This window comes from Escherichia sp. KTE31 (assembly GCF_000407925.1).
Taxonomy (GTDB): Bacteria; Pseudomonadota; Gammaproteobacteria; order Enterobacterales; family Enterobacteriaceae; genus Escherichia; species Escherichia ruysiae.
In genome coordinates, this window is the sequence record NZ_KE136723.1 from 684,952 (window position 1) to 742,622 (window position 57,671).

The 57,671-nt window shown below is 49.3% G+C and carries 45 protein-coding genes and 2 pseudogenes (1 of these 47 running past the window's edge); 10 read left to right on the forward strand and 37 right to left on the reverse strand.

Annotated elements, in window-relative coordinates; all coding sequences use genetic code 11:
- From WES_RS10110 to hrpA, 3 genes are all read right to left on the reverse strand, one after another.
- Positions 1-1,523: T6SS phospholipase effector Tle1-like catalytic domain-containing protein (locus tag WES_RS10110; protein ID WP_016235215.1), on the reverse strand; the 1,523-nt coding region annotated here is incomplete at its 3' end.
- Between the two features lie 535 nt (positions 1,524-2,058).
- Positions 2,059-2,859, reverse strand: coding sequence for a DUF218 domain-containing protein YdcF (gene ydcF / locus WES_RS10105; protein ID WP_016158320.1), 801 nt, complete (start codon positions 2,857-2,859; stop codon positions 2,059-2,061).
- A gap of 273 nt (positions 2,860-3,132) precedes the next feature.
- On the reverse strand, positions 3,133-7,035 hold the full coding sequence (gene hrpA / locus WES_RS10100; protein ID WP_024195129.1) for an ATP-dependent RNA helicase HrpA: 3,903 nt from the start codon (positions 7,033-7,035) through the stop codon (positions 3,133-3,135).
- A 200-nt stretch (positions 7,036-7,235) separates the two neighbouring features.
- Here hrpA and azoR point away from each other — a divergent pair, with 200 nt between their 5' ends.
- The gene (azoR, locus tag WES_RS10095) at positions 7,236-7,841 is read left to right on the forward strand and encodes an FMN-dependent NADH-azoreductase (protein ID WP_016158322.1); all 606 of its coding nucleotides are present in this window, start codon (positions 7,236-7,238) and stop codon (positions 7,839-7,841) included.
- A 39-nt stretch (positions 7,842-7,880) separates the two neighbouring features.
- Here azoR and WES_RS10090 read toward each other — a convergent pair whose 3' ends face one another.
- The 5 genes from WES_RS10090 to WES_RS10070 form a co-directional block, all read right to left on the reverse strand.
- Positions 7,881-8,747 carry an aldo/keto reductase family oxidoreductase gene (locus WES_RS10090; protein ID WP_016158323.1) on the reverse strand — a complete coding sequence of 289 codons (867 nt, stop codon included), beginning with the start codon at positions 8,745-8,747 and terminating at the stop codon, positions 7,881-7,883.
- 210 nt (positions 8,748-8,957) lie between these two features.
- On the reverse strand, positions 8,958-15,044 hold the full coding sequence (locus WES_RS24385; protein ID WP_016235216.1) for a BigA/YdbA N-terminal beta-barrel domain-containing protein: 6,087 nt from the start codon (positions 15,042-15,044) through the stop codon (positions 8,958-8,960).
- Between the two features lie 406 nt (positions 15,045-15,450).
- The gene (locus WES_RS10080) at positions 15,451-15,774 is read right to left on the reverse strand and encodes a YdbL family probable chaperone protein (protein ID WP_000831644.1); all 324 of its coding nucleotides are present in this window, start codon (positions 15,772-15,774) and stop codon (positions 15,451-15,453) included.
- 7 nt (positions 15,775-15,781) lie between these two features.
- On the reverse strand, positions 15,782-15,967 hold the full coding sequence (locus WES_RS10075; protein WP_000706311.1) for a YnbE family lipoprotein: 186 nt from the start codon (positions 15,965-15,967) through the stop codon (positions 15,782-15,784).
- Entirely contained in the window at positions 15,964-18,603 is a 2,640-nt protein-coding gene (locus WES_RS10070; RefSeq protein ID WP_016158326.1) for a YdbH family protein, read from the reverse strand. Before WES_RS10070 ends, WES_RS10075 begins: the two co-directional genes overlap by 4 nt.
- 207 nt (positions 18,604-18,810) lie before the next feature.
- Here WES_RS10070 and ldhA point away from each other — a divergent pair, with 207 nt between their 5' ends.
- Both ldhA and hslJ read left to right on the forward strand, forming a co-directional pair.
- The gene (gene ldhA, locus WES_RS10065; RefSeq protein ID WP_000762228.1) at positions 18,811-19,800 is read left to right on the forward strand and encodes a D-lactate dehydrogenase; all 990 of its coding nucleotides are present in this window, start codon (positions 18,811-18,813) and stop codon (positions 19,798-19,800) included.
- Positions 19,801-19,956: 156 nt separating this feature from the next.
- Entirely contained in the window at positions 19,957-20,379 is a 423-nt protein-coding gene (gene hslJ / locus WES_RS10060) for a heat shock protein HslJ (RefSeq protein WP_010349010.1), read from the forward strand.
- Here the strand turns inward: hslJ and WES_RS10055 are convergent.
- Positions 20,376-20,642, reverse strand: coding sequence for a putative hemolysin (locus tag WES_RS10055; protein WP_001203005.1), 267 nt, complete (start codon positions 20,640-20,642; stop codon positions 20,376-20,378). The two genes, hslJ and WES_RS10055, sit on opposite strands and share 4 nt — an antisense overlap.
- Before the next feature lie 273 nt (positions 20,643-20,915).
- Here WES_RS10055 and nifJ point away from each other — a divergent pair, with 273 nt between their 5' ends.
- The 6 genes and pseudogenes from nifJ to uspF all read left to right on the forward strand — a co-directional run bounded on the left by nifJ (position 20,916) and on the right by uspF (position 27,714).
- Positions 20,916-24,440, forward strand: coding sequence for a pyruvate:ferredoxin (flavodoxin) oxidoreductase (gene nifJ, locus WES_RS10050; RefSeq protein ID WP_000628219.1), 3,525 nt, complete (start codon positions 20,916-20,918; stop codon positions 24,438-24,440).
- A gap of 365 nt (positions 24,441-24,805) precedes the next feature.
- A pseudogene (locus WES_RS24390) lies at positions 24,806-24,910 on the forward strand (porin); the annotation flags it as partial.
- Positions 24,911-24,970: 60 nt separating this feature from the next.
- Positions 24,971-25,951, forward strand: a complete 981-nt coding sequence (locus WES_RS10045; RefSeq protein WP_000019448.1) for an IS5-like element ISKpn26 family transposase — start codon at positions 24,971-24,973, stop codon at positions 25,949-25,951.
- Positions 25,933-26,121: a hypothetical protein gene (locus tag WES_RS24665; protein WP_147598586.1), complete on the forward strand. Its 189-nt coding sequence runs from the start codon at positions 25,933-25,935 to the stop codon at positions 26,119-26,121. The genes WES_RS10045 and WES_RS24665 overlap by 19 nt, the downstream gene beginning before the upstream one ends.
- Positions 26,075-27,139, forward strand: a complete 1,065-nt coding sequence (ompN, locus tag WES_RS10040; protein ID WP_262353845.1) for a porin OmpN — start codon at positions 26,075-26,077, stop codon at positions 27,137-27,139. The genes WES_RS24665 and ompN overlap by 47 nt, the downstream gene beginning before the upstream one ends.
- A gap of 140 nt (positions 27,140-27,279) precedes the next feature.
- Positions 27,280-27,714: a universal stress protein UspF gene (uspF, locus tag WES_RS10035; protein WP_001082294.1), complete on the forward strand. Its 435-nt coding sequence runs from the start codon at positions 27,280-27,282 to the stop codon at positions 27,712-27,714.
- Between the two features lie 388 nt (positions 27,715-28,102).
- On the opposite strand, the gene WES_RS10030 is transcribed toward uspF, so the two are convergent.
- Complete coding sequence (locus tag WES_RS10030) at positions 28,103-28,546, reverse strand: hypothetical protein (protein ID WP_016158329.1); 444 nt, start codon at positions 28,544-28,546, stop codon at positions 28,103-28,105.
- A 1,054-nt stretch (positions 28,547-29,600) separates the two neighbouring features.
- Here WES_RS10030 and WES_RS10025 point away from each other — a divergent pair.
- Positions 29,601-30,350 carry a hypothetical protein gene (locus WES_RS10025; protein ID WP_016158330.1) on the forward strand — a complete coding sequence of 250 codons (750 nt, stop codon included), beginning with the start codon at positions 29,601-29,603 and terminating at the stop codon, positions 30,348-30,350.
- Positions 30,351-30,423: 73 nt separating this feature from the next.
- Here WES_RS10025 and WES_RS10020 read toward each other — a convergent pair whose 3' ends face one another.
- The 27 genes and pseudogenes from WES_RS10020 to WES_RS09890 all read right to left on the reverse strand — a co-directional run.
- Positions 30,424-30,993, reverse strand: a complete 570-nt coding sequence (locus WES_RS10020) for a DUF4376 domain-containing protein (protein ID WP_024195130.1) — start codon at positions 30,991-30,993, stop codon at positions 30,424-30,426.
- Complete coding sequence (locus WES_RS10015; RefSeq protein WP_024195131.1) at positions 30,993-32,468, reverse strand: prophage tail fiber N-terminal domain-containing protein; 1,476 nt, start codon at positions 32,466-32,468, stop codon at positions 30,993-30,995. The genes WES_RS10020 and WES_RS10015 overlap by 1 nt, the downstream gene beginning before the upstream one ends.
- A 44-nt stretch (positions 32,469-32,512) precedes the next feature.
- Complete coding sequence (locus WES_RS10010) at positions 32,513-33,553, reverse strand: tail fiber domain-containing protein (RefSeq protein WP_016158333.1); 1,041 nt, start codon at positions 33,551-33,553, stop codon at positions 32,513-32,515.
- A 9-nt stretch (positions 33,554-33,562) separates the two neighbouring features.
- Positions 33,563-33,844, reverse strand: a complete 282-nt coding sequence (locus WES_RS10005) for a hypothetical protein (protein ID WP_016158334.1) — start codon at positions 33,842-33,844, stop codon at positions 33,563-33,565.
- Positions 33,845-35,873: 2,029 nt separating this feature from the next.
- A pseudogene (locus WES_RS24740) lies at positions 35,874-36,237 on the reverse strand (prophage tail fiber N-terminal domain-containing protein); the annotation flags it as partial.
- Between the two features lie 60 nt (positions 36,238-36,297).
- A complete protein-coding gene (locus WES_RS09995) occupies positions 36,298-39,711 on the reverse strand; it encodes a phage attachment tail tip protein J (protein ID WP_016235218.1) in 3,414 nt (1,137 codons plus the stop codon).
- Positions 39,712-39,771: 60 nt separating this feature from the next.
- On the reverse strand, positions 39,772-40,320 hold the full coding sequence (locus WES_RS09990) for a tail assembly protein (RefSeq protein WP_016235219.1): 549 nt from the start codon (positions 40,318-40,320) through the stop codon (positions 39,772-39,774).
- Positions 40,317-41,060 (reverse strand): C40 family peptidase, encoded by a 744-nt coding sequence (locus WES_RS09985; RefSeq protein ID WP_064732602.1) that lies wholly within the window; start codon positions 41,058-41,060, stop codon positions 40,317-40,319. Before WES_RS09985 ends, WES_RS09990 begins: the two co-directional genes overlap by 4 nt.
- A gap of 5 nt (positions 41,061-41,065) precedes the next feature.
- Positions 41,066-41,764, reverse strand: coding sequence for a phage minor tail protein L (locus WES_RS09980; protein WP_016158343.1), 699 nt, complete (start codon positions 41,762-41,764; stop codon positions 41,066-41,068).
- A complete protein-coding gene (locus tag WES_RS09975) occupies positions 41,764-42,102 on the reverse strand; it encodes a phage tail protein (protein WP_000024051.1) in 339 nt (112 codons plus the stop codon). Before WES_RS09975 ends, WES_RS09980 begins: the two co-directional genes overlap by 1 nt.
- Complete coding sequence (locus WES_RS09970) at positions 42,095-45,328, reverse strand: phage tail tape measure protein (protein WP_016235220.1); 3,234 nt, start codon at positions 45,326-45,328, stop codon at positions 42,095-42,097. The genes WES_RS09975 and WES_RS09970 overlap by 8 nt, the downstream gene beginning before the upstream one ends.
- 68 nt (positions 45,329-45,396) lie before the next feature.
- The gene (locus tag WES_RS09965; RefSeq protein ID WP_016158346.1) at positions 45,397-45,933 is read right to left on the reverse strand and encodes an Ail/Lom family outer membrane beta-barrel protein; all 537 of its coding nucleotides are present in this window, start codon (positions 45,931-45,933) and stop codon (positions 45,397-45,399) included.
- Positions 45,934-46,420: 487 nt separating this feature from the next.
- On the reverse strand, positions 46,421-46,780 hold the full coding sequence (locus tag WES_RS09960) for a hypothetical protein (RefSeq protein ID WP_122987292.1): 360 nt from the start codon (positions 46,778-46,780) through the stop codon (positions 46,421-46,423).
- 150 nt (positions 46,781-46,930) lie between these two features.
- Positions 46,931-47,893, reverse strand: coding sequence for a phage tail tube protein (locus tag WES_RS09955; RefSeq protein ID WP_016158348.1), 963 nt, complete (start codon positions 47,891-47,893; stop codon positions 46,931-46,933).
- 26 nt (positions 47,894-47,919) lie between these two features.
- Positions 47,920-48,312 (reverse strand): phage tail terminator-like protein, encoded by a 393-nt coding sequence (locus WES_RS09950; protein ID WP_016158349.1) that lies wholly within the window; start codon positions 48,310-48,312, stop codon positions 47,920-47,922.
- The gene (locus tag WES_RS09945) at positions 48,309-48,689 is read right to left on the reverse strand and encodes a hypothetical protein (RefSeq protein WP_016158350.1); all 381 of its coding nucleotides are present in this window, start codon (positions 48,687-48,689) and stop codon (positions 48,309-48,311) included. The genes WES_RS09950 and WES_RS09945 overlap by 4 nt, the downstream gene beginning before the upstream one ends.
- A complete protein-coding gene (locus WES_RS09940) occupies positions 48,690-49,073 on the reverse strand; it encodes a hypothetical protein (RefSeq protein ID WP_024195132.1) in 384 nt (127 codons plus the stop codon).
- Positions 49,073-49,468 carry a hypothetical protein gene (locus WES_RS09935; protein ID WP_016158352.1) on the reverse strand — a complete coding sequence of 132 codons (396 nt, stop codon included), beginning with the start codon at positions 49,466-49,468 and terminating at the stop codon, positions 49,073-49,075. The genes WES_RS09940 and WES_RS09935 overlap by 1 nt, the downstream gene beginning before the upstream one ends.
- 3 nt (positions 49,469-49,471) lie before the next feature.
- Positions 49,472-49,696: a hypothetical protein gene (locus WES_RS09930; protein WP_016158353.1), complete on the reverse strand. Its 225-nt coding sequence runs from the start codon at positions 49,694-49,696 to the stop codon at positions 49,472-49,474.
- A 42-nt stretch (positions 49,697-49,738) separates the two neighbouring features.
- Entirely contained in the window at positions 49,739-50,878 is a 1,140-nt protein-coding gene (locus tag WES_RS09925; protein ID WP_016158354.1) for a major capsid protein, read from the reverse strand.
- A gap of 98 nt (positions 50,879-50,976) precedes the next feature.
- The gene (locus tag WES_RS09920) at positions 50,977-51,741 is read right to left on the reverse strand and encodes a DUF6651 domain-containing protein (RefSeq protein WP_016158355.1); all 765 of its coding nucleotides are present in this window, start codon (positions 51,739-51,741) and stop codon (positions 50,977-50,979) included.
- Between the two features lie 104 nt (positions 51,742-51,845).
- A complete protein-coding gene (locus WES_RS09915) occupies positions 51,846-52,958 on the reverse strand; it encodes a phage minor head protein (RefSeq protein ID WP_001317036.1) in 1,113 nt (370 codons plus the stop codon).
- Entirely contained in the window at positions 52,942-54,348 is a 1,407-nt protein-coding gene (locus tag WES_RS09910) for a DUF4055 domain-containing protein (RefSeq protein ID WP_000763708.1), read from the reverse strand. Before WES_RS09910 ends, WES_RS09915 begins: the two co-directional genes overlap by 17 nt.
- A gap of 2 nt (positions 54,349-54,350) precedes the next feature.
- Positions 54,351-55,652: a terminase large subunit domain-containing protein gene (locus tag WES_RS09905; RefSeq protein ID WP_016158356.1), complete on the reverse strand. Its 1,302-nt coding sequence runs from the start codon at positions 55,650-55,652 to the stop codon at positions 54,351-54,353.
- A complete protein-coding gene (locus tag WES_RS09900) occupies positions 55,633-56,727 on the reverse strand; it encodes a terminase small subunit (RefSeq protein ID WP_016235221.1) in 1,095 nt (364 codons plus the stop codon). The genes WES_RS09905 and WES_RS09900 overlap by 20 nt, the downstream gene beginning before the upstream one ends.
- Positions 56,728-56,730: 3 nt before the next feature.
- Positions 56,731-56,940, reverse strand: coding sequence for a hypothetical protein (locus WES_RS09895; protein WP_000126788.1), 210 nt, complete (start codon positions 56,938-56,940; stop codon positions 56,731-56,733).
- Positions 56,918-57,671: the 3' portion of a GREB1-related protein gene (locus WES_RS09890; RefSeq protein WP_016158359.1), read on the reverse strand. The gene runs 179 nt beyond the window's last position; 754 of the gene's 933 nt are visible here — the last part of the coding sequence; the start codon falls outside the window, past its right edge; its stop codon occupies positions 56,918-56,920. The genes WES_RS09895 and WES_RS09890 overlap by 23 nt, the downstream gene beginning before the upstream one ends.

Sequence of the window (57,671 nt, forward strand, 5' to 3'; positions counted from 1 at the left end):
CCCGAGGACGGACTCACCCACAGGCTCAGGTCCGAGTCGATGTTCCAGTTCGCCGAACAGTGCAGATAACGCCCGATGGTTCGCATCTCCTCCGCCGTGAAGCCCTCCGGCTCTGCGCCGCGCCGGATCGCACGCCCCTGGGCTGTCGCTTTGTCACACAGGGGAACCAGCTCAGCAGGAAGAGCTGTGTCAGGGTTTTGCGGGTCAATATCTCCAAACATAACCCCGGCGTCCTGTGCCGCATCGAGCATCACCCGCATACACACCTTTTCCCAGTCGTTCGGCACGGCCCTGCGCGTCATAAACACCGCCGCGCCGGCTTTCTTCTCAAAAATAAACGCCCGAGCCTTGTCAAGGTTAACCAGCGGCCACGAAATCATTTTTGTCTCCACCTTACCGTGCGGCATCAGGTACTTCAGCGCCGGCAGTGAAAACAGCGCCTGACGCATCTTTTCCGCCTGACGGTACACCGCAGTCTGCGTCTCGTCCGCGCTCTCCGGTATCACGTCAAAGTCCGGCATCGTCAGCAGGGAAATCTCATCCTCGCCCGCGTTGTAGCCCCCGCCAATGTCCGAATGCGCCCCCGGCAGTGCCAGCTCCGGCCACATCCCCGCGATGCTGTTCAGACTGAAGTTATAACGGCACTCGTGCATTGCGCTTATCTGAAACACCTTCTGCGCCACAGAAGGACGCAGCTCAAGGTTGACACCAGGATTACTGCGTCCGTTAATATCGTAGAAATTCAGCAGGCTCCCGATGGCTGCCACTGTGTCAAAAAGCCCCAGAAAGCGCACCTCTCCCGCAGATTTTCCATGGTGTCCGGACATATCCAGCCCGTTATCTATCGCAGCCACTATCGCCGTATCCTGGTTCATCACCCGGTTGGCAAAGTGCCGTGCCGCTGCCGCGCCGCGACTGAACCCGAACACATCAAACTGCACCTTCGCGATCGCCACTTTATCGCGGTTACGACTGCTAAATACATTCAGTGCAGAAGCTATTTCCTCAAGAGCTTCATCGGTCTTAGTTACCACTCCCTCAAACCGCCTGATAAGGCTGCTGCCCAGCCCCATCCCCAGCAACGAGTCGCTTTTCCCATCTGCCGTCCCGATGCCACTGACGTAGGCTTTCACCTGTGCCTCCATCTCATCTTCACCAAGGGCAGTATCAGATCTGTAAAGGTCATTGAGCCGGGAAATATTGGTGATGCCGCCCTGCCAGCTGGCATTGCCTGCCCCCTCTCTGGCGTGTTCTTCATACTTCGCGCACGCCCTGGCTCGTTCCTCACCGACCAAACCGGCGCAGTGGGCATACGCCAGCCGCAGATCGTCTGCGTTTGCCCGGTTATTCCCGGTACCATCAAAGAACACCCCCACCGTCAGCGTGATCCCTCTGACCGGCACCCGCCGGCACCGGATGACTTTTCCACTGCATAAAACATCGGTGTAGTGCGTGTTCTCCCCGGTAGTTTCATACCGGTGATAGCCGGCATTACCCGGCTCAGTATTCTCGCCTGCTGCCATAAAAAATCCCTTTAGTCTGAAAGGTTAAATCAGGCACATCATACTCCCCCCTTCAGTTTTTAAATAAAATCAACGGTCTATATTCTGCACAAGATGCAGTTGCCATATTCAAATGTATGGATTCCTGGTGTTCACTGACAGCAACGGAGCCACTGAAATGCTCTGTCGCCCGGATTTAACGGGAGGATACAAGGTGCGGAGCCTACCGTCCCTGAAGCGGGTTGTTTTCAAGAGATACTGGAGTGCATCCGCTCTGCTGAGCAATAGCATTCACAACAACTGAAGGTGTATTCAGGATAATGGCCCTGTATTGGTCATTCCAGCTAACAGGGAAAGCTCGCCAGTAAGCAAACGCGACTCGTCCCTGTCAAAAAAGTCTGTTCCTGTGTAAACATCAATCATCGTAGATGACGGCATCGTGGAAAGACGATTCTGTGAAGGGCTTCATAAAAACAAATGTGAAAGGAATAAAAGGCAGAAGTAAAAGTAAAGACTCATGCCCGTTTGCCAACGGTATTTCACAAACGGGCAATTTTTAACGTAGTGAACGACTTTCCATCGCTTCAATAAGCACAGCGTCGTGTTTCAGCGTCTGCCAGGCCTGGGTGACTTCAGCGGGAAAGTCAACATGAACGATAAAATCGCGCCCGCGTGGCCCATAGCCATCGCTATCATCACGCAAACGAGGTAGCTCGCCAGTAAGAAGCGATAAATAACGCTCAATTGACCATAATCCTTCCAGTGAATTAGCAAATGCGACACTGTCTGTGTTATTCACTAATTGTGGTACAAATCCCGGATAACTTAACCAGCGTGGTGCATCGGGGTTGTCCCCGGTCATACGGCGGAACGTCGCCATCGTGCGCCGCTGCATGGTGGGGTCCTGCACAACGATAACCGTGTGAACCCGTTCTTTGGCCTGATTCAGTAACGCGATACTGAAGCGGGCATTTTCTCCGCAATTTGTTGACTGGTCTTCAATCAAGATTTTTTCATGTGGAATATGCCAGAACTGATTGGCAATATCTGCGAGGATGGTAGCTTCTGACCTGCCTGTTGTGCGAATGGTGTTGTAATGCGGATGCTGGGCGATGGCACTGTATAAAAATGTTGTCGAGTGACCGATACCACCGCTAATCAGTAACGGAATTTGCTGATCTCGGGCAATCTTGCAAGCGGCGTCGATCGTAGGGATAACCGCATTACCTGCAAGGATCACGCAATCAGCCTGATATGGTGCAGCACCGGAGAAATCATCCTGCGCCAGCCATCGACCGATAACGTTTATGGCATTGATGGTTGCCGCCGAAAGCGTCGGAAACGGGGTAATATTCATGGTTCCTCCTTCTCATTCCCTTAAGAATACTGCGTGAGATAATAATGAGAAGCGGAGCACTCTGAAAGGAGGAGGTCGTATTTCGTTAATCGCCTCTCCGCAAACCTGGCATATGTTTTACAGAAAAGCTGTAGATAAACATTATTCATCTTGCAGCAGAGAATTGTATTTCTCCTGAATCCCTGAACTTTTGCCCTTACCGTTTTCAGATTTAATAAAAAACCCGGCAGCATATGCTTACCGGGTTTTAGATTTATCAGGCAAATAGCAGCGTTATCCGCTAATTTGCTCCATCGCTTGCAGAATACGCTTATCTGAAATCGGATACGGCGTACCGAGTTGTTGGGCGAAGTAACTGACGCGCAGCTCTTCAATCATCCAGCGAATCTCTTTTACGTCTTCATCTTCACGACGTGCTGGCGGCAATTTGTTGATCCACTGCTGCCACGCCTGCTGGACGTTTTCGACTTTCAGCATCTGGGCGCGGTCGCGGTGTGGATCAACCGCCAGTTTCTCCAGGCGTTTTTCAATCGCCTGCAAATAACGCAGCGTATCACCCAGACGTTTGAAGCCGTTACCGGTGACAAAACCGCGATATACCAGCCCGCCCATCTGCGCTTTGATATCTGAAAGTCCCAGCGCCATCGTCATATCAACGCGCCCTTTCAGGCGTTTATTGATATTGAACACCGCTGTGAGGATTTGCTCGACCTGCTTCGCAATATCCACCACCGTGTCGTTCAGTTCGGCGCGCACTTTTTCATGCAGCGCAGCAAAGCCTTCTTCCGTCCAGACAGGGCCACCGTTGGCATCGATCAATTTATCCACACCGCAGGAGATACAGTCGTCGATCAGCTCCAGTACTTTGCCATACGGGTTAAAGTACAGCCCTAACTTGGCTTTGTTTGGTAACTTTTCATGCAAGTACTTGATCGGCGATGGAATATTCAGCAGCAGCAAACGGCGAAGACCGTTCCACATCGCTTGCTTTTGTTCCAGCGGATTATCAAACAGTTTGATCGCTACGCTGTCGCGTTCATCCACCAGCGCCGGCCACGCTTTCACTTTGTAGTTGCCACGTTTCTGTTCATAGCTTTCCGGCAGTTGACCAAAACTCCAGATATGTAAGCCGCTCTGCTCAATACCGTCATCCGCCACTGCAGACAGCGTTTCCTGCACTTTGCCTTTCAGCGCGTCTTTCAAATCTTGTAATGAGCGCCCTTCTTTTAGCTTCTTGTTTTTGTCATCCACCACGCGGAAGGTGATTTTCAGGTGATCGGGCACCTGATCCCAGTGCCAGTCCTCGCGGTCAACGGTAACGCCGGTCATCCGCCGCAGCTCGCGCTCAAGGCTGTCGAGCAACGGCAGCTCCAGTGGCGTGACGCGGCCTAAGAACGCTTCGGCGTAGTTTGGCGCGGGTACAAAATTACGCCGTACCGGTTTCGGCAACGATTTAATCAGAGCAATCACCAGTTCGCGGCGCAGACCGGGGATCTGCCACTCAAACCCACTCTCCTCAACCTGGTTAAGTAACGGCAGCGGGATATGCACAGTCACACCGTCAGCATCTGCCCCCGGCTCAAACTGATAACTCAAACGCAGCTTGAGATTGCCCTGATGCCAGAAGTTCGGGTAATCCAGCTTGCTGATTTTTTCCGCACCTTCTTTGATCAACATGCTCTTTTCAAAGTTGAGCAAATCAGGCGTTTCGCGGCTGACCTTTTTCCACCAGCTGTCGAAGTGGCGCGAGGAGATGACATCGTGACTGATGCGCTGGTCGTAAAACTCAAACAGCGTTTCGTCATCCACCAGAATATCGCGGCGACGTGATTTGTGTTCCAGCTCTTCCACTTCCGCCCGCAGTTTCAGATTCTCGCGAAAGAATGCGTGGCGCGTCTGCCAGTCACCTTCCACCAGCGCGTGGCGAATAAAGAGTTCACGACATAACGCCGGATCAATCTGGCTGTAGTTGACCTTGCGCGCGGCAACAATCGGCAATCCATACACAGTGACTTTTTCCGTTGCCATCACCGCGCCCTGCGCCCGTTCCCAGTGCGGTTCGCTGTAGGTGCGTTTAATCAAATGCTGAGCAACGGGTTCAACCCATTCCGGATCGATGCGCGCAGCAATACGCCCCCACAGGCGGCTGGTTTCTACCAGTTCCGCCACCATTACCCATTTCGGTGGCTTTTTGAATAAACCAGAACCGGGGAAGATGGAAAAACGCGCGTTACGTGCGCCGGTATATTCCTGTTTATCGGCATCTTTCATGCCGATATGCGAAAGCAAACCGGTCAGTAAGGCGATGTGAATTTCGCGATACTCCGCCGGTTCGCTGTTCACCGGAATGCCGAGTTCTTTCACTACCTGGCGCAACTGGGTGTAGATGTCCTGCCATTCGCGCACGCGCAGATAGTTGAGGTAATCGGTGCGGCACAGGCGACGGAAGGCATTCGAGGAGAGCGCCTTTTGCTGTTCGCCGAGATAATTCCACAGATTAACAAATGCCAGGAAGTCAGACTCTTTATCGTGGAAACGACGATGTTTCTCGTCCGATGCCTGCTGTTTGTCCATTGGACGCTCACGCGGATCCTGAATGGAGAGCGCGGAAGTGATAATCATCGCTTCACGCACGCAGCCATGTTTTTGCGCTTCCAGCACCATTCGCGCCAGACGAGGATCGACAGGCAGTTGCGAGAGTTGGCGACCGAGCGGCGTCAGTTTATAGGCGCTGGCCTGTTCATCAGTGGTGATCGCGCCCAGCTCTTCGAGCAGACGCACGCCATCCTGGATATTGCGTTTATCCGGCGCTTCGACAAACGGGAACGCGGCAATATCGCCCAGCCCCAGCGCAGTCATCTGCAAAATAACCGAGGCCAGGTTGGTACGCAGAATCTCCGGGTCGGTAAACTCCGGGCGCGAGAGGAAATCGTCTTCGGAATAGAGACGAATACAGATCCCTTCTGACACACGACCACAGCGGCCTTTACGCTGATTAGCAGAAGCCTGCGAAATCGGCTCAATCGGCAAACGCTGTACTTTAGTGCGATAGCTGTAGCGGCTGATACGCGCCGTACCGGGGTCGATAACGTATTTAATACCCGGTACGGTCAGCGAAGTTTCTGCGACGTTGGTCGCCAGCACAATGCGCCGTCCGCTGTGCGACTGGAACACCCTATTCTGTTCGCTGTTCGACAGTCGTGCGTAAAGCGGCAAGATTTCGGTATGACGCAGATTCAGCTTGTTCAGCGCATCGGCGGTATCACGAATTTCCCGCTCGCCGCTCATAAAGATCAGGATATCACCAGGAGTTTCCTGGCTTAGCTCTTCTACGGCATCGAAAATGGCCTGCAACTGGTCGCGTTCGGTGTCATCCGCTTCTTCAACAATCGGGCGATAGCGCACTTCCACCGGATAAGTGCGACCAGAGACTTCGATAATCGGCGCATTATTAAAGTGACGTGAGAAACGTTCAGGATCGATGGTCGCCGAGGTGATGATCACTTTCAGATCTGGACGACGCGGCAGCAACTCTTTCAGATAACCGAGCAGAAAATCAATGTTCAGGCTACGCTCGTGCGCTTCATCGATGATGATGGTGTCGTACTGCATCAGCAGGCGGTCTTGCTGGATCTCCGCCAGCAAGATACCGTCAGTCATCAGCTTGACCATCGTGTTATCACTTACGTGATCGCTGAAACGCACTTTGTAACCGATGCAACCACCCGGCTCGGTCTGCAACTCTTCGGCAATACGATTCGCGACGGTTCTTGCTGCCAGACGGCGCGGTTGGGTATGACCGATCAGCCCTTTAATTCCGCGCCCCAGTTCCATACAGATTTTCGGTAACTGAGTGGTTTTACCTGACCCCGTTTCCCCGGCAACGATGACGACCTGGTGGTCACGAATCGCTTCGAGAATGTCCTGTTTTTTCTGACTAACCGGCAAATTGTTCGGATAAGTAATCTCCGGACGCGCCGCTTCACGCAGCAGGACTTTCCCTGCCGCCTGGTCAATCTCTTTTGCCATTTCCTGGAAAATGGCCTGTTGTGCATCAGGATTTTTAACCTTTTTCACACCATGCAGACGGCGGGAAAAGCGCAGCCTGTCACGCAGCATTAGCGAATCCAGCCGCTGTTGCAAGACATTAAAGGTCAATTTTTGTTGTTCTGTCATAACGTTAGAGGGCAGTAGTCTGCCTGATTAATTTTCTTTTAAATGATAGATATAGAGTACCACATCGCGGCTTTCTATGCGTTGTTCAATAAATTCGAACATAGGCTTCGATTTATTGCGCTATCTCTGTGGCAGGATTGTGAATAAAGTGTCAACAAGCAACGGGGCATCGCCCATTCAAACATCTATAAGGAAACACCATGAGCAAGGTATTAGTTCTTAAATCCAGCATCCTGGCAGGGTACTCTCAGTCTAATTTGTTGTCCGATTATTTTGTTGAACAATGGCGCGAAAAGCACACTGCTGATGAAATCACCGTTCGTGACCTGGCAGCAAATCCGATTCCGGTGCTGGATGGCGAACTGGTTGGCGCTCTGCGTCCGAGCGATGCGCCGCTGACCCCACGTCAACAGGAAGCTCTGGCGCTTTCCGATGAGCTGATTGCCGAGCTGAAAGCCCATGACGTTATCGTAATTGCGGCACCAATGTATAACTTTAACATCTCGACTCAGCTGAAAAACTATTTTGACCTGGTTGCGCGTGCAGGCGTTACTTTCCGCTACACCGAAAACGGTCCGGAAGGTCTGGTAACAGGTAAAAAAGCCATCGTGATTACCAGCCGTGGCGGTATCCATAAAGATGGGCCGACGGATCTGGTGACGCCGTATCTGTCCACGTTCCTGGGCTTTATTGGCATTACCGATGTGAAATTCGTCTTTGCGGAAGGTATTGCCTACGGTCCGGAAATGGCGGCGAAAGCGCAGGCAGACGCCAAAGCAGCAATTGACGCAGTTGTTGCAGCATAAGTTTTAAGAGGCCTCCTGCAAGTGCGGGAGGCTTTTTACTTAACCCGCCTTTTTCGCAATGCTGTCCAGTGTTGCCAACACATCATCAGATAACACTAATTTCCCAGCAGCCATATTCTCCCGCAAGTGCGCAATGGAAGATGTCCCGGGGATCAGCAAAATATTCGCTGAACGTTGCAACAGCCACGCCAGCGCCACCTGCATTGGTGTCACGCCCAGGCTTGCAGCAACATCCGAAAGTGTGGAGGATTGCAGCGGCGTAAAACCGCCGAGCGGGAAGAACGGCACGTACGCAATACCATCGCGAGCCAAAGTATCAATTAATGCGTCATCGGCACGGTGTGCAATGTTGTATTCGTTTTGCACACAAACGATTTCAGCGATTTTGCACGCTTCAGCGACTTGTGTCGGCGTGACATTGCTCAAACCGATATGTTTTACCAGTCCCTGCTGCTGCATCTCTGCCAGCACGGTCAGGCTGGCTTCAATCGATCCTTCCGTCGGACCGTGACCATCCCCCAGCATTACGCGCAGGTTAACCACATCCAGCACATCAAGCCCCAGATTTCGCAGGTTGTCATGCACCGCCTTTTTCAGTTCAGCGGGAGAGAATGCGGGCAGCCAGGAGGCATCCTCACCACGGCGAGCGCCAATTTTGGTGACAATCGTCAGGTCGTCAGAATAGGGATGCAGTGCTTCACGGATGATCTGGTTGGTGATGTGCGGGCCATAAAAGTCGCTGGTATCAATGTGATTAACGCCCAAAGCAAGTGCCTCACGCAGCACGGTAATAGCAACATGGCGATCTTTCGGCGGACCGAAAACACCAGGCCCTGCCAGCTGCATCGCGCCATAACCAAGACGGTTAACGTTTTTTGTCCCAAGAGTAAATGTGTTGCTGCTCATAACATCCTGCCCTTTAATAAAACGGATAAAGAAAAATCAGTATAGAAATGAAAAGAGATAAATGATGTGAAGGCATAAATAAGATTACTGGATGCGTAGCACTTATTTGACCTGAAAGACTGCCAAAACTTAGGCTGTATAAGATCGTATTCGGCAATAAAAAACCGCAACCAGTATCAGCGTTGCGGTTTTTGTGTCACATGCGAAAAATTAGAACGTTTTCTTAAAGTTCAGCATCACGCCTTTGTCGCTGATGCCGTCCTCTTTCCAGTGGTAAGCATCCAGATGCAGCGAACTTTCTTTGCTACTGTACTTCACGCCGACGCTTGCCAGGCTGTTGATACCGCCGCCCTTCTGCCCGTCGTCAACGTTAAACTGCTGACCACCTGTCCCGGCAAGGCTCGCCGTGCGCTGGCTCTTCGCATAACTCAGGTTCGGCCCGCCCTCCAGCGTGGCGTTCGCGCTCCAGCCGTCTTTCCCTGCGTAGTTAAGTTTCAGCCCGACGATGCTGTCCACCGCCGTTTCGCTGCCACTGTTCATATTCAGGTTAAAGTCACCGGCATTACGTTCCTGATAACCGCCTTCCAGCGTGTGGCGCAGTTTCACTCCGGCATACGGCGTGATTTTCAGCCCTTCGTGCGGTTCAAAGGTTTTCGCCCCTTCGCTGCGGAATTCCAGGTACTGCTGCTTCACGTCGGTATCGGCGGTTTTACTTACGTCGCCGTAGGCTACGGCACGGCTGCTGTCGAGGTTATGAACGTCATAACGCAGGGCGTTATTCCAGTTCACGCCATTCTCAAAGGACATCTGATATTGCAGGCCAAAGAACTGGCTGTAACCACCGGTCACGCCGTTGTCCCCGGCCTTATCTGAACCGTCGCCGTCAAGACGGGCGATGCCGTATTCCAGGCTCAGGTTCTGGCTGTCGGTCAGCGCCAGCGACTTGCGCAGCGCCAGCATGTCGTATTGCGTGTCGTTGCCCAGTTCCGCGCGCGGATCGCCTTTTGCCACCACGTTGAACGCAAGACCATTGCCCACCTTCGGCGCGGCATCCGCCAGCATACTGAAGCGGTTGCTTAACACGCGCGCTTCGCGGAACACGGTGGTTGCCTGGCTGCCGCTGATTTGTTTCAGTGCGCTGTTCAGTTCCGCCGTGGTGCCCACGTTCAGGCTGGTGTACAGCTCGTTGTTGGTGTAGCCCGCGTCCAGCGCCTTCGCCACATCATTCACACTGCCATCTGTCGCGACATCGGTGTAGGTGTTTTTGGTCATTGTCACGTCTACGTTACCGCTCGCATCCGTACTTCCTTGCGCATTCCACATCACAGTAGTGGACGTGATGGCGTTCGCGTCAGTGAGGTTGCTGCCCTGTACTACGTTATCAAAGTTAACGGTGGTCTCTGCTGTACCCGCAGCGAAGCCAGTGTTGATCTCCACGCCGTTCATGCTGGCGTTATTGACCATCAATCGACCCGCGCTGCCGTCGGCGTTAGTGCCCACAACATAGCCGTTGAGGTTGTTGGTAGCGCCAGCGTCGCCACTTGAGTTATCAGCAAACGATGTCACTGTAGTATTTGGTACATCCGGTAATGTGTAATCGCCGTAATGAACTTCGGTGGTGTTATCGTTGTTGCCGTTCTTCCCTTCCACATTCACGCTGTCGCCCTGTTTGATCAGGCCAGACCCGGTCACACCATCAGCGATCACCACCGAACCGTTGTTGACGACGTGGCCATTCGTCCCCAGCACACTGAAAGCAAAAGAATCATTGGCATAAATATTAATGGTGCCGTTGTTCTCAATGACTGCGTCTGCCGTTGCATTGGCATCCAGTTGCATTGCAATCAGGCCAGTATCGGTCGTGCCTTCCGTACCCAGGTTAATGATGCCGTTATTGACCAGTTGCGCATTATTATTCCCTTCCATCGCCACAGCATTGTTGCCGCTGATGTTCATGGTGCCGTCATTCTGCGCGACATAGTTGTTATGGGTGAACTTCACCGCGCTGGCATTATCGCGGTCGAAATTAATCTCGCCTTCGCCCATGTTCCAGAAGAACGCGTCGGTCGCTGCTGCGTTACTGGCGCTGGCAACGACAGATTTAGCGGTTGAATCCACTTTACCGTTGTTGATAAAGCGCCCGTTATTCCCCCAAATATTCACGGCTCCATTATTTGAAGAATCGCTCAACAACATATGCCCGGTGTTGTACAGCGTACCAGACTGATTCAGGTGGATAGCATTTTTGGCATTATTGAGAACAAACTCGCCGTTATTATTGAATACGGCGTTATTGTTGATTTCTAACATGCCGGCATTGGTGCCACCACTGCTCTCGCCAAGAATCCATTCACCTTCGTTATTCACCACGGCTTTATTGGTTAACATAGCACCGTTTTTAACCGTGCCGCCCTGCTGGTTGTTGAAGGTGCCGTTTTGTTGAGTGATGCGACCAGTAATTATACCGCTGTTATTAACAGTACCGTCTTTCTGTACCAGTTTATTGATGGTCCCTGTATTGCTCACCAGTGCATTACTGGCGCCAGCATATATCGTTACCTGGCCTGACACCGTACCGTCGTTATTCAGCGTGCCGCCGTTAACATCAATGTTGTTAATTGTACCTGCGTTATCAACTACGCCGCCGTCATTCAGTTTAATCATGTTACTGATATTTCCGGTTGCGGTATTATCCAGTTCACCGCTCAGAACCGTCAGCATCTGGCTGGTAACAGTTCCTGCGTTGGTAACGCTACCCGGCGTGGTATTGGTTATTACAACGGATTGAGTAAAGTTGGTTGACTGCCCTTCGGCGGTGATCGTATCTCCCCCGGTGTAGACAAGGCTAACTGCCGGATCGGTCGGGTTATACACACCGGCGGTTTGGCAATTGCCAAACGTACAGATAGTGCCGTAATTGATAATGGTGCCCAAACCGTCAGTATAAAAAGCCTGGCCGACATCGGTATCAATATTGATCACACCGGTTTTGTCATTAATCGCCACGCCGGTGCCAACAGCGCCCATTGCGAACAGTTGGTTATTCTGTTGCTTCGTGACGTTTTCATCCGTCGTCAGATTGATAGTGCCCTGGTTTACCGCTGTACCGCCGTTCAGCGCCAGCATACCAAAACCTTCATTGTTGACGTTGATTGTGCCTGTATTCAACCCGGTGGCATCTGCCCAGCCAGTCTCGGTCGATCCCACCAACATACCACCGCCCATTAGATACGGAGTATTCGTCTGCCAATAGGCTTCGCTGGTGATATTGCCATTATCATCCAGAGTCGGGATAAAACTATCGACGTTAATTTCTCCGGCATTAATGGCAGTACCTTTTGCTGAAGAAACGCCATAGGTTCCTGCGCCATGCAGATTAATCAGCGCATTAGCTTCGTTAGTGGCCTGCCCATAATTATCCGCCATTAAGGCGAAGAACACTCTGTTATACCAGGGAAGGGGGTAAGCCGCTTCGCCATCACCTCCTTGTGGCGTGGTGGCGGAAACTACGTTAATTGTACCGCCAGTCGCATTTATCGCATTTGATCCCTCTCCGCTGGCGTGAACCATCGCAACCTTTGAGTCACTGGCCTGATTTTCTCCCGGCAACGCCGTTATGGTGCCGAAATTAGTGACGGTTCCGCCTGCACGAGCCACCATCAACTCCTGTGAGGTAGCCGCATTAATGGTTCCGTAGTTATCAATATGCGTTCCGGAGTCATTTGCCATAAGAACGGCGTAAGGATAAATATATTGGGTATTGATTAGATTGCCGGTAACGTCAATAACGGAGTCTCTGTTGAGAGTGACCGTTGCACCATCCGAAGCTGCAACAAGCGTAACCTGACCCCGCAGCGTGCTGGCATCCACGCTGGAGTGACCACTGACGTTAACCGTATTCATGCCAGAAACGTTTACACCGGTTACAACCTCCTCAGCGCCTGTTCCTGAAACGTTAATACCGCCCTGCAGATTAACGGTATTACCTTTGCCGGTAACGTTGAGCCCCCGCATATTGGCTTCCACCGTAGCCATCCCCTCATTGAATGAGAAGTTTATGCTGCCGTTTAAATCAATGGTGTTATTATCACCGCTAATATTTATCCCATCCAGCGGTGACGGTACGCGGGTACTTTCGGTCCCCATACTCGATATCAGGTTGATATTTCCGTCCAGGGTGATATCGCTACCATTACCCGTCATATTGATGCCCGTTGCACCCTGGAACAATCCGCTATCGTCTTTTTCCTGGATAACGTTGATATCTCCCCGCAACTCGACCTGCTCGCGATCGCCCGTAATAGTGACACCCGTACCATTTTTTGAGATGTCGATTTCGCCAACATTGGTAAACTGTACGTCATCGCCGTCGATCATGACGCCGTTCGAATTCTTATTCACAACGGTAATTTTGCCCGTGTTGCCGATGGTCGCGCGATCGCCACTGACATCAATGCCGTGCGCTGCACCGCTAACAAACAGGTCGCCATTCTGGAGGACACGGGTATCATCACCAGTTAACCGTGTACCCACCGCGTTCACCCCATCAACGGTCATATCCCCTGAAATTTCGAGGTTGTTTCCGTTGCCAGATAAACTTACGCCCGTTGCATTTTCACCTTCAATACTCAGCTCATAAGTTGTCAGCGTGATGCTGTTGCCGCTGCCGCTTACCTCCAGCCCGGTCGTGGCGTCGTTGACGGACATCTTGCCTGAAAGTGAAATACTGCCCTCATCACCGGCAACGTTAACGCCCGTACCACTATTTTTGGTGGTGATATCCCCCACGTTGACGAAGGTGGCGTTGTCGCCGTCGATCAGCACACCGAATGGATTGCCATCGTGCCCCGTCTCGCCAACCGTAATATCACCGATATTCATAAACGTGACATCACTGCCATCCAGCAATACGCCAATGGATTTATCATCCACTACGGTAATATTGCCTTTGTTACTGACAATGGTGCCGTTACCCTCGACGTCAATACCGTGTGCAGCGCCGCTGACGTAAAGATCGCCTTCCTGCTTAATAAGCGCGTCATCACCGATAATTTTGGTCGCCGCCGAGTTTTCACCATCGACGGTCATATTCCCTTTATTATCAATAACAGCATCGTCACCGTTAATCAGGCTACCTGTACCGCCGTTAGTAAATGTGGCGTCACCCTGAGTATTAATCGTCGCGTTGTCACCGTTGACAATAACGGCCGTACCGCCATCCACTTCGGTTTCACCATTGTTATTGATGGTGATGTTATCGCCCGTCAGGATACCGACAATGGAACCTTCGCCAATCGCAGTGGTTTTACCGTCATTGTTCAGAACAATATTATCGCCTTCCACGGTCATTACCGTACCGCCATTCAGCGCGGTGTTGCCGCCCTGGTCGGTAATAATGGCGTCACTGACTTTGATATCGTTGCCCGTGGTTCCATCAACTACCACACCAGCTTCTTTGGTGATGTGGATTTTGCCCTCGTCGTCGTAGCTCCAGGTGATTCCACCCGCTTTGTTAACACCTTCGAAGACTGCCGTGTTGCTGTCTTCATTTACCTTCCACTGTTTGACAATTGTCTGGCGACCGTCTTTTGCCGTCAGGGTATAGCTGCCATCCGCATTCTCGGTGTAGGTAAACGTTGCGTTACGGATTTGCAGCGTTTTTTCAGCTTGATCCCAGGTCACGTTGTTGTTGTATTTGATCGGATCCGGTTTATCATCCGGTGGTACTGGCGTGTCTCCGCCATCGTCCGGCGGTACTGGCGTATTACCGCCATCGTCCGGCGGTACTGGCGTATCATCGCCATCGTCCGGCGGTACTGGCGTATCACCGCCATCATCCGGCGGTACTGGCGTATCACCGCCATCGTCCGGCGGTACTGGTGTATCACCGCCATCATCCGGCGGTACTGGTGTATCACCGCCATCGTCCGGCGGTACTGGAGTATTACCGCCATCATCCGGCGGTACTGGTGTATTACCGCCATCATCCGGCACCGGAGACCGATCGTCGTGATGGTGATTATTATCATCGTGTAGGGCATAGACCGCGACACCTGTTACTACCGCCGCCAGACCAGCGGCAGCCCAGGGTAAAACGGCACTGTCTTTAAGATCTCTACATTCTGCCGGTAAATTCTCAAGCTGTTCTTTATTTAATATGTGAATATTTGCCGGACAGGATATTTTGCTGGATTTCCGTGTTTCGTCGGCTGACTCGGTTGTAGTGGTATCCGCAGCCCATGTCTGGCTACTTAACGCCATCGCAACACAGACAGACAACAATTTTTTCCTTTGCATATATAACTCCTTAAAAATAGTTCTTGCATAACAAACTACACAAGACTTAAAGACAGAAAGCACTAAATGCTTGCAACGAAGCATTTAATAAACAAAATTTATTTTATTCATGCAGCAAAAACTAAGATAGAACAGTTCAGAAATAACAATAAAACAATTATTAAATTATATTCTGCGAGAAAAACATTTTAAACAAATAATTAAAAACCGGAGAGAAAAAGACATTAATAATTCATTCACACAGAAAATAAAACATTAAATTTCATCTATTTTGATGATGAGTTGAAATTATTTACCGCTATAACAAGAGGATATATAAGAAATGTTGATAACAATGACTTACACTCTAATAATGCTCAGCATTATAAAATAATGCCAATATAGATATTTTGTTTCTAATAGTAATTTATTTTCGCAACCATTTACCATTAATCCCCTGCACATATTCACCCGGCTTCGCGCGAGCGACAAGTTTTTGCCCTGCCAGTTTCGCTATCTCATCTGTGGATACATTATTCTGCTTTGCCAGTTGCTGGTAACTACGATTACGAGCTTCATTAATATCTCTTACCAATGCCTGTGTTTCGGCATCCGTTTCCAGCGCCACCAGGTAACCGTTAAGCGTTTCACCGACCCGCCCCTGACTTCTGGCTTCATTCAGGGTCAATGCCATCGCACTGCTGCTCATCAGGCCAATAATCCACACCATTATGAGTAATGTTCTTTTCATCATTACCTCAAAAAAGATCGCTACGGGTTTTAAGCAGGTCTTCAACATCTTTGTCCGCTTTGATGATGATCTCATGCTCAATTTTAACGTTCATATTAATGGTGATTGGCTCCTTCGGCGCAGCCACCTCTATGCGCGGAGTGCAACCAACCAACATAAAAGAAGACGCGAGCGCGGCTATCACTATTTTCATTGTTTTTCCTCACATTCTTTTCCTGACGGGCAGCCATTTTCCGGGATACGGGCATTCTGTTCCAGCCACGCCTGGAGATTATCGCCAAAGCGTAAACTGCGCCATAACGTAAAAATATTCTCTTCGTGACTGTAATTAAGATTCACAGTGCCTGTTTTGCCATCAACCCGACTATTACCGCTGATCGTTGCCTGCATGGTTAATACACCGAGATTATCTAAATTAATTTTTGTCGATGAACGGCTAATTTCCATATAGCGCAACCAGTTGATAGCAGTTCCGGCGGTCATATTGTCTTTTGCTACTGCATCCGCCGTGTCTTTATCCAGACGTAAAGTCATGGGGCCTGAGTTTGCCAGCCAACCATCTTTTACAATCCATTTTTCATTATTCAGCCATAATGGCAAGGCACCACTAAATGCCCCTGACATAGCGAATTGTTTCGGGTTGACGGCGCTAATCAGTTCACTGGATGAGAGATTATTCAGGCGCAATAGCGCCGGATCGTGCTGCGGCATACGTAATTGTTTCATCAGCACGTTACCGCCTAAAACATCAACACTCACATTGGTCAGTAGCAAGGGTTCATCTTCGGTCCACGGATAACGCCCCTGAAGATCGGCAGTGATATTTTTTGCCGTCACAAGGTTAACCACTTCAGCAATACGTAATGATACAGGTCGTCGCGTCCCCAGGTGCCACGCACCGTCGCCAAAACGGAACGGTAGTACAAAGTCGACGCCGTTGACCTGGTTATCAGGCATCCAGGCGCGGCCACCTTTTAATACGCCATGCCCCCCCGCACGGAAGCCTTGATCAGGCGCAGCGGAAAAGGCCACCTGAGCATACAGCTCGCCATCGCGTAGGTTCATCTTCCAGTCAGGTGGCACCAGCGGCTGAAATACAGTGAGTGATTGTTTAGGCCACCAGGCGTTACCGCGCAGACGAATACCGTCCCAGCGACCATTTACCCGTACCGGACCAATCTCGCCAGCATGTAAATCGCCTTTGAAGAGGAAATAAGTTGGTTCGCGCCCTTCAACACTAAATTTTAAGGTTGATGGCGGTAACACGCTGCCCCCCGTGAAAAGCGTTTGCCCTGCATCCAGCGAAAGCGCACCACTAAAAGACGGATTCTGAGCGTCGCGTACCCAGACAACGGGTTTATCAAGAATTAAGCGCGGCGTTTCCACCGTCATTGTGCCATATTGCAACTGGTCGAAACCGGTCGAAAGATCGGTAAGCGTAATCGTGCTGTCATGCCACTCACCTTTTCCTGCGACATCCCAGTTGGCATTCATCGGGGTAAAACTGCCTTTTCCCCAGTAACGCCACTGCCAGCGTCCTGCATCAGGGAGAAAATCGTTCGCCTGACCATCCATATGCAGCACAAAGTCGCCCAGTTCATTTTCATGTGCCTGCAAAATAGCCTGCAAGCGCCCGTCAACACCACGTTGAGTGACTTTTACCCCCGCTAAAGGCCAGCGGATTTCATCGATGTCCAGTGAATCGATGACTCTCCCCTTTGAACGTAATAACGCGCCAGGCTCAAAGGCCAGCGTTGGGTCAGTCAGACTTCCGCTTAGCTGCGCCGGTAAGCGAGCATATAAAATAAGATCCGCCTGTTTCGCTTCACCGGTCAGCTGCAGTGGCATCTGACTGTTATCCATGCTTAATTTTCCTGGGCCAAAATTAAGCACCGCATTGCCCTTACCCGCTTTTCCCTGGGTCAGCACACTCAGCCGACCACTGACTAATGCGTTCTCAAGCCCGGCCTGCCAGTTATCGACTTTGACACCCAACCGTCCACTAAGGGGAAAACCTGCATACGGCCAGCTCCAGCGACCATCACTTACCGTCAATTGCTGACGTGTAATTTCCCATGGTAAATCGAGCAATGGATCGCCGTTATCTCGTGCCATCACAATCAATTGCCCGCTATTTTCCTGCCACTCAAGTTCAGCATCCACCAGCGACGGTTCCTGCGGCAAATTCAACGTCGCAGTAGCATGGCCACTTACAGGAAGCCCATCCGGCACTAGCGGCAGGGTAAATTCTCCCACCAGTTTTACCGGCGGCTGATTTTCGAACGCGGCGACATCCAGCTCGCTGACTGTAAGTTGTTGCCCTTTAAGCTGGCCTTGAAATTTAACTTTTTCGCCCTGATAACGCAGTTGCTGGATATCAGAGGTTAACGCGAGAGAGAGTTTTCCCTGCCATTCCTGCCAGGGAGAAAAGATCAGTTTATCAATATTGATCCTGGTGTTAGGCAACATGGCTTGCCACTGCGCGAGGGTCTTCGGCGCGGCTGGAGAGGGTTCTTCCTGTGGCAATTTCGCCAGGCAATTAGAGTCAAGTTCTACGGTACCGACATTCAATAACCAGCGGCTGGGATGTGAAAGACTGGCGTTGGTGATATGTGCAAGCTGACAATCTCCCACCAGATAACGGAGATCGGGAATGATTAAACCTTTACGCGTAATGCGTGGACTTTCATCTAATGCAATACGTGTACCGAGCGGTAGCCAGATGCCCGCCAGCGTGGGCACCCACAATCCGAGCGTCATCAGCAACGTCAACGGCACAAGAATAATCAGTAATAGCAGCGCGAGAACAGCTTTATATTTACCCAACATGGGTAGTTAATATCCTGATTTAGCGAAAAATTAAGCATTCAATACGGGTATTGTGGCATGTTTAACCGTTCAGTTGAAGGTTGCGCCTACACTAAGCATAGTTGTTGATGAATTTTTCAATATCGCCATAGCTTTCAATTATATTTGAAATTTTGTAAAATATTTTTAGTAGCTTAAATGTGATTCAACATCACTGGAGAAAGTCTTATGAAACTCGCCGTTTATAGCACAAAACAGTACGACAAGAAGTACCTGCAACAGGTGAACGAGTCCTTTGGCTTTGAGCTGGAATTTTTTGACTTTCTGCTGACGGAAAAAACCGCTAAAACTGCCAATGGCTGCGAAGCGGTATGTATTTTCGTAAACGATGACGGCAGCCGCCCGGTGCTGGAAGAGCTGAAAAAGCACGGCGTTAAATATATCGCCCTGCGCTGTGCCGGTTTCAACAACGTCGACCTTGACGCGGCAAAAGAACTGGGGCTGAAAGTAGTCCGTGTTCCAGCCTATGATCCAGAGGCCGTTGCTGAACACGCCATCGGTATGATGATGACGCTGAACCGCCGTATTCACCGCGCGTATCAGCGTACCCGTGACGCTAACTTCTCTCTGGAAGGTCTGACCGGCTTTACTATGTATGGCAAAACAGCGGGCGTTATCGGCACCGGTAAGATCGGTGTGGCGATGCTGCGCATTCTGAAAGGTTTTGGTATGCGTCTGCTTGCGTTCGATCCGTACCCAAGTGCGGCGGCGCTGGAGCTCGGTGTGGAGTATGTCGATCTGCCGACCCTGTTCTCTGAATCAGACGTTATCTCCCTGCACTGCCCACTAACGCCGGAGAACTACCACCTGCTGAATGAGGCGGCGTTTGATCAGATGAAAAACGGCGTAATGATCGTCAACACCAGTCGTGGCGCATTGATTGATTCCCAGGCGGCAATTGAAGCTCTGAAAAACCAGAAAATTGGCTCGCTGGGGATGGACGTGTATGAAAACGAACGCGATCTGTTCTTTGAAGATAAATCCAACGACGTGATCCAGGATGACGTGTTCCGTCGTCTGTCTGCCTGCCATAACGTGCTGTTTACCGGACACCAGGCATTCCTGACGGCAGAAGCTCTGACCAGTATTTCCCAGACCACGCTGCAAAACTTAAGTAATCTGGAAAAAGGCGAATCCTGCCCGAACGAACTGGTTTAATCCTGCTGCTCCCCTGCAAACCAGGGGAGCTTATTCAGATAATCCCCAAAGATCTTTCATCCACTATTCTTAAAATATATTTTGTAGGACGGGTAAGGCGCGTCGCGTTGCATTCGGCAGTCAGCACCTGATTTATACCTTAAGTTGAGAACCAAAATGAAGAAAGTAGCCACGCTTGTTGCGTTAAGCCTGCTGATGGCGGGATGTGTAAGTAATGACAAAATTGCTGTGACGCCAGAACAATTACAGCATCACCGCTTTGTGCTGGAAAGTGTCAACGGTCAACCTGTTACCAGCGATAAAAACCCGCCAGAAATCAGCTTTGGTGAAAAGATGATGATTTCTGGCAACATGTGCAACCGCTTTAGCGGCGAGGGTAAACTTTCTGGCGGTGAACTGAAAGTTAAAGGACTGGCAATGACCCGCATGATGTGTGCCAACCCACAGCTTAACGAACTCGATCACACCATCAGCGAAATGCTGAAAGAAGGTGCGCAGGTAGATCTGACCGCCAACCAGTTGACGCTGGCAACCGCGAAACAGACATTAACTTATAAACTGGCAGATTTAATGAATTAATAGCTGCCACAGCTTCCGGCGGCAAGTGACTGTTCGCTACAGCGTTTGCCGTTGGGTAATGCACACATTCCAATAGCCGTTCCGTCAAGTTGACGGGCAACGGATAGCGAACCACCAATCATCGCGCAATTTGCTTCACCGCTACTGGACATGGACGCTTTTAAACCTGGCGCCACATGCGCCGCAGTTGCCTGCTGAACTGGTTCACTACTACACGCCGATAACAATAAAGCGGCACACCCGACCCACAACACTGCTCGCATCTTTACTTCCTCTAATCTTTAAACCAAACGACACCGCCGTAAATAATAGGCAGCACAGACGACGACGTCGAGAACAACTATGTGTGTTGCAACGCATTGTTACTTTTTTATGGCTATTTTTTTGTCCACTGTTTGATCAAAACATTCATTACGCTGATATGGGGGACACAAAAGCGAAAATGCAACAGAAAGCCATTTGCTAAAATTGAGAGATAACTACTGGGCGCGCAGCTTTTTCGTGTGCCCCTCATTTGCGCAATGTAAGGGTGTCGTATGATCACAATTGATGGTAATGGCGCGGTAGCTTCGGTGGCATTTCGCACCAGTGAAGTTATCGCCATCTACCCTATTACCCCAAGTTCCACGATGGCGGAACAGGCCGATGCATGGGCCGGAAACGGCTTGAAAAACGTGTGGGGAGATACGCCCCGCGTGGTTGAAATGCAGTCAGAAGCTGGTGCTATCGCGACTGTGCACGGCGCTTTGCAAACGGGTGCTCTCTCGACATCATTTACATCATCGCAGGGTTTACTGCTGATGATTCCGACGTTGTACAAACTGGCGGGCGAACTGACGCCGTTTGTACTGCATGTAGCAGCGCGTACCGTCGCTACTCATGCGCTCTCTATTTTTGGCGATCATTCAGACGTGATGGCCGTGCGCCAAACCGGTTGCGCCATGTTGTGTGCAGCAAACGTTCAGGAAGCGCAGGACTTCGCTCTCATTTCACATATCGCAACACTAAAAAGCCGTGTGCCGTTTATTCATTTTTTTGATGGTTTCCGCACGTCCCACGAGATCAACAAAATCGTTCCACTGGCTGACGACACGATTCTTGAACTGATGCCGCAGGCAGAAATTGATGCCCACCGCGCCCGCGCGCTGAACCCGGAACATCCGGTAATTCGCGGCACCTCGGCTAACCCGGACACCTACTTCCAGTCACGTGAAGCCACCAACCCGTGGTACAACGCAGTTTACGACCATGTTGAACAGGCGATGAATGATTTCGCCGCCGCTACGGGTCGTCAGTATCAGCCTTTTGAATACTACGGGCATCCACAAGCAGAACGGGTGATTATCCTGATGGGATCTGCCATCGGTACTTGTGAAGAAGTGGTTGATGAGTTACTTACCCGTGGCGAAAAAGTCGGGGTGCTGAAAGTTCGACTATACCGCCCGTTCTCCGCCAAACACTTACTGCAAGCATTGCCAGACTCCGTGCGAACTGTCGCGGTGCTGGATCGTACCAAAGAGCCGGGCGCCCAGGCAGAGCCACTGTATCTGGACGTAATGACCGCGCTGGCGGAAGCCTTTAATAATGGCGAGCGTGAAACACTGCCACGCGTCATTGGCGGGCGCTATGGCTTATCATCCAAAGAGTTTGGCCCGGATTGTGTGCTGGCAGTATTTGCCGAACTTAACGCAGCCAAACCCAAACCCCGTTTTACCGTCGGTATTTACGATGATGTAACCAATCTGTCGCTACCATTGCCAGAAAATACCCTGCCAAACTCCGCGAAGCTGGAAGCCCTGTTTTATGGTCTGGGCAGTGATGGCAGCGTTTCCGCGACTAAAAACAATATCAAGATTATCGGTAACTCCACGCCGTGGTATGCACAGGGTTATTTTGTTTACGACTCCAAAAAAGCCGGTGGTCTGACAGTTTCTCACCTGCGCGTAAGCGAACATCCCATTCGTTCTGCATATCTGATTCCCCAGGCTGATTTTGTTGGTTGCCACCAGTTGCAGTTTATCGACAAATATCAGATGGCAGAACGTCTGAAACCCGGCGGTATTTTCCTGCTTAACACGCCGTACAGTGCCGATGAAGTCTGGTCGCGGTTGCCGCAAGAAGTGCAGGCGGTGCTGAATCAGAAAAAAGCACGCTTTTATGTCATTAACGCAGCGAAAATCGCGCGTGAATGTGGACTGGCGGCTCGTATTAATACCGTAATGCAGATGGCGTTTTTCCACCTGACACAAATTCTGCCTGGCGACAGCGCCCTGGCTGAATTGCAGGGCGCGATTGCCAAAAGCTACAGCAGCAAAGGCCAGGATCTGGTGGAGCGCAACTGGCAGGCACTGGCGCTGGCGCGAGAATCCGTGGAAGAAGTCCCGTTACAGCCGGTCAATCCACATAGTGCAAATCGTCCGCCGGTGGTTTCCGATGCTGCACCTGATTTCGTTAAAACCGTTACCGCTGCGATGCTCGCCGGACTTGGCGATGCCCTCCCCGTTTCGGCGCTACCGCCAGACGGCACATGGCCAATGGGAACCACTCGCTGGGAAAAACGCAATATCGCCGAAGAGATCCCCATCTGGAAAGAGGAACTCTGTACCCAATGTAACCACTGCGTCGCTGCTTGCCCACACTCCGCTATTCGCGCAAAAGTGGTGCCACCCGAAGCAATGGAAAACGCCCCTGCCAGCCTGCATTCGCTGGATGTCAAATCGCGCGATATGCGCGGGCAGAAATATGTGTTGCAGGTCGCACCGGAAGATTGCACCGGCTGTAATCTGTGCGTTGAAGTCTGCCCGGCGAAAGACCGACAGAATCCAGAGGTCAAAGCCATCAATATGATGTCGCGTCTGGAACATGTGGAAGAAGAGAAAATCAATTACGATTTCTTCCTGAACTTACCAGAAATCGACCGCAGCAAACTGGAACGTATTGATATTCGGACTTCGCAGTTAATCACACCGCTGTTTGAATATTCTGGTGCTTGTTCCGGTTGTGGCGAAACGCCATATATCAAATTGCTTACTCAGCTCTATGGCGACCGGATGTTAATCGCTAACGCTACTGGCTGTTCGTCAATTTACGGCGGTAACCTGCCATCCACACCGTATACCACTGATGCCAATGGTCGAGGTCCTGCCTGGGCGAATTCACTGTTTGAAGATAACGCCGAATTTGGCCTGGGCTTCCGCCTGACGGTCGATCAGCATCGTGTCCGCGTGCTGCGTCTGCTGGATCAGTTTGCCGATAAAATCCCGGCGGAGTTACTGGCAGCGTTGAAATCAGACGCCACGCCAGAAGTTCGTCGCGAACAGGTTGCCACGCTGCGCCAGCATCTCAAAGATGTGAGTGAAGCTCATGAACTGCTACGCGACGCTGATGCGTTGGTGGAAAAATCAATCTGGCTGATTGGTGGCGACGGCTGGGCTTACGATATCGGCTTCGGTGGTCTGGATCATGTATTGAGCCTGACGGAAAACGTCAACATTCTGGTACTGGATACGCAATGCTACTCCAATACCGGCGGTCAGGCGTCTAAAGCAACGCCGCTTGGCGCGGTGACTAAGTTTGGTGAACACGGCAAACGCAAAGCGCGTAAAGATCTCGGCGTCAGTATGATGATGTACGGTCATGTTTATGTGGCGCAGATTTCTCTCGGCGCGCAGTTGAACCAGACGGTAAAAGCGATTCAGGAAGCGGAAGCCTATCCGGGGCCGTCGCTGATCATTGCTTACAGCCCGTGTGAAGAGCACGGTTATGACCTGGCATTGAGCCACGACCAGATGCGCCAACTCACCGCAACCGGCTTCTGGCCGCTGTATCGCTTTGATCCACGTCGTGCCGATGAAGGCAAACTGCCACTGGCGCTGGATTCTCGTCCGCCATCAGAGGCTCTGGAAGAGACATTGCTCCATGAGCAACGTTTCCGCCGTCTGAATTCGCAACAGCCAGAAGTGGCGGAACAGTTATGGAAAGATGCCGCAGCCGATCTGCAAAAACGCTATGACTTCCTCGCGCAAATGGCAGGAAAAACGGATAAAAGTGGCACCGAGTAGCGTCGTCGGATAAGGATTATCCGGAACGAAAAAAAGCCCGAATGAAAGTTCGGGCTTGTCTTTTTATTTGTTGGGAAAGAAATAACTATAGCAATGACCCAACGATAAATAATATCTGTGACAATAAAGGCATATAACCCACGCAGAATAACGCATCATTTTTTAAAAGTATAATTTTTATTTTGTATGTATAACCATCAAATCATTCACCAAACTAATCATCATTTCCCAGGAATTATTTGATTAAGGTTTTACTTAAGGCGTAACAAATGACACTTATCGGCTAATGGAACTTTTCCTTTAGGATGTTTTCACTTCCCAAACGGGGAGAGAAAGGCAAATAAAATAACTAAAGGATTTTTTCAATGAAAAGCAAAATACTGGCACTCTTAATCCCTGCCCTGCTCGCCGCAGGTGCTGTACATGCAGCAGAAATTTATAATAAAGACGGCAATAAATTAGGGAAGGTGCGAACAAGTTCCTGATATGAGATCATCATATTCATCCGGAGCGCATCCCAGAGGGACATCATGAGCCATCAACTCACCTTCGCCGATAGTGAATTCAGCACTAAGCGCCGTCAGACCCGAAAAGAGATTTTCCTCTCCCGCATGGAGCAGATTCTGCCATGGCAGAATATGACCGCTGTCATCGAGCCGTTTTATCCCAAGGCGGGCAATGGCCGACGGCCCTATCCGCTGGAGACCATGCTGCGTATTCACTGCATGCAGCATTGGTACAACCTGAGCGACGGTGCCATGGAAGATGCCCTGTACGAAATCGCCTCCATGCGCCTGTTTGCCCGATTATCCCTGGATAGCGCCCTGCCGGATCGCACCACCATCATGAATTTCCGCCACCTGCTCGAGCAGCATCAACTGGCCCGTCAATTGTTCAAGACCATCAATCGCTGGCTGGCCGAAGCAGGCGTCATGATGACCCAAGGCACTTTGGTGGATGCCACCATCATTGAGGCACCCAGCTCTACCAAGAACAAAGAGCAGCAACGCGATCCGGAGATGCATCAGACCAAGAAAGGCAATCAGTGGCACTTTGGCATGAAGGCCCACATTGGTGTCGATGCCAAGAGTGGCCTGACCCACAGCCTGGTCACCACCGCGGCCAACGAGCATGACCTCAATCAGCTGGGTAATCTGCTTCATGGAGAGGAGCAATTTGTCTCAGCCGATGCCGGCTACCAAGGAGCGCCACAGCGCGAGGAGCTGGCCGAGGTGGATGTGGACTGGCTGATCGCCGAGCGTCCCGGCAAGGTAAAAACCTTGAAGCAGAATCCGCGCAAGAACAAAACGGCCATCAACATCGAATACATGAAAGCCAGCATCCGTGCCAGGGTGGAGCACCCGTTTCGCATCATCAAGCGGCAGTTCGGCTTCGTGAAAGCCAGATACAAGGGGCTGCTGAAAAACGATAACCAACTGGCGATGTTATTCACCCTGGCCAACCTGTTTCGGGTGGACCAAATGATACGTCAGTGGGAGAGATCTCAGTAAAAACCGGAAATAACGCCAGAAATGGTGGAAAAAATAGCCTAAATAGGCTGATTCGATGTGTTTGCGGGAAAAAAATCGGCCCAGATCCGCGAAATTTTAATCAGCGAGTCAACTTGGGAAGAAATGACCTGCTTATTCGCACCTTCCTTAGATCTTTATGGCAAAGTTGATGGCCTGCACTATTTTTCTGATAGTTCTGCAAAAGATGGCGATCAGAGCTATGCACGTCTTGGATTTAAAGGCGAAACACAAATTAACGATCAACTCACTGGCTATGGTCAGTGGGAATATAATATTCAGGCAAACAATACTGAATCCTCAGAAAACCAATCCTGGACTCGTCTGGCATTCGCCGGATTGAAATTTGCAAATTACGGTTCTTTCGATTACGGACGTAATTACGGTGTAATGTACGACGTAGAGGGCTGGACCGATATGCTGCCAGAATTTGGCGGTGACTCCTACACCAATGCAGACAACTTTATGACCGGTCGTGCTAATGGCGTAGCGACATATCGTAATACTGATTTCTTCGACCTGGTTAATGGTCTGAACTTCGCAGTGCAGTATCAGGGTAATAACGAAGGTGCAAACAACGGTCAGGAAGGCACCAACAACGGACGTGATGTTCGTCATGAAAACGGCGACGGCTGGGGGCTTTCCACAACCTACGATTTAGGTATGGGCTTTAGCGCGGGCGCGGCATACACCTCCTCAGACCGCACCAATGACCAGGTTAACCATACTGCGGCGGGTGGCGATAAAGCCGATGCCTGGACTGCCGGGATTAAATATGATGCTAACAACATTTATCTGGCAACCATGTATTCCGAAACGCGTAATATGACACCATTTGGCAACAGCGATTACGCCGTTGCGAACAAGACCCAGAACTTTGAAGTCACTGCCCAATATCAGTTTGACTTTGGTCTGCGTCCGGCAGTGTCTTTCCTGATGTCTAAAGGGCGTGACCTGAACGCTGCTGGTGGTGCTGATAACCCGGCCGGTGTTGACGATAAAAATCTGGTCAAATACGCCGATGTTGGCGCAACATATTATTTCAACAAAAATATGTCTACCTATGTTGACTATAAAATTAACTTGTTGGATGAAGATGACAGCTTCTACGCCGCCAACGGTATCTCTACCGATGATATTGTCGCTTTAGGTCTGGTTTATCAGTTCTAATCCTGCCTGCCCGCCTCTCTGGCGGGCTTTTTCTACTTATTAAATCCTGCTTAATCTAAATTAAAAATGTGAACTCCGTCATTATACAAAAGACCTCATCTGGCGTTACACTTTATGCGGATACTAAAACAGGAGGTTTTATGAACAGAACGATTCTTGTCCCTATCGATATTTCCGATTCAGAATTAACTCAACGCGTGATTAGCCATGTTGAGGCCGAGGCAAAGATTGATGATGCAGAGGTTCATTTCCTGACGGTAATACCTTCGCTGCCCTACTATGCCTCTCTGGGTTTAGCGTATTCCGCAGAATTACCGGCAATGGATGACCTGAAAGCGGAAGCTAAATCGCAACTGGAAGAGATAATTAAAAAATTCAAGCTGCCGACTGACAGAGTGCATGTTCATGTTGAAGAAGGTTCGCCAAAAGACCGCATTCTGGAAATGGCGAAAAAGATCCCTGCTCATATGATCATCATTGCCTCCCATCGACCGGATATCACCACCTACCTGCTCGGCTCTAACGCCGCCGCCGTCGTGCGTCATGCAGAGTGCTCCGTGCTGGTCGTGCGCTAAAAACTAACGCCCGCACGTCGCTGCGGGCTTTTTGATTCATTTCGCAAATGTGCTGACATTTTCCCCTCTAATCCGTACCATACACGCCACAGTTTTTATATCAGATTTCTTATGCTGGACATTCCGGCATGACGCATACTCTTCTGATGCCATATAACGAATTGAGTCGCTTTTAAATGTCGCAAAATCAAGAAATTAGTAAGAAAGAACAATACAACCTGAACAAGTAAGGGCAAAAATCACAACTATCTGACACATAAATATTTTATTTATTTTTCAAAAAGTTAAACAATATCAGCGACTACAATAACCTACGATAACCCACTCTTTTTTTGCCCCATTTTTGCCCCTTTTGCGACTTTTTGCCCCATTTTTGCCACCATTATAATCACTCTGAAACACTCTCTCCCTTCAGGTGTAATGCACAAACAGCAACCATTCGAAGTTGATACAGGAAGTTATCAACCGTGATCCCGCCAGTAAATGCTACGGTTCTTTGTATCACTGTTCTCGTTGGCTTAAATTTGATATATCCAACCCCACCCTTATAAGGCAGTGAGTCTTCCGACAAAAAAGCACATTCCGGCTCAAAATAAAGCTCAATCATGAGCGAATCTGTTGGGCTAATGTCCCAACCATATTTCCCTGAAATCAATGGGGTGATCGTTACGTGTAATTCGTCTATATCAAAATTTAGCGGAAGTGTGTGCTCTGAACCTCGTTGATGCAAATAGGTCTGTTTGAACTCAACTGGAAACTCTGAGTGATTTAGAATCTCTTTCAACTCATCACGGCGAACACAGTAAAGCAAAGCATTGCGTGGAAACGTCATTTTGATTAGCCTTTGAAGCAATATTCTCTATAGATAAAAAATGTATCATTTTCCAGTCAGTAAACGAAATCCATCATGCCGAATCCCTTCCGAAAGCGTTACTTCTCGATTTTTAGGGCTAATGGCCGCTAATCGTCATCTCTATAACTGTTCTTAAATCATACAGGCTATTCTGTTTTTCGTTCATTTCACTCTGGCGCTGATAAAATTTAACATTGCAACAAAACTGGACAATAGCCAACTGTGGCACGTTCCTGATTCATGTATCCAACGTGAATACGGATTCTGTATCTGCAAACCTACATAAAGCTCTTTTCAGCCCGACCTTGTTTTAGGTCAAATTTTCACACCGTTTTGTGTATTTATCTCATAAGCATGACTGATAAACATTTCTACAATAAATGGTGACAGGGGATTTATTTTATCGCGCTATCGGTAAATTCACCTGTCAGACGCAGCATCAACCCAACGCCCGGTTTTTATTGCGCCTTTAGCTGAAATATCCCGTTTGTCAGTATGTTTGTTCGGAATTATTATGTTACCCCGTCTTGTGTAGCGACCTGTTAACCATGCTTGAGGCCTCGTTATCACTTGCTGAAGACGGGGCTTTTTTTGCTTAATCTGATCAGTACAGAGCCAAATCTATAGAGGAAATGATTTTTTCATTTTTCATAAGATTAGTTGGGGCTGGTAACAGCAACTCACAATTAACCACATCCCCCCCCCACTAAGAGCAAGTCCTGATTATTTGTTAATACATCCGGTTGAATGGATGATCAATTTTCTCAGTTCATCGTTTGTAAGCTACTGACAACAACCATTCGATGTGCCAATCAATCATTAAGCATTCACTTAAGTTCATGCATATGTGTAGCCTGCTGAACACATACAATTGTAAAAGTTCCATCTTTTTTTCTTATTTGCACTATAGACAAAAGTAATAATGGCATTCGTATTTTTTGAAATCGTTCACATTTTAATGTTTTGCTTTGTGTATTTTTATATTGACTGAATAAGTCATCTGCAATAGTTAGCAAGTAATAAGGAACTCATTATGAACACGCTCACCCTTAATGAAAAATGCCTGCTATCTGAATATGTACCGGTAACTCCTTATGCACCAGACATGAGCGCGCTACGCGATTCTGAAGCTTCTGTAAGTTACAGACTCAATGAAACAGGTAATATATTTTATTCATCTACAGAAACAAATTTAAGCAATGATGCAAGAGATTTGTTTGATAGTGTAACCGTGCTTTTTTCTGCAATGACAACTGCAATGGGACAAAAAGGGAAAGATTTATTCGATTACGATAGCTGGACACAAATAATACGTGGCTCTGGCTTTTTTGCAGAAATACAGAAGTTCACAAAGACCCTGGAAATTAAAAGTGGTTCTTTGAGTATTGACACGCAAGTCATTCAACAACTAATACCTGGCATCACAACAGGAAACTCGCTGGAAATAGCCAAGGGTGTGCTTGCTTCCATAAATGGTACGTTTAGTGCAGAAGACAGAAAAGAGACTGATAAAATTGGGCATGTTTTATTTTATTGCGAGGAAATTTTTGGTGCGCCAAATGTAACAGTTCGTTTGTTTTTTGCCAGTAAAGATACACATAAGAACATTACTTCTTCTCCATGTCACAAATCAGCCATATCATCATTTGAGCAAGTGCAAGAAGCAAATACCTTTTTATTTGTGGATACTGCAAGAATTGCAAAATATGCAAAATTGTTCAATGAACAACCGGAAGAATATACCAGTCTGGTTAACAAACTGGCATCACTAATAACATCTTGATTTTAGCTGGGGCGGCAGATGCCGCCCCAGCTATTCTTTTTTATTAAAAGTAATCTCGTTATTTTCCCTTTGTTTATTGGCTGCTAATCGTCATCTCTCTTATTGAACGTAAATCATCCAGGTCATTCAGCTCTTCCTTCATCTCACGCTGACGGCGGTAAATCTCGTCGTTGCGATCGACCTGCGCCCGGGCCATCGCAGCTGCCAGCTCCTGAAGCTGTACCATTGTCAGTGTGACAAGGTTATTTGCTGCATCCCCCCATCCCAGCGTTGACCGCGTACCTGCAACCTTTGCCGCCATTGCCACAGGCGCAATACGACTTATTGAGTCTGCACCACCATTCCAGGTACGACCGTTCCATTCGAATGTGAACGGCTGCGCTTCCTGTTCTGTTCGCCAGGCTTCGATTTCCCGTTTTTTTGCGTCCTTTGCCGCAGCGATAAGTTCTGGCGTGACAGTGAACGGGGCGATTTCGCCCCATTTGCCACTCTGCAGCTCCTGCCAGACTCGCTGGCCTGTTTCGGCTGTGTCTTCTGCGGTCGCCGTGTACGGAATGGCTTCTTCCATCCCTTCAAACAGAACATCGCAGTCAATTGCGCCGGATTCCAGGTAACGAGGGTTTTTAATCTCTTTAATCTGCATCATGTAGCCCTCACAAACAAAGAAACCAGCCCCCGATCATAAAACGTGACATCCGGGCCTCCTGATAAAGCGAAGTATGTGCCAGGCAGGGTATTCCCATAGACAAACGACCTGGCAGCGGCACTAAATCCTGTCGTGCGATACTCAGCTTCGAAGACCACCTGCCGAAGTCTTGAACCCTGCACAACTTGTGTACGAAGTAATGTAACATCACTGCTACCGCTATCAGGAAGGTACGCAGCAAGAACCAGGCTACCCGGTTGCGGAGCACGCTGTGATGTGGTGTCTCCTGCACATAACAGTTGTCTCAGTCTGTCGCGTGACCAGAATAACCGCGACCATGCTTCTGGAAGTCTCGCCGGAGACATTGATTTTGAAACCAGCACCTGATATTTAGCCGGGCCCTCACCAGCCTGGCCAGTGTATTCGGCATCGCCATGAAAGGTTATACACCGACCATCGCTTTCGGTGCTGTTAGTGTGCATTCCACTTCGTATTTCTATATCTACAAGCCCCCTGAAATAGGGTTGCCCCCCGTCATACGCAATGATGGGCTTATACGAACTACCAGACCCACCGTACTGCGTTACCGCATAACGCCCTGGTGTGACCTCAAATACCCATTTAAGAAATTCGGCGGGGCCATTTTGCGCGCTGAAATACACAACTTCCGACGAAGAGAATAAATGCCCGTATCCGAATGCACCGGGTATCGCCAGACGGTCTTTGGTACGGTCGTAAATTTCCGCCTGTGCATCCCTCACGGCTGCGCTTTTCAGCCCCAGATTGTTTCGGGATTCCTGCTGAGCATATCCCCCTTCTGCTGCAATTTCTGACAGGTGATTCGCCGTTTTCAGCGTTGCAGACAACGCAACATCAATATCATCTCTGGCCTGCTCTGCATCGGATGCGGCCTTTTTTGCCGCTTCGGCATCCTGCCTGACTTCTTCGGCAGTACCCTCAACCTGCGAGGCCAGCTGTTCAACGCGCTGTTTGCTGGCTGCTACAGTTTCTGCATTCTGCTGAACATTATCTGCCAGCGTTTCAACCTGCTCTTTTATCAGGGATGCTGCTTCAGCATGTTGCCCCACCTGCTGCTCGCTTTCCGCTGCAGCCTCGGCGCTCTGCTGCGCCTGTGCCACCATTTCCTCAAAGCGTTTCACCACATCCGGCTTCAGTTCGCCTTCATCGAGAGCGGTCAGAAAGTCGTTCAGCGTACCGGGGCATGAGTCGTCATATACAGCAATGTCACCGACACCATATTCACGCACATCGCACCAGTCCTGTTTTAAATAAACACTGTACTTTCCGGTTTCAATATTAAACGAATACTCACCAGCTTCATTAGTTAGTATATCAAACGATGTTTTCTGTAATACGGAATGCGTGTTTATTTTCGATTTTATTATTATATGACAATGAGGCATCGGGCGCCCAGAACCATCCAATAATTCACCAGATATTAAAACTGACACTTTATACTCCAGAATACTATAGCGGGACACCCGGCCCCTTAATACTATTTAGACGCAAGCGCCGCCTCAATTGCAGATAATCTTTGTTTTAATTCTGCATTTTCTTCTTCCAGTGCTGTTATTCTGTCATCTGACTCTCTGGCTACCTGAACAAGCAAACCAGTGACACCAGAATAATCTACTGTGTAATACCGTTCACCTTCTTCGCCTTCAGATCCGCTACCACCGTCCTGATACTTCATCATAGTTCCTACGGCTTCGGGGATGGCTTCCAGGGCTTCTTGTGCAATAACACCAGCATAAGGCATACCGTTTTCTTTAAGCGTGTATGTATAGCCGTTCATTTTACGGATGCGGTCGATTGCATTATCGATCACCTGAATGTTGTCTTTCAGATCCCGGTCTGAGCCTTGATTAAATGCACTTGCATTGCACGCACCGTTAACCGTCAATTCGTAGGTATTGCTGGTAGTTTTCTGTGCATAAAACATATACAGAGCACCATCTACACCAACTTCATAAACAACCGGACGGCCAGAGTTGCCCCATAGTCGCGTTGTTACGCCAGCGTGAGCGGTTCCCTGTGTGTTTAATGTCATGGTCGACCCATGATTAGCATATTTTATCTGTAAGGAGTCGGTGTAATCAAATTTAATAAGAGCATTACTTCCCCGCACACCATACGACATGAGACAGTTCCCCATCTTAAGGTAACCATCACTGCCTGGAAAAATTAATGTTCCGCCGTAAAGATCGCTAAAATCCCAGAAGATACCTTTTGTTCCGTTGTGTGTGACAATCCTTGTCATTGTATCTTTAGTGCCGTCAATATTTTTTCTGGTGTACATCTCACTATAAGCGTTTTCGGTTTCTCCTGTCTTATTTGACAAGTGCATCTTACCGCTAAATATAGTTCCAGTTGTCGGCAATGACTTTTGATCATAGATTACATTGCAATAACTATTCCATGTTGTTTTATTGTCTACATATGATTTTGTTGCATAGCTTCCTTGATCAGTTTTTAGTTTACTAACATCGGATTTTAGCGTTTTGATATCATCAGGAATTACTGTCGATGTAGCCATTTTTCTTCCTCACATCCAGCCACGAAGTTGATGCTCAACAGCAACCGCGTATTCATCGAATAATGACGATATTTGCGAATCATTAATGATGCGCACGTTTACAAAATATCCGTCTTCCTTAACACATACCGGTTCGCCATCTTCATTCAGTTCTCCGGTTTCTTTGTACACGTTACCTATCACGTCAATAAGAATATCATCCTGCATCGACTCGTCATCATAATAGCCAATGCTCTCCATAAAGGCCGAAAAGTCGGCCCTGTCTGCAAATTTGAGTGTTAAATCTTTCATTTAATACTCTCCCCCATTTGCGCATCAGTTAATTCTTTATGCCAGAGACGAAGATTTCTCAAATGGCCGAATAGATGACGAGTTCCCGATGTGGCTTGACCTCCAATTCGAATAAAGGTCCGTGTTTTTACGCCCGTCCACTCCGTTTTCATAGTTTTAGTAGCCTCACCGTTAGAAACTACTCGTTTAGTACCATCAGAATAAATATTAAAACCACCAATAAATTTTCGAACATCAGTTCGACCAGCAAACACACTAGAAACGTAAGTACTTGTCGACGCTTTATAAGTTTGCATATAAAGCTGACCGTAATATTTCTCAGTTGTGTTAAAAGCGTATGTAATTGACTCAACAGGTGGCACACCAGAAAAATCAAAAATACGCGGTGCTACATTAGGAGGAATATCGCCCCAATTTCTATTAACCTCGACCAGACACGTAAGCGGTCTATTATAGATATTATTTTCAGTTGGGATCGTCACCATATCACTAGAGCGGGTTGCGGGTGCAGTTGTCGTAATAATAAAAGATGAAGCACATCCGCCGTTTTCAAATTGTGGTGTTGCGAGGTAAATATAATCTCCCGCTTCAGTTACACCACCTTTTTTCGGCGCATACTGAATCATTGCGCCAATTAAGGTTTCACCTTCAACAGCTTCTATAGTTGCCTCATAGAAAATCCACCCTGTAACCGGATCTTTACTTGCAGTAGCTGCTATTCTATTGGCTGCTCCGCCAGTTTTTTCTATTATCAGAGTTCCGAAAGTTAAATAAGCATCTCCTAAAAATGTATAAACCGACCCATCGTATTTTTCAAAACGCAAACGACAACGAAGACCATCAGGAGCTTTAACCCTGCATGAAACAGTGCAATACTTATTATCGCCACTAACATCAATCCCCCGGGATGCACTGCATGTATGCAGACTAAGTGCAGATGATTGTCCTGTCATATTATCTTTTGTTCGCATTTTGGCATATGAAAAACCAAATTCATCAACACCATTATTAGTTTTATCGATATTGCTGGTACTCGTCCATTCAGCGGGAGTATTGGATTTAACAAAATAGTTAGTGCGCTGTCCTTCAATCAATAAACCTTCTTTTTCAAATCGTGGCTCATCAATTTTAGCAACACTAAATACGCCTGATTTATTGATATATGTGGCAGTTGATGCGCGTTTAAACTTAACAACCTTGTCGCTAGGCATCGTTATTTCATCATCACCAATAACAATCTTTTTATATGATGGCGAAAAGCCCGTAATCATATCCAGCGAATCGTTAAACGGTATCCACACATCAGGCAGCGGCTGCAATACTTGTTTATACGGCTCCGCAGCCTGGCTTGCATACTCTCTGGCTGCGTCTTCACTTGCTTTTGCAGCCGTCTGGCTTGCAGCGGATGCTTTCGCTGAGTTCGCAGCCGCTGTTTCGCTTGCCTTTGCGTTGGTTTCACTGGTTTTTGCAGCTTTTTGACTGTTGGCAGATGCAGTGGCAGAAGCAGCCGCCGCACTTGCAGAACCAGCTGCGGCACTTTCGCTTTCGGCTGCTGCGTTCAGGCTGTTTTTCGCCGCAGTTTCACTGGCTTTGGCATTCGTTTCGCTGGTCTTTGCTGCCGTCTGGCTGGACTTTGCGTTAGTTTCGCTCGTCTTCGCAGCTTTCTGGCTGTTAGCCGCAGCAGTTGCTGATCCAGCTGCTGAAGTCGCAGAACCGGCTGCCGCGCTCTCGCTTTCGGCTGCTGCGTTCTGGCTGTTTTTCGCCGCAGTTTCACTGGCTTTGGCATTCGTTTCGCTGGTTTTCGCTGCCGTCTGGCTGGACTTTGCGTTGGTTTCGCTCGTCTTTGCGGCTGTCTCGCTGTTTTTCGCGTTGGTTTCTGATTTTTTGGCTGCTGTCGCGGAGTTTGCCGATGCAGTCTGTGAGGCCGCTGCCGCCTGTGCGCTGTTAGCTGCATTCGTTTCTGAGGTTTTCGCCGCGTTCTTCGATGATGCCGCTGCAGTTTCGGATTTCTTTGCCGCCGCTGCGCTCTGAGAGGCGGCTTCGGCGTTGCGTGCCGCTTCTTCCACCATTTCCTCAAAACGACGCAGTGCCTCCGGCATGACATCATCTTCCGTCATGGCACCGAGAAAATCATTCAGCGTACCTGGTCTGGAACCTTCATAGACGGTAATGGTCCCGGCATGTGAAGGCGGAAAACCTTCAACCAGCAGGGTGACGCTGTACTGGCCATACTCAACATCCATGCTGTAACGTCCGGCTTCATCCGGATTTTCAGAAGCCACCGTGTTCACCAGTACCGTGGTGCTGTTACGCTTTGCCTTCAGTTGAATAGTGCAGTTCTGTATTGGTTTTCCCGCACCATCTTTCAGCACACCTGAAATCTGTACTGCCATACTCACTCCACAAATAAAAAAGGCGCCATTTCTGGCGCCCGTATTGGGGTTATAAATATTTCAACGGATACTGATACCGGAAGCAGCTTTTTTGGTCACAATCACCGTACAGTCTGTGATGTTACCTGCGCCCTGATTGCCTTTCTGGAAAATCTTAAACTCCAGAGTGACGCTACCACCACCACTCGGCATATCAATAACCGCACTGTAACTACCGGGAATGGCCCCTTTAGTTTCTCTGGATGCGATTAATACGCCGTTTTTGCGAACTTCAAAACCATAACCCGTGTATCGCGTACCTCCCGGGTTATTACCGCTCCCCGGATCGTCATACGCCATACCGTTAAAAATAATGGGCGGAATAATGATTTGGCGGTCAAAGTTATGATCATCGTAAATGGTGACTGTAACCGTCCCGCCTGGTGTTTCCGTGTTACCCCACGTACCAGCCTTTTTCGGAAATGATTTGGATACAGTTTTAACGAAGTCACCTCTGACCTGGTTCGCCTCCAGCATGCCCTTAATCGTACAGTTTTCATTTACCGTGACGTTGTTGAGCGTCCCGGAGTTCGCATTCACGTTACCGCTGATATCGGCATTTTTCGCCGTCAACCGCCCGTCCGATGTCAGGGAAAATACCGGCGGATTGCCGCCGCTGGTAATGGTTGGCGCCGTCAGATACTTCAGGAACACTTCGTTCATGAATATCTGGTTGCCCTGCGCCACAAACATCGGCGTTTCATTCCCGTTTGCCGGGTCAATAAACGCGATACGGTTAGCGGCAACCAGGAACTGGCTCAGTTTGCCTTCCTCCGTATCCTCCATGCTGAGGCCAAGCCCCGCGACATAATGCCTGCCGTCTTCGGTCTGCTCAATTTTGACGCCCCACATGGCATTCCATTTATCGTTGGCGTCCTTCCACTCTTTCGAAAACTCCTCCAGTTTGCTGGCGTTATCCTCCGTCAGCTCGACTTTTTCCAGCAGCTCCTTGCCGAGATGGGATTCGGTTATCTGGCCTTTGAAAAAATCCAGGTAACCTTCCGCATCATCGCTCGCCCGACCGACAGCCTCCACGAATGCCGATTTGCCAACAGTGTTCACACTGCGAACGTAAAAATAATAATCATGGCCCGGCTTAATATTGATACTGGCGGCTATCCAGTACAGCGCCGTGCCAAGATAGCGGGCTGTGGTTTCAACCTGCCTGATATCGGTAATCCGCTTTTCCGAGAACCAGAACTCAAACTGTACCGTCGGATCATAAACCGCAAGATGCGGCGTGGCGGTTATCTGAAAATAGCCCGGCGTCAGCTCAATCCGCGACGGTGCTGCCGGTGCGGCAATCCGGAACGATACCGACGCCGGATCGCCCTGCTGTCCCCACGCATTTACCGCCCGGACTGTCAGCCTGTAGTTCCCCAGCGCCAGTTGCGTGAAGCGGTATGTGGTTTCCGTCGTCCGGGCCGTGCTGACCAGCCGCTCACTGCCGTCATCCGCTGCCACGGTCAGGCGAAGCATAAAGCTCACCCCCTTCACCACCTTCGGCGTGTCCCAGCGCGCCAGCACCTGGTATTCCCCGCTGTCTGCGGTGACTTCTGCGGTCAGGTGCTGCACTGCTGGCGGCGTGACACCATTCACCGTGCCGCTCTGGTCGCCGTCAAAGTGCGCCCCGTTATCCACGATGGCTTCTTTCTCCGGTACATGCTGCACGGCAGTGATGGCATACGTACCGTCATCGTTCTCACGGATACTCACACAGCGGAACAGGCGCTGGCGCAGCGTCGGCAGCTTCAGCCCCCACACGCTGTACTCGGCAACGCCGTCAGGAACCCGGCTCACTTTCACCTTCACGCCGTCGGTGACGGACTGGACCTCCACGCTGACCGGATTCCCCTGTCCGTCAACCAGGCTTATCAGCGTGGTGCCGGAGGATGGCAGCGTGATTTCACGGTCGAGCGTCAGTGTCCGCGTCTGGCTGTTCACCGCCAGCACGCGCCCGCCGATGCTGATCCCCGCATAGTCATCATCACAGATTTCAATGACATCACCCGGTACATGGCGAAGCCCTTCGGCACCCACGCTGAAGTCCACGGTCTGCGTTTCCAGCAGTTCCGTTTTAATCAGCCACAGCCCGGCGCGGTGTGCCTGCCCCCGGCTGGTACAGCCAAAGGCATCCATCTTCGTGACGTTACGACCGTAACGGGCAATGGCCTGCGAGTCCTCCACAAGCTCTGTCGCCGTCTCCCAGCCGTTATCCGGGTCAATCCAGTTCACCTCAACGGCATTATGGCGGTCCTTCAGGGCGCTGAAGCTGTAGCGGAACGGCGCGCCATCATCCGGCATCACCACATTACTGCGGTTATAGGTCCACACCTTATCCGACGGTCGGTCCTGCACGAACGTCAGCGTCTGCCCGTTCCATACCGGCATACAGCGCATCGCCGAGCAGAAATCACTGAGAACATCCCACGCCTTGCGCTGTGTGGTCAGGTAAGCGTTACAGGTGATGCGCGGCTCCGTGCCACCAAAGCCATCCGGCACTGACTGATCGCAATACTGGCCGATGACATACAACGCCCATTTATCCACATCCGCCGCACCAAGACGTTTCCCCATGCCGTAGCGCGGGTGGGTCAGCATATCCCACAGACACCAGGCCATATTGTCGCTGTATGCTGGCTTAAACGTTCCGTCCCAGATACCGCTGTATTGCCGCGTCTGCGGGTTATAGTTCGACGGCACCTGCAGAATGCGCCCGCGAAGATGATAATTACGGCTCACCTGCTGGCTGCCGAACTGCTCCGAATCCACCTGCACGCCGACCAGTGCCGTGTTCGGGTAGCACTGTTTCACATCGATGATTTCGGTGTATGACGACCAGAGCGTTTTGTTCTGCAGCTGGTCTGTGGTGCTGTCCGGCGTCATCCTGCGCATCCGGATATTGAACGGGCGCGGCGGCAGGTTATCCACCACCACCGAGGCCAGATACTGCGAGGTGGTTTTGCCCTTAATGGTGATGTCTTTTTCCGTCACCCAGCCACCGTTACGCTGTATCTGAACCAGCAGGCGGACTTCCGACGGATTCCGGTCCCCCTTTGAAGTGGTTTCCACCAGTGCCTGCACACCGAAGGTAAAGCGCAGACGGTCGATATTTGCAGACGTGATAGTCCGGGTGATCGGCGTGTCGTATTTCACTTCCGTACCCAGTACCGTCTCGGAACCTGATGATTCAAATCCCCCCGGCGGTGTCTGTTCCTGCTCACCTGCCCGGAACACCACCGTGACACCGGAGATATTGGTATTTCCCTCACTGTCCAGCACTGGCGTGCTGTTCAGCAGCACGCTTTTTAATCCATCCACCGGACCTTCAACCGGCCCTTCGCTGATGGCATCGATCACACTCAGCAACTGCGTTGATTTGAGATTATCCTTCGCTTCGCGCGGGGTATGCCCCTTACTGCTGCCTTTACCCATTTCTCAGACCCCATAAACGACAAAACCGCCCGGAGGCGGTTTCACATAAAACATTTTGCATCAGCGACCAATCACCACAACCTGACCACCATCCCCTTCATCTGCCGTGCTGATCTCCTGAGATACCACACGTGACCCCACGCGCATTTCACCGTACAGAACGGGCAGAACATTACCCTGGGCAACCATGTTATCCAGAGAGGAGAAATAGGTGTTCTGCTTACCGTTATCCGTCGTCTGTGTGCGGGGAGTTCTGGGTTTAGGAGCCAGCATCTGGGCCACACCGCCAAGGATCATACTGGCCCCCGCACTATACATTCCTGTAATTGCTGTCGCTCCCAGCCAACCTGCGGGGTTCCACCACGCCACCGCAATCAGCGCAGCCCCCAGCACCGCCTGAAACACGCCGCCACTTTTGGCACCGGTCAGACGCGGTACGATGTGGATCACGGCACCATTTGCCAGCGGCTCATTAAGACGGGCTGATAATTCCGTTTCACCTGCATCGCGCCCGGCAATGCGTACCTGATACCAGCCGTCACTCAGTTTCTGGCGAAACGACGGAAGCTGTGTAGCCAGCGCCCGGATGGCTTCAGCCCCCGTTTTCACACGAAGGTCGATGCGGCGGCCAAATCGTTGTAAATCCCCGTAAAGGCAGATGCGTGCCATGCCCGGTGACGCCAGAGGGAGTGTGTGCGTCGCTGCCATTTGTCGGTATACCTCTCTCGTTTGCTCAGTTGTTCAGGAATATGGTGCAGCAGTTCACCGTCACCACAGTAAATGGCGGCATGATTCGGCACCGATGAACCAAAACAGCACAGCAGCACATCGCCCGGCTGCGCCGCTGACAACGGCACCTGATACAGTCCTGTAGCCTCCAGATTATCCAGATAGAGATTCTGACCGTGACGCCACCAGTCATCCTCACGATGAAAATCCGGCATCTCAATCCCCGCCAGATGGTAAGCATCCCGGAACAGCGTGTAACAGTCCGTCACCCCGTGCTCAAAGCGCCGCCCGGTGAGATGTGGCACACAGCGGAATTTATGAATCGTCCCCCGGCAGACCAGCCACCACGGCAAATCACTCTGCACCTGCAGCCGCCTGTCGGCCTCACTCAGCCAGGGCAGACCACCGGGGTGGCTGTGGACCAGCGCCACAATCTCACCGTGCATCTCTGTCTGCAGCCAGTCCTCCGGAGCCATCCGGAAATAATCCTCCGGCTCACCGGAGACATTCACGCAGGGAAAATATCTTTCCCCCTCCGGCGTTCTCACCACGAAGCCGCACGACTCCGCTGGCGCACATCGCCGGGCGTGCGCCAGAATCGCTGATTCAGTCTCTGTCATGGGATTTACTGCGAAAGTTTGTTAATGGAAAGGAAGCCGCCAAAGTTGCCGACGTTATTGCGAAACTTACAGCCACTCAGGCATTTGCTGCATTTATCCTTCGTGATATCGGACGTCGGCTGGTCATATTCATCCGCGACAGCCGGACCGTGATAACCGCATTCATCACCGCGATAAGTCCAGGTGCAGGTGTTGGCCAGCATGATGCGGCCCGGGAAAACGGCACCATCCGTTTCAGTCGGAGTAGACAGCACAAAGGCCGCGCTAACCGCGTTCAGTTCGCTGCACTGCTCGATGCGCCAGCGGCTGATCACCTCCTGCTCCGGATCGGCTTCGCTGTTTCCGTTGATGAAGTTCACCGCATCCAGAAAACGGGCGTAGACCTTACGCCGGACCACTGTTCCGCCGACCAGACTCTGTAAATCCTCCACCATCCCGGTGACCATGCCGTGCAGGTTAGATACTTTCAGTGTTGGCCTTGCACTGGCACCTTTGCCGTTCATCTCAAATCCACTCCCCTGAATGGGATAGGCCTGATACTGCCGACTCTGCCAGGTGACAGACTCACCTTTTTCATTCTGCTCATTGCAGAAAAAGTAGCGATCCCCGCCTACCTCTGTCAGGTCGATTTCCCAGAGCACCACGCTGGCCGACTGCTCCGCCCGAATGCATTCATTCAGTGTTTCCTGTTGTATGTCCTGCATCAGATCACCACTTCGTCAAACTGACACGAAAAATCGGTATAGGTGATATGTTCTGTCGCTGACCACGTTCGACACACCACTCTGATTTTTCTGTTAATACCCGGCGGGCGCCAAAAAAAAGATTTATAGCCTTCATGCCGGGCTAAAAATTTTTCAAATGAATCACGTTCATTCGCCTCAACTTTGAAATCACAGGTGAAAACGCGCAGAGAATGATTAAGTCCATTTGGGCTTCGTTGCTCATAACCATCGCCAAATCTTACAGTTTTTATCGATGGTTTATTTTCTGTTTTCATTCCATCCTCTGGTAACCAGTGAAATTCTTCCGTATTAGCCACTTAACATTCCCCCATCACGTCGCATATTTAACAGAGTGCCCTGCACCCGCTGATCAACCATCCCCATAAGTGCTTTTATTGCCTGAGGGCCAATCTCTCCATTCTGGCCGTCATTTTGAATAGTGATTTGGTATACAGGGGCATAGGTAATATCTCCGCCTCCATTACCACTTTTACTATTAATAGCTCTGACACCAAGAGAACCATCGGAAGTTCGTGTTAATGGCATAATGGCTTCCGGTCCAGCCTCACCAAAAACACCCGCCCCTTTTGCAAAAGCAAAAAATTGCGGGGAATCATAAATACCGTTCGAATACGTGCTCAATGACGGAGACTCATAAACACCGCCCTTTGCATTCGGAATAAATTTACTAATAGCACTCCCGATAGTTCCTAAAATCCCCCCAGAAGAACTGTTACTAATGCTGTCGAAAATCCCAGTAATTGAAGCCTTTAATGCTATTCGACTAAGATCCGAAATCACGGAAGTAGCGAAAGAACGAAAATTTGCCTTGCCTGTCGTGACAAAATCACCCAGCGCATCGGTCATCCCATCAAACATTTGAGTCGTGGTTGATTTTATCTGCTCACTGATATCCTTAGTGTCATCCAGCCAGTTATTGAATCCCTGGGAGGCACCACTAACCCAGTCTCCTGCCTGAATATCGACCTGCTCGTTTTTCTGTCTGACAATTTCTTTTTCTCGTTCCAGAGCATCATTCAGAGCCTGCATTTTCTCCTGAAAAACATGATCTGACATTCCACGGGATTTATCTGCATAGTCACGTTCAAGTTGCAGACGCTGGTTGTTATATTCACGTTCAATCCGCAGTAATTCCTGCTGACGTTGCTGATTTTTATCGCCAAGCCCATAACCAGCAATCTGAATATCATACCCCTGCTGACGATTATCAATCGAAGCCTGCAATGAATCACGCCATGCGGCTATTTCGGCTGATTCCTTGATTAGCCTGTTATTTTTTTCAATCGCAACATTTTTCTCCATCAACGCGGTTATTTCTTCCCGGTGTAAGAGAAGCGATTTCTGATCCTGGGTTAATTTCGATGACGGTCGTGACTCCAGGTCGGCAATCTGCTGACGCCACTTAACCAGTTCCTGTTCAGAGGAACTTAATTTAACGGCCAATTCAGCTTGTGAACTTAGTAGCGCATTCTGTTGATTCAGATGATCAATCATTCGTTGGGCAGCATCATCCGAATAACCTTTCGCCTTTGGTAGCTTTGGATCTTTATAACGCTCATTTATTTGAGCGACAAGATTATTATATTCTTCCTTTGAATACTGACTCTTTAGCTTTTCCAGTTTTGCAAGTTCACTGGCTCTCTGCTGCTCCCGGGTCTGATATTGTTTTGAAAAGGCATCTGCTTTCTGTCTGAGTTCAATTCCTTCCTGTTGTCGCTTGTTGTAATCGGTTATTGATGAATTTAGTACGTCCTGAGCAATTTTTTCTGCTTGAAGTACGCCCAATTGCTGCTTTAATCGTGCCAGCCTTTTATTTTGAGCGCCGCCATCCCCAATGCCACCTAACCCGAAAGCTCCGGGTCGGGTATTTTTTTCTATTTCATCAATTTGATGGAGAACATCTGAGATTTTTTGATCAAGGGAGGCATCACGACCAATATCCAGCATGGAATCCCATGCCCATTTTGCGGAGTCAGCGACAGCTTTCCATGCAGTCTCAAGATAACCAAGATTTTCTTTAATCTGGTTGGTGCGCTGGATCATTGAGGATGAGTATGCTTCTGTCGCAATGCGGGCGGCCTCCTGCTGGTTCCCTTCATCCTGTAGCGCCTTAATCTGGTTATAAGTCGCCAGTGTCAGAAAATGGTACTGATCATTAAGTTTTGATATGGCACTGACAGGATCCTTTGCAATTTCATTGAAATCATTAACCAGTTGATCGGTCGATATTCCAGTTAATTCGCTTGTTTTTACTATCGCTGTCGTCACCTGCTCCAGCGAACGGCTCGCTACCTTTCCCGAACGCACAAGCTGGTTTAATACTGCCGCCGCAGCACCAGTTGTCGAATCAGCCGCATCCCCGGCACGTTGAGCTATATCCGCCAATTGCCCGCTGGTTGTCCCCAACTGATTTCCGGTAAGAATAAGAGATTTATTAAATTCGTCCTGCTCCTGAGAGCCTTTATAGTAAGCCAGCCCCAGGACGCCAACGGCTGCTGCGGCCAGGGTAAAAGGATTAATTAATCCCAGCACATAAGAACCAACACCTTTGATCGCCGGGCCAATCCCACCGAACATATCTTTTAGCTGGCCGCCCTGCTGCATTAACACCATAAATGGCGACTGACCAGTGGACAACCCAACAACAATATCCGTCATTTGTGCAGGCAACATGCGCATAGCAAAAGCCGTTTGTTTTGCCGACATTCCGGTTTTGCTTAGTTGCGATTGAGTAGCCTCAAGCTCACTCCGCATAGCACGAAGTTTTCCTGAAAGCTCCTCATACATTTCAGGAGAAAGCATCCCCTTGGCTTTTGCTTCGCTGAGTTGCTTTTGCTGCTCTGTCAGGCGGTTAAAAGCTGTTCCGACAGGATCGAGTTGAGCAATCAGACGTTGCAAAGCAGCAACTTGTTCATCATGCGCTTTTACTGCTTCTCGTTCTGCCTGAGCCTCTCCTGTTAGCTCTCGCCGCGTTTCCTGTATTTTTCGACTGTAATTATCAAACTGAGAGCCATTTATTTTCCCGGATGAAAGTGCAGCATTAAGTTCATCCTGCTGTTGATCAAGATTTCTTAGCGCCGCTGCCAGAGGGTCGATCTTGTCCAGCATTCTTTGAAAGGCTTGGGCCTGCGCTTCCTGCTGGGCGGCAGCAAGTTTTCCGGCCTTCTCGGCTTCTCTCTGCGCTTGCGCAACCCCGCTCAATTCCTCTGTGGTTTCATTAAGTTTACGGGCAAGAAATTCATATTCTTCTTTATCAATAAGTCCTTTATCGAAATATTTCTTTAATTCAGAATAGCGTCGACCGACAGTATCAATTGCGGCACCAACTGGATCAATAGCTGCTTTTAATTTTGCGAGCGCGTTCTTCTCATCTTCTGTTGCCTTAGTCACTTTCCCTGCGCTATTTGCAGCAGTTTCCCCGGCCTGCGTCATTTTGACTAATGAGGAGGTCAGATTGTCAGCATTATTTTTCGCTCCAGTGCTATCAATAATTATTGCGAGACGTGAAGTTTGCTCTGTCATTTAGTTACTCCGGCAAATAAAAAGCCCCGCTTGGTAAGCGGGGCCAGACAACAGAGGGAAGGGAATTATCAGAAGCGATAACCAATACCTGTCATCCAGGTGCCAACTTTCACATCGCCCAATTTGGTGTACTCATAGGATGCGTCAACTACCCAATTGGGTACAGGATTAAACTGAATACCAGCACCATATACAACCGAAGTCTTGCTTGAAGAGTCAGAGTATCCCAGAATCGTCGCTTCAGCACGTCCATGCGCTAAACCTATTAAGCCATATGCACTGAGGTAATCATTGAAACGATAGGCTGGACCGGCAGCTAGTGAATAGTAATCCAGATCTCCATTTCCAATTTTAGAGCCTGCAAAATAATAATCGTATTTTTGATTTGTGTACGTAAATGAAGATGCAATGCCCCATTTATCATCCAGCTCATAGCGATACTTAATATTTACCCCTGCTGGATTCTCATCAAGGCTTTCTCCACCGGCTTTAACATGACTTTGTGCATAACCAGCAGAAATAGTATTCTGCATCAATTCAGCATTTGCAATGCCAGTTGCAAACAAGGCTGAAGCGATAATGGTAGTCAACACTGCTTTTTTCATAAAATTACCTTCATTTTACAAATCATTGTTATAACAGCCAGAATTAATCTGGCCGGCAGCATTAAAATACCCAACATATTCGAGAGTCAACTATCAATTTCGCATCAAACTATATACACACACATTGGAATTTAGATAATTTCTAAAAAAGTAGAAAATTAATTAACCAATATCCCATCAAAAGTTTTGGATTACGAAACATACTGGTCATCCAGTGCAAAGATCACTGCTTCAAATTCATCACTATCTATCAATATTGGGTGTGCTTTTAAATAGTCGTGTATGTCAGATATTGACAAAGGCAGCGGAACCCCGGACATGCCTGCATAACGCCTGGAACGAGACATTACTGAATACGCATACAATAACTCACGGACAACGGGGTCTATTTCTGGCTCCGGGAGCGGCGGCAACCTGAGTTTTTCTCGCTTCCATCTTGCCTTTTCACCCTTTTCTCCCCCGAACTCCGATAACCACCGCTGGGCGGCTATGGCTTTTTTATCGTATCCTGCTTCTGCTGCTCTTTAGCCTGGGCGATGCTGGCTGCTTCTGCAAGGATCTGCCAGTACAACTCTGGATTCTGCTTAAGCAGCGCGATCCCTCGTTCTGGCGTATATTCCAGTGCAACCTCAACACCATCAACCAGTTCACCAACCCCTTTCCAGTCTTTCAGCAGATAACGAGCAGCATTATCAATGAGTAAATCATCAACAGAATCCACCTCGGAAACCTTTGCAATATCAAACTCCTTCGTTCCGACGTGCAAGCTGGCATCCATTTTCTCAATGTGGCGACGGATTAATGCATTACGGGAGCGATACTGATCGTTATCGCTGCTTGCCACCAACAGTTTTACCCCGTCTACAGGTTTTAAGTCCTTCATTGGGGTAAACCAGCGTTCTCCACCGATGATAATTTTCTGATTAAGAATAAACATCCATAACCTCATTCAATGCGCCCCCCTGTAGTGCAGTACCACAGGGGGAATAACGGAAAATCAACTAATCGCCTCAGCACTGGCTTTTGCGATCACGGCAGCCGGGGAGGCTTTTTTTCTGATTATCGTAGGTGCTTCATCTGCTGCGGTAATGCTCAATTGAACCTGGATAATGTCGGTATTACCCCCATCAGGCCATTCACCTGACACCTGAACCTTCGGGAAACTGAAAGTGTATGCCCCCTCTCCATTCGAAAGCGTGAAGCTGAACGGAACTGTTTCTCCAGTCAGTGTTTTACTCCAGATTTCCCACGCAGCTTTAGACCATGAAAGCGTCACCGTACCGGACGGTGTAAAAGTAGTCGGAATATTTGCTCCTGCATAAGGCGAGCCAGTGCCGATACAACGCTGTGTCTGGAGTTTGTTATCGAACTGAATATCAAAACTGTCGATACAAAAACCGTTACCTCCGGCAACACCATTCAGGCTTACTGCTGAAACCTCCTTAAACGAATAACGTAGCTTTCCTGCACTATCCACAGGTTCGCCTTTGATAAAATTCGTATCATCGGCCTTTGATTCCCAGTCCAGTCCGGCAAAGGTTACGGTCGCCGTAATATCGCCGTCGTTAGGGATCTGCATTTTCCATGAGCCAACCTGCGCTCCTCTGACAACAGAGGCAATTCCGACATCGGACGCATAGGTCGCCAGAGAAAATGTTATTCGCTCATTCCCCATTGTCAGAGAATCACCTGACCATTCCGCGCCGAAACAGGATGCAAGAAAATCATCATGTTGACCCCAGCGAAATTTGGTACCAACATCACCGCCAACATCCACAGTGCCAGGCGTCGCCCCCTGAGCCATCCGGGAGCCGCCAATCTCATTATTTTCGCCTTTATTCTGGGTGGGTTTTACTCCCCAGCTTGTGCGTTTTAATAAACTCCAGTCACCACTTGCTGGTGTGGTGCCTGCAACTGTCTCCCGGATAAATGCCGAGATAACCTTTGCACCTGAACTCACAGGAGCCTCCTATGTCATTAATTGCGCTAGAGCGCGCGATATGGAATTTGAAGATTAAGCTGGAACCAGCCATTCTTTTCGCCAACGGTTATTGAGGAAACAGCCTGGTAACTGAGACGATCGTCATCCTGAAACTCAAACAGTTCCCGCAATTTATCGGCTGTCTCAGTAATGAGTTTTGAACCAGAACCTGCGGGGACAAATAACTGAATAATGATTATCCCCGTGCGATAAACAACCGGCCCCGCGCCAATTTCATTAACTCCAGCCTGCCCGGGAATATTACTTAAACGCGCCCAGATTAACTTACCGGAAGGATCGAACGTTGGCCCGTTCGGATACAATACGTCTTTTCCATCAATAACCGTCTGTGCCGTCATTCTGGAAATGACCGTATTTCTGATTTCAGTAAACGTCATTTGTAAGCCTGTAAAACACCATTAAAAGCGTTGGCATACACGCCAGTTGGCGCTTGTTGTGAATGACCGTTTTCAAGAGCCTCTGCATAAGGAAGGTTATTCTGGATATAAATAATTCCGTAATTTGCAGCTTTCGAAATAACCCCGATCCCACGCTGAACCGCAATCGTACCGTTCGGATCCACGTTATCAGATATACCAAAATCGGGATGCTGTAACGACACCATGTTGTTATTTCTGAAACGCCCGGTATCAACCGGAGCAGCAATATCAATAGCAGTAAGAATCTGAATAGCGATGTAGCGAATTTTCAGCCCCACATCTTCCTCAATCATCCCGGCAAATATTGACGGTTCGATATCCCATGCCTTTGCCATTTACGATCTCCTTAACTGGATTGAGTAAACTGATGCGGAAGGATCTACACTCGCTGTAATTACCTCGTATCGTTGCAACTGCCTTGATACAGAATCATAAATCTCAATAATATGGCCGACAGCAGGTTTATCCGTAACCTCGCATATCAGAGCAGTTAATTTAAGGTCACCATGCAAAATATTAATCCCATCAATTCTGCCCAGCTTATAACGCGTCAACACGCCTCGCCCGGTATAGGTTGCTGTGGATTCGCCGCCAGTTTCAGTCACAGGATTCCAGTTCCGGTGTGTAACGTAAGAACCAGAAAAATCACTCACGGCGTCTGCTAAATCCTCATCAAAAGCAGCGGCAACCTCTGACTGAATCTCTTCACGAAGCCCCATCATCCCCCCCTCACAACCCTGACTTGTGAGCGACTAAGTCCGTACGGTTTCAGCAGTGCTATCGCAAGCTGTAAATCGGGTTCAAGCAATGCAGTGCTGTTTGCTGGCAATTCAGCAAATGATTTCGATACACTGACCCCGTCAGCCGACACGGCTTTACTGATAACAACGCCAGAATCATTTTTCTGCTGAAACAACTTACCGACAGAGGCAATTCTGGCTGCATATGCTCCCGCAAGTTTTACCTCTTCCGGAATACGGGATGGGTTTATTTTCAGGCTGAAGCCATTAAGCCAGGCATTAGCCATTAAAACAGCTTTATTTTTAGCGTTCTCACTCGTCCAGGCGTTCCCAAACGCATTATCAACGTCATCACAGGTCACGTAAGTGATCATGTGTTACTCCTGAGTTTTCCAGCCCAGAGCCTTCCAGTTGTCAACTTCATCAGGATGAACATTAGCGATAGTTGGTGCGCCGGGAAACATCTGATAATCGGTCACCATAACCACTAACTCAATTTGCGTTTTTTGTGGCTCATGAATTTGCTCCACATTCTGCTCCACCACTGCATTTTTTTGCGCGGCTTCACGCTGTGCTCTTTGCTCTTTAGTTAATCCGGCCATATACCCTCCATTAAAAATGGGGCCGAAGCCCCGTTTGGATGTTTAACCAAGAATCAGACAACCATGTGCCGGTTTCACTGACGAAACACCCCATGCCAGTCCAACTTCATAGCGCACCTGGCGATACTGACGATACAGTGCAATCTGGAACGTAATCCCTGAAATCGGGTCCGTAACATTCATTACATCATCAGCATTATCGCCACCTTCCGGCATTGCCGGAGTACGGGATGCCAGCAGAAACGCGTTGCGATCAAACGCCATATTTGCAGTAAAGGAGCCAACAACTGTGATTGCAGTATCATCAGCCAGATCCTGACGCAGTCCCGGCGCTGCAAGAGTAATCAGATTGCTGGTAGCTGCTGCCACAACATACTGATTCGGATCGCCAGCGAACGTAACAATCTGACCTGCAGAAATACTCCCCGAACCAGTATCAATGGAAATAAGAACATCGCCTTCTTTTTTCTCGCCATTCACGAGATAACCAGTTGCAGCAACCTTTGGCGCTCGTTTTACACCTGCCGAACTGTGAATATTGAATCCCTCCAGACGCCCCAACACGCCCTCACGCAGTAGCTGTTCAGTGCCGGATTCATTCACTTTAAACAATACAGACTGTTTTCCGCGCAAATTAGCAATGGCAGCGGAACCAAGCACCATCTGCAGATCTGTTGTCGGTGCGCCGTTATCCTCCAGAACCTGACGAGCCAGAGCAGCATCAGAAAGATCATCTTTAACACCAAATGGCGTTGTCCCTGCGGTTCCCACGGCGCGGGAAGCACCGAAATACAACGCACCAAGATCAGCCTCAACCTCGTTTGCAAGGGCGCGAAAAGCCTGCTTGAACTGATCAGCCAGAATGGTGTTGTAAGTCCCTGAAGGGCCAAGAGCCAGTTGTTCTTCACCATTCCATTTAACCGGCGCCATTTTGGATTTAGTAATTTTTACATCAACAGTGCCAATATTTTGATCACCGGTATTCGGAGCTGACGGCCCCGGTACGATATCTTCGGTTTTCGCCTCAGGCGCAACTGGCGCGGTTACCGTCTGATCTTTTGCTGCGGCGTCAGCTTTTGCGTTTTTTGCTACCGCAGGGATAAAACCCACCTGCTCACGGGATACAACATCCAGGGCGGTGTAAATAGTCGGGATCAACCCGGTCAGGGTATTTCCAGCCATAATTAAATATTCCTTAAAAATTTGCGTAATTGTGAATGGATTGAGTAGTGAGCTATCCAGCCCTGACACCAGCTCCCATCCGGAAGCTGGCAAATGTATTAATCAACGATTGTGATACCGTCTTTCAGTGCGTTTTGCTTACCTGCAACATCCAGTGCATCAAAAGCAGAGCGTTTCATCGTTTTCTGACCAATATCATGCTGTGTTGGACGGGAACCGCCGCCATTGTTGCCACTGGCTTTCAGGATGTAGTCTTTCTGAGGGTAATTTTCAACGAGGAACTCCAGCGCCTCATCAAACTGCGCCAGTTCTCCTGGCTTCGCGCGGGAATAAATTTTGTTGCCGGAAGCGTCATAAGCAACGATCTTCCCTTCTTCCACTTTGAATGCCTGTCCGAAGCGGGCTTGTAATAAATCTGCCGGGATCGCAATTTTATCGGCAATATATTTTGAACCCGCAAAACTACCGCCAATCATAGAATCGTAAAGCTGCTTCTCCAGCATCTGAGAGCGTTGCTTTTCTTCATCTAATTGCTGCTGAAAATTTTTCGTAATTTCTGCCTTAACCTGGTCAACCTGTCCCGCATCGATCAGCTTTTTCTGGTCGATTTTTGACAGCATTTCCAGTGCCTCAATCGCCTTCTTCGGGTCTTCGAAAGCGGCAAACTTAGCCAGTTTTTCCTCTGCAGCTTCTTTAGCCAGGCGATGATTTTTTGCCTCGCCATTAAGCTCTGTAATTTTTTTTATCGCCAGCGGTGCATCGAAGCCGATTTCTTTACCATCGTCGTGCACATAAACTGGCAGGCCAGCAGTATCAATTTCTGCGTATTGTTTTCCGTTAATCTCGACCGTTTTCAGTTTCATATTAGTACCTGGTTTAAGTCTTCCGACAGTTACGCTGCTCACCATCCGGATCGCAGCAATAAAAAAGGCCACCCGAAGGTAGCCTGTTGTAATAAATGATTTATTTAAATCCCTGCTTTTCTGAATACCTGTGCATCACGCTCACGGAGTTGCTTCAGCGTCAGCCATTCGCCTTTATCGGTGTAAAATTCATCTGGCGACATACCGCCATCCCGAATCAGCTTTGCCCGGGTTTCCCCCACAATCTGTTTTTGTCTGGTGTAAGGCTGACGCAAAAACCATTCCCTGTAGGTTGTATCTCCGGCCACCACGCCATCCATGCTGGCCCGCTCAGCCGGGGAAATATCACGAACATCAATACCCAGTTCCTTCGCTGATTTCAGAATGAACGTTTCCGTTGAGCGGCAGCAGAAATGAATTTTTCCCGGCCCATGCAAATAAGGCACACTGTGACCTACAGGTTTATTATCCAGCGTATATTTGAGGCGATCCCTGATTCGACATTGTGGCGTAGTACGATTATCAAGCGTTGATAACCATTGCTTACCCTTAATCAAATCATTATTCGCGCTGGCAAAACTCTCACGGGCAGTAGCAGCAAGATGTCCAACCGCTGTTTTTGCAATGCTGGCCGCATTAGCCCGGCTCATCTGCAATGCACCATCCTGAAATCCCTTGCTGACATGTCCCCGAATTTTTCTTGCGATCTGCTCATTGGTATCCCCCAGCAAAAAACCCTGACGCACCGTATTTGTTATGCGTCTGAGCCGATCCGCCTCAAGATCCAAGGCCCACTCACTGAGCAGTCGTCCCTGGAATGGTCGCGCCATTGCAGCGGCGTAAAGTGCATCAGAAGATATACCAACCAGAGGGTGAACATCAGCAACAAAATCAGGTAGCAGAGAATCAAACAGACTTAACTGATAACCAGCCTCATAAATTGCCAGCTCGTTCAGCTCTCCGGAGAGACTGGTAAACATGCTGTTAATAGCAGCGCGGTTAACCTCTCTGACACTCGCCAGAAGTGACTCCAGGCGCGTAACGGTAAAACTACCAGGATCGAGGCTGTCCAGTGCTACCAGCAGGCGAGCTGTAAGCTCCGCATCGCTGTCATTCAGTATTTTCACCATTCTGGCAGCCACACCAGTGCTATAGCGGGATATCCAGACTGCATGAGCAATTGATTCATCACGCAGCCGTTCATTCACGGTTTGCATCATTGATTTCCATCAACATTACACTCTGATTTTTTAATTCATCGATCACATCCTCTGGACGGGAATCCTGATCGATAAATTTCAACGCCTGCAAAACCCGAACCGCATCAATCTGACGTATATCACCGCCCTGACGCAATGACTGAACAGCCAGCGCGGAGGATGAGTCAAACACCTGGGCAGATACATCCAGTTCAGTGCGCACATCCACATTGCCACCGCAACTCTCTCCGCTCCATTCCGCCATTATCTGGAGAATATTATCGAGGGCATCTTCGAGGGAGTTCGCCATTGTATAAAGCGGCGAGTGTTCCTGCATCCGCTCTTCATTAGTCTGATCAACAGATTTGGTGGATGTATTTTCAGCCCGCAGAAGTTTAGCGCCGGCATGACGCATCTGATTTTCCAGCTTCTCAAGTGATGTTTCGCCAGATTCTATCGCTGCGCCACTATGTTCAACATATTCGAGGCCATTTTTTGTTCTGTCCTCAAAAATCGTAGCGGTGGATGCACCAACCGTCAGTTCTTCATTCCTGTCCAGCCCGTAGGCCACCAGCAATGGAACGCGGGCAACATGAAGAATATTGTCCTGCTCGCTCTGGCTTTGCCAGTGCTTGATATTCAGCAAGCCAAGATTAAGCAATGGCGGTGTACCACGCATAAACCCTGTTTTCTTCGTATACAGTGTTACCAGAGGAATATCATCACGGCTGGTATTCCATGACTCATGAAGCATCCAGACAGATTCGCCATTAGTACCTTCGCTGCGTCGATAAATTTCTACTCGACGGGGCATAATATGGCGGATCTGCTCCACCTTCTTCTGCCCGAAATCATCACCATCAATAATGATGACCTCTTTTATACGCAAATCAGTGAGAACAACTTTCCCTTTTTCAACTTTCGATTTCCATCCAATAACCTGGCGTGGATTCAGCATCGTAACGTACGGGCGACCACCGGCCGCGTTTTCATCGGCTTTTGTCCGAATCTCGTTCATATCCGTTCGTGGATAGTCCACCAGCGCATGTGCCACACCATACTGAAATGCGAGACTGAAAAATTGCTGCGCCCACACATCCAGTCGGCTCCCCTCCATGTCGATATTTTCTGCATATTCCCTGATTTTTTCCGGCGTTTCCTCACTCAATACTGTCGGCTCTGCAAATATGCGCCCAATATTTTGTTTGATGCTTTCTTCATACACAGGAAGTAGCGTAGCCACAGACAGGCGTTTTTTATAAGCGTCTTCATCTTCATTAGGCCATTTGGGGAGATAATTTTCCCCCTGCCTGCGCATTTCAAGCGTACCGCCCATCAATGCGTCGTTAATATCCCACGCCTCCAGCATATCGTTATAGTCGAGGTTGGGTGTTGATATATCAGCCATAATTAAATCCGAAGTGATGTGACTCTTCCGGTCGGTTTGACAATAGGGAATTGCTTAACGATGAAATAACCTCCGGCATCATTCGGGTGATCGTTGCCTGATTTTTTATCAGGCTCCCCCTTATCATCCCAGACCTGTTGCTCCAGAGATTCGGCATATACCGGACAACGCTTCACATTAACTTTATAGCGACGCTCGCCATTGGCATTGCAGAACATTGCATTCATTGAGTTAACGCGATCTTTTACTGGCGGGTTCGAGCTGTTCACCACAACGTTAAAACCAGCCTGCTTAAGCTGGGCTATATCCGTCGTACTTGCGTTACTTGATTTTCTGGAATCTCCGGAAGCATCTGGATAAATATAAATCTCCCTCACTTTCCGGTAATCATTCCCGTCATACAGCCAAAAGCGTTCTTTAATGATGCGGATCATATCCGGCGTATCGTAGGCATTGATGATTTCAGTTACCGCACATGGAAGCCCCAAACGCAGTACATGGACGATCCCCGCCATCTTTCCAACGTTAAAATCCATCCCAATATAAATCGGCTCCCCTGGCTGCTCCACTTCTTCGCAATTATTCAGTTTCCGGTCAAACTGATGGTAAACAGTACCACTTGTCAGGTTAGTAAACTGTCCTCGAAGATAGGCTTTAATCAGCTCTGGAGGGTATGACTCAAGAAGCGAAGGAATGTAATCTGCTGGTAGGTTCTTTTCATTATCGAAAGTAGATGCCTGCACCAGACCATACAGTGAGGCCAGCTCTGTTTTTTCACGCACGGCTTTAACAAACTGCTCGTAGACAAATTTGAATCCTTCCGGCGTGGTTGTAACGTCAATACCGTTGCGAAGTCCATCAACCTTATAACGCATACGCGCAATTATCTTGCGCCACGCTGTTCTGGCTTTTTCCTTCGGCAAAATGTCCAGTTCATCCACCAGCGCATTACCAATTTTGAAACCGACGATCGTTTGCGGCTTCTCCATCGATCTGCAGATAGTGGTTCCCCGATACTGACGTCCGTAATAAAAATGAACCTCTTTATTTCCCTCATTAATTTTTACGTTCAATCCCCAGTCAGCAGCAACTTCTTCCACTGTAGGGTAAAAAATATCGCGAATTTGGGGATACGTTGGCGCAAAATATCCCTGATTTATACCAGGATGTTCCCAAATCCCCTTGCATATGCCACCACACCCAATCCATGTTTTACCCGAGCCAAAACCAGCGACATAAGCTTTAAATTTGTGGGGCATTGAAAGAAATCGCGCCTGAGGCACATTAAGCGTCGGAGAGATCATCTTCATCACTCCTTACTCTGGCATCAACCACATTTATATTGATCGCCACAGGTTGGGGATGTTCATTATCTTCCACCGTTTCGATCTCTTTGCGCAGCTTCTGGTTTTCCATTCTGCGCCGTTCAATTTCCAGTTCCTGTAGCCGCTTATCTGCACATAAAGCCCCGCCAGCAGAAAGCAAACGCAACAATTCACGCCGGGCGGCAGCCTTATCCTCCAACAGGATCTCAACGCCGAATTTTCCGAGCTTTGCCCCTGCATATAATTGCCGCGCATCCCCATCAAGCAGAGTGGTATCAGCCATATAAAGCTGCCCCGTTCCCTCACCGCAGCACTTCGGGCAATCCGGATTGGGTATGGCGTTATCAACAAAGCCGAGGCCTCCATATTCCGGCTCGGGTTTACCATCTCTGGAGGCCTGTGCCGCAGCCTTATCGAATTCTGCAATATCACGCCACTGGTAGAGATGATTCTCGCCCCAGCAATAACGGCAGTTAACACGGCGAAATTGTGCCAACTGATTGGGGTCGGCCTGGACAATGGCCATCAACTGGCTCACCAGTAAATCCAGGTCTGCGGTATAGCGTTTCTGGTACTGATTGCGGAAGTAGCTGATAGCACGATAAACCCTGGCATTTCTAAGCATACGGCTGGCGTTGCTGTTAGCTGTCGCACCTTGCCCCTCATAACCAGCCAGTCGGTATGCCTCTGTCGGCTTTTTCCCCTGAGCAACCAACATGGCGAATTTTGCCTGCTGGTCAGAAATACCGAATTCATCGGGGCAGAACGAAATTTCTTCCGTGTCCCCCTCAATCAGGAGTGCATCGGATACAGCCTTTTTTTTCTGAGATTTTCCGTTCTGCCTTTGCGCAGTCTGCGCAGTTTTTTTTCGCGCACTTTTTTGCGCAGTTTTGCGCATTTCTTTCTGCGCATTTTTCGGAGTTTTTTTGATGTAACGACGGGCTGTTGCGTAGTTCAGTCCCCTTGCTTCACACCATGCCACCGGAGATATACCGGAGCGGGTGTATTCAGCAATATACTCCTGCTGCAACGCCCCCCAGTCCGGTCTGCTCATCAGTTAGTCCTGATTTTTATCCACCCTGAGTAGTTCGCGCAGAGCAAAGGCATCCCCTTTTCTGGCAAGCTTAAACAATGCCGCTCGTAACTCGGCTTCACCTTTCGCTCTGCCCTTACGGATGGCCGCATAAAAATCTGTCATTGCTTCCCGATTTTCTTTCAGTCGGTTCAGATCAACATCCAGAACGTCAGCGATTTGTTGTGCAGTCATCCGGCACGCTGCCAGAGACTCGACTTTCGAATACGGAATCATTTGTCACCCCCATTGATATGCAGGGTGTCTTCTTCCTGTATTTTTCGTGAAGGATTTTTACTGCAGCGTTGTTCCAGGTGACCTGATGGTGAATGCGTTTATGGCTGGCACCCATCAGTGAGATTTTTACGCACGACGGCGCATACATGACGGAGTAAAAACTTTTAACGTAGGTTCCGGAATCCAGATACAGCTCGGTCATTCCGCCGCTGTTTTTCTGCGTCTGTTTCTGCCCTAACTGGACAGCACCGATCGTCATAAACAATTCACCACAGCGACCGAGATTCGTGTACGTATTCACATCCTCGTTAATGCGCCCCATGAATGAGAACGGTCGATCAACCGAACAGATAAAGCTGTTCATTGCCTTGCGTTTCACCCACGAAGCATGGCCGCCATTGTCACCAAGAAAATCCCCGCCCTGCGACATAGCGATGGAAAGCGCGGGTATTGATTCGTAATACGCCAGCATTTCAGAAAGGATCGCATCCAGTTTCCTTATCGGGAAATAGGCCTGGTCATAGTTGCGATCCACCCGAAACTGGAACTCGTGATAATCATCATCGAACTGAATGAAGTATTTACACCCGACCAGTTTTGCCAGGTCGAAACAGGCATTACGGGCGTAAAAAATTGAGCGGCGGTCACCAAAATTATCGGCTTCGTCAAAACGACTGGCAATATCGGCT

Coding starts and splice junctions, on each gene's coding strand:
- ydcF (WP_016158320.1), bottom strand. CDS start 2,859: ATGAATATTACCCCGTTTCCGACGCTTTCGGCGGCAACCATCAATGCC.
- hrpA (WP_024195129.1), bottom strand. CDS start 7,035: ATGACAGAACAACAAAAATTGACCTTTAATGTCTTGCAACAGCGGCTG.
- azoR (WP_016158322.1), top strand. CDS start 7,236: ATGAGCAAGGTATTAGTTCTTAAATCCAGCATCCTGGCAGGGTACTCT.
- WES_RS10090 (WP_016158323.1), bottom strand. CDS start 8,747: ATGAGCAGCAACACATTTACTCTTGGGACAAAAAACGTTAACCGTCTT.
- WES_RS24385 (WP_016235216.1), bottom strand. CDS start 15,044: ATGCAAAGGAAAAAATTGTTGTCTGTCTGTGTTGCGATGGCGTTAAGT.
- WES_RS10080 (WP_000831644.1), bottom strand. CDS start 15,774: ATGAAAAGAACATTACTCATAATGGTGTGGATTATTGGCCTGATGAGC.
- WES_RS10075 (WP_000706311.1), bottom strand. CDS start 15,967: ATGAAAATAGTGATAGCCGCGCTCGCGTCTTCTTTTATGTTGGTTGGT.
- WES_RS10070 (WP_016158326.1), bottom strand. CDS start 18,603: ATGTTGGGTAAATATAAAGCTGTTCTCGCGCTGCTATTACTGATTATT.
- ldhA (WP_000762228.1), top strand. CDS start 18,811: ATGAAACTCGCCGTTTATAGCACAAAACAGTACGACAAGAAGTACCTG.
- hslJ (WP_010349010.1), top strand. CDS start 19,957: ATGAAGAAAGTAGCCACGCTTGTTGCGTTAAGCCTGCTGATGGCGGGA.
- WES_RS10055 (WP_001203005.1), bottom strand. CDS start 20,642: ATGCGAGCAGTGTTGTGGGTCGGGTGTGCCGCTTTATTGTTATCGGCG.
- nifJ (WP_000628219.1), top strand. CDS start 20,916: ATGATCACAATTGATGGTAATGGCGCGGTAGCTTCGGTGGCATTTCGC.
- WES_RS10045 (WP_000019448.1), top strand. CDS start 24,971: ATGAGCCATCAACTCACCTTCGCCGATAGTGAATTCAGCACTAAGCGC.
- ompN (WP_262353845.1), top strand. CDS start 26,075: ATGACCTGCTTATTCGCACCTTCCTTAGATCTTTATGGCAAAGTTGAT.
- uspF (WP_001082294.1), top strand. CDS start 27,280: ATGAACAGAACGATTCTTGTCCCTATCGATATTTCCGATTCAGAATTA.
- WES_RS10030 (WP_016158329.1), bottom strand. CDS start 28,546: ATGACGTTTCCACGCAATGCTTTGCTTTACTGTGTTCGCCGTGATGAG.
- WES_RS10025 (WP_016158330.1), top strand. CDS start 29,601: ATGAACACGCTCACCCTTAATGAAAAATGCCTGCTATCTGAATATGTA.
- WES_RS10020 (WP_024195130.1), bottom strand. CDS start 30,993: ATGCAGATTAAAGAGATTAAAAACCCTCGTTACCTGGAATCCGGCGCA.
- WES_RS10010 (WP_016158333.1), bottom strand. CDS start 33,553: ATGGCTACATCGACAGTAATTCCTGATGATATCAAAACGCTAAAATCC.
- WES_RS10005 (WP_016158334.1), bottom strand. CDS start 33,844: ATGAAAGATTTAACACTCAAATTTGCAGACAGGGCCGACTTTTCGGCC.
- WES_RS09995 (WP_016235218.1), bottom strand. CDS start 39,711: ATGGGTAAAGGCAGCAGTAAGGGGCATACCCCGCGCGAAGCGAAGGAT.
- WES_RS09985 (WP_064732602.1), bottom strand. CDS start 41,060: ATGACAGAGACTGAATCAGCGATTCTGGCGCACGCCCGGCGATGTGCG.
- WES_RS09980 (WP_016158343.1), bottom strand. CDS start 41,764: ATGCAGGACATACAACAGGAAACACTGAATGAATGCATTCGGGCGGAG.
- WES_RS09970 (WP_016235220.1), bottom strand. CDS start 45,328: ATGACAGAGCAAACTTCACGTCTCGCAATAATTATTGATAGCACTGGA.
- WES_RS09965 (WP_016158346.1), bottom strand. CDS start 45,933: ATGAAAAAAGCAGTGTTGACTACCATTATCGCTTCAGCCTTGTTTGCA.
- WES_RS09950 (WP_016158349.1), bottom strand. CDS start 48,312: ATGACGTTTACTGAAATCAGAAATACGGTCATTTCCAGAATGACGGCA.
- WES_RS09945 (WP_016158350.1), bottom strand. CDS start 48,689: ATGGCAAAGGCATGGGATATCGAACCGTCAATATTTGCCGGGATGATT.
- WES_RS09940 (WP_024195132.1), bottom strand. CDS start 49,073: ATGGGGCTTCGTGAAGAGATTCAGTCAGAGGTTGCCGCTGCTTTTGAT.
- WES_RS09935 (WP_016158352.1), bottom strand. CDS start 49,468: ATGATCACTTACGTGACCTGTGATGACGTTGATAATGCGTTTGGGAAC.
- WES_RS09930 (WP_016158353.1), bottom strand. CDS start 49,696: ATGGCCGGATTAACTAAAGAGCAAAGAGCACAGCGTGAAGCCGCGCAA.
- WES_RS09925 (WP_016158354.1), bottom strand. CDS start 50,878: ATGGCTGGAAATACCCTGACCGGGTTGATCCCGACTATTTACACCGCC.
- WES_RS09920 (WP_016158355.1), bottom strand. CDS start 51,741: ATGAAACTGAAAACGGTCGAGATTAACGGAAAACAATACGCAGAAATT.
- WES_RS09915 (WP_001317036.1), bottom strand. CDS start 52,958: ATGCAAACCGTGAATGAACGGCTGCGTGATGAATCAATTGCTCATGCA.
- WES_RS09910 (WP_000763708.1), bottom strand. CDS start 54,348: ATGGCTGATATATCAACACCCAACCTCGACTATAACGATATGCTGGAG.
- WES_RS09905 (WP_016158356.1), bottom strand. CDS start 55,652: ATGATCTCTCCGACGCTTAATGTGCCTCAGGCGCGATTTCTTTCAATG.
- WES_RS09900 (WP_016235221.1), bottom strand. CDS start 56,727: ATGAGCAGACCGGACTGGGGGGCGTTGCAGCAGGAGTATATTGCTGAA.
- WES_RS09895 (WP_000126788.1), bottom strand. CDS start 56,940: ATGACTGCACAACAAATCGCTGACGTTCTGGATGTTGATCTGAACCGA.